This window comes from Pandoraea terrigena, assembly GCF_902459705.1.
GTDB lineage: Bacteria > Pseudomonadota > Gammaproteobacteria > Burkholderiales > Burkholderiaceae > Pandoraea > Pandoraea terrigena.
Window position 1 is genome coordinate 1 of record NZ_CABPRU010000008.1, and the last position, 57,671, is coordinate 57,671.

46 protein-coding genes and 2 tRNA genes (1 of these 48 running past the window's edge) are annotated in these 57,671 nt (G+C 63.3%); 32 read left to right on the forward strand and 16 right to left on the reverse strand.

Features of this window, described 5'->3' with window-relative positions:
• Positions 1-394: 394 nt before the first annotated feature.
• Positions 395-1,605, forward strand: a protein-coding gene (locus PTE31013_RS16060; protein ID WP_150613782.1) for an IS3 family transposase whose coding sequence is annotated in 2 segments (ribosomal slippage) — positions 395-710 and positions 710-1,605 — 1,212 coding nt in all. Because the reading frame shifts where the segments join, the coding sequence is not laid out codon by codon here.
• Positions 1,606-2,169: 564 nt separating this feature from the next.
• Here the strand turns inward: PTE31013_RS16060 and PTE31013_RS16065 are convergent.
• Entirely contained in the window at positions 2,170-3,558 is a 1,389-nt protein-coding gene (locus PTE31013_RS16065; RefSeq protein WP_150613783.1) for an NAD-dependent succinate-semialdehyde dehydrogenase, read from the reverse strand.
• A 250-nt stretch (positions 3,559-3,808) separates the two neighbouring features.
• Here PTE31013_RS16065 and PTE31013_RS16070 point away from each other — a divergent pair, with 250 nt between their 5' ends.
• The 6 genes from PTE31013_RS16070 to PTE31013_RS16095 all read left to right on the forward strand — a co-directional run bounded on the left by PTE31013_RS16070 (position 3,809) and on the right by PTE31013_RS16095 (position 10,082).
• Positions 3,809-4,759, forward strand: a complete 951-nt coding sequence (locus tag PTE31013_RS16070; protein ID WP_150613967.1) for an AraC family transcriptional regulator — start codon at positions 3,809-3,811, stop codon at positions 4,757-4,759.
• 27 nt (positions 4,760-4,786) lie between these two features.
• A complete protein-coding gene (locus PTE31013_RS16075; protein WP_150613784.1) occupies positions 4,787-5,671 on the forward strand; it encodes a LysR substrate-binding domain-containing protein in 885 nt (294 codons plus the stop codon).
• A gap of 152 nt (positions 5,672-5,823) precedes the next feature.
• A complete protein-coding gene (locus PTE31013_RS16080; RefSeq protein ID WP_150613785.1) occupies positions 5,824-7,047 on the forward strand; it encodes a CaiB/BaiF CoA transferase family protein in 1,224 nt (407 codons plus the stop codon).
• Positions 7,048-7,056: 9 nt separating this feature from the next.
• On the forward strand, positions 7,057-7,833 hold the full coding sequence (locus PTE31013_RS16085; RefSeq protein ID WP_150613786.1) for an enoyl-CoA hydratase-related protein: 777 nt from the start codon (positions 7,057-7,059) through the stop codon (positions 7,831-7,833).
• 44 nt (positions 7,834-7,877) lie between these two features.
• Positions 7,878-8,669: an enoyl-CoA hydratase-related protein gene (locus tag PTE31013_RS16090; protein ID WP_150613787.1), complete on the forward strand. Its 792-nt coding sequence runs from the start codon at positions 7,878-7,880 to the stop codon at positions 8,667-8,669.
• Positions 8,670-8,729: 60 nt separating this feature from the next.
• The gene (locus PTE31013_RS16095) at positions 8,730-10,082 is read left to right on the forward strand and encodes an MFS transporter (protein WP_150613788.1); all 1,353 of its coding nucleotides are present in this window, start codon (positions 8,730-8,732) and stop codon (positions 10,080-10,082) included.
• A gap of 153 nt (positions 10,083-10,235) precedes the next feature.
• Here the strand turns inward: PTE31013_RS16095 and PTE31013_RS16100 are convergent, their stop codons facing one another.
• The gene (locus PTE31013_RS16100; RefSeq protein WP_150613789.1) at positions 10,236-10,973 is read right to left on the reverse strand and encodes a riboflavin synthase subunit alpha; all 738 of its coding nucleotides are present in this window, start codon (positions 10,971-10,973) and stop codon (positions 10,236-10,238) included.
• Between the two features lie 114 nt (positions 10,974-11,087).
• Here PTE31013_RS16100 and PTE31013_RS16105 point away from each other — a divergent pair, with 114 nt between their 5' ends.
• Both PTE31013_RS16105 and PTE31013_RS16110 read left to right on the forward strand, forming a co-directional pair.
• Complete coding sequence (locus tag PTE31013_RS16105) at positions 11,088-11,342, forward strand: hypothetical protein (protein WP_150613790.1); 255 nt, start codon at positions 11,088-11,090, stop codon at positions 11,340-11,342.
• Positions 11,343-11,396: 54 nt separating this feature from the next.
• Entirely contained in the window at positions 11,397-11,627 is a 231-nt protein-coding gene (locus PTE31013_RS16110; protein WP_150613791.1) for a hypothetical protein, read from the forward strand.
• 170 nt (positions 11,628-11,797) lie between these two features.
• On the opposite strand, the gene PTE31013_RS16115 is transcribed toward PTE31013_RS16110, so the two are convergent.
• Entirely contained in the window at positions 11,798-12,880 is a 1,083-nt protein-coding gene (locus PTE31013_RS16115; RefSeq protein ID WP_150613792.1) for a calcium:cation antiporter, read from the reverse strand.
• Positions 12,881-13,224: 344 nt separating this feature from the next.
• On the opposite strand from PTE31013_RS16115, the gene PTE31013_RS16120 reads away from it, so the two are divergent.
• From PTE31013_RS16120 to PTE31013_RS16130, 3 genes are all read left to right on the forward strand, one after another.
• Positions 13,225-14,085 carry a fumarylacetoacetate hydrolase family protein gene (locus tag PTE31013_RS16120; protein ID WP_150613793.1) on the forward strand — a complete coding sequence of 287 codons (861 nt, stop codon included), beginning with the start codon at positions 13,225-13,227 and terminating at the stop codon, positions 14,083-14,085.
• 367 nt (positions 14,086-14,452) lie between these two features.
• Positions 14,453-15,133 (forward strand): DNA-3-methyladenine glycosylase I, encoded by a 681-nt coding sequence (locus PTE31013_RS16125; RefSeq protein WP_150613794.1) that lies wholly within the window; start codon positions 14,453-14,455, stop codon positions 15,131-15,133.
• A complete protein-coding gene (locus PTE31013_RS16130) occupies positions 15,133-16,005 on the forward strand; it encodes a 23S rRNA (adenine(2030)-N(6))-methyltransferase RlmJ (RefSeq protein ID WP_150613795.1) in 873 nt (290 codons plus the stop codon). Before PTE31013_RS16125 ends, PTE31013_RS16130 begins: the two co-directional genes overlap by 1 nt.
• Before the next feature lie 74 nt (positions 16,006-16,079).
• Here the strand turns inward: PTE31013_RS16130 and PTE31013_RS16135 are convergent, their stop codons facing one another.
• The 4 genes from PTE31013_RS16135 to PTE31013_RS16150 form a co-directional block, all read right to left on the reverse strand.
• Positions 16,080-16,799 carry a pseudouridine synthase gene (locus PTE31013_RS16135; RefSeq protein ID WP_150613968.1) on the reverse strand — a complete coding sequence of 240 codons (720 nt, stop codon included), beginning with the start codon at positions 16,797-16,799 and terminating at the stop codon, positions 16,080-16,082.
• 66 nt (positions 16,800-16,865) lie between these two features.
• Positions 16,866-16,950, reverse strand: a tRNA-Leu gene (locus tag PTE31013_RS16140).
• A gap of 135 nt (positions 16,951-17,085) precedes the next feature.
• Positions 17,086-18,000, reverse strand: coding sequence for a LysR family transcriptional regulator (locus tag PTE31013_RS16145; RefSeq protein WP_150613796.1), 915 nt, complete (start codon positions 17,998-18,000; stop codon positions 17,086-17,088).
• A gap of 343 nt (positions 18,001-18,343) precedes the next feature.
• Positions 18,344-18,428, reverse strand: a tRNA-Leu gene (locus tag PTE31013_RS16150).
• Positions 18,429-18,708: 280 nt separating this feature from the next.
• On the opposite strand from PTE31013_RS16150, the gene rnr reads away from it, so the two are divergent.
• Positions 18,709-21,276, forward strand: a complete 2,568-nt coding sequence (gene rnr, locus PTE31013_RS16155; RefSeq protein WP_150613797.1) for a ribonuclease R — start codon at positions 18,709-18,711, stop codon at positions 21,274-21,276.
• A 180-nt stretch (positions 21,277-21,456) separates the two neighbouring features.
• Positions 21,457-22,233, forward strand: a complete 777-nt coding sequence (gene rlmB / locus PTE31013_RS16160; protein WP_150613798.1) for a 23S rRNA (guanosine(2251)-2'-O)-methyltransferase RlmB — start codon at positions 21,457-21,459, stop codon at positions 22,231-22,233.
• Positions 22,234-22,376: 143 nt separating this feature from the next.
• Here rlmB and tal read toward each other — a convergent pair whose 3' ends face one another.
• Positions 22,377-23,327: a transaldolase gene (gene tal, locus PTE31013_RS16165; RefSeq protein ID WP_150613799.1), complete on the reverse strand. Its 951-nt coding sequence runs from the start codon at positions 23,325-23,327 to the stop codon at positions 22,377-22,379.
• Positions 23,328-23,454: 127 nt separating this feature from the next.
• On the opposite strand from tal, the gene rpiA reads away from it, so the two are divergent.
• The gene (rpiA, locus tag PTE31013_RS16170; RefSeq protein WP_150613800.1) at positions 23,455-24,147 is read left to right on the forward strand and encodes a ribose-5-phosphate isomerase RpiA; all 693 of its coding nucleotides are present in this window, start codon (positions 23,455-23,457) and stop codon (positions 24,145-24,147) included.
• 15 nt (positions 24,148-24,162) lie between these two features.
• Positions 24,163-25,233, forward strand: coding sequence for a serine endopeptidase (locus PTE31013_RS16175; protein ID WP_150613801.1), 1,071 nt, complete (start codon positions 24,163-24,165; stop codon positions 25,231-25,233).
• Between the two features lie 128 nt (positions 25,234-25,361).
• Here the strand turns inward: PTE31013_RS16175 and PTE31013_RS16180 are convergent, their stop codons facing one another.
• Complete coding sequence (locus PTE31013_RS16180) at positions 25,362-25,637, reverse strand: oxidative damage protection protein (RefSeq protein WP_150613802.1); 276 nt, start codon at positions 25,635-25,637, stop codon at positions 25,362-25,364.
• 177 nt (positions 25,638-25,814) lie between these two features.
• Positions 25,815-27,164 (reverse strand): amino-acid N-acetyltransferase, encoded by a 1,350-nt coding sequence (gene argA / locus PTE31013_RS16185; protein ID WP_150613803.1) that lies wholly within the window; start codon positions 27,162-27,164, stop codon positions 25,815-25,817.
• A 44-nt stretch (positions 27,165-27,208) separates the two neighbouring features.
• Between argA and hrpA the strand changes: the two genes are divergently transcribed.
• The 3 genes from hrpA (at position 27,209) to PTE31013_RS16200 (ending at position 33,521) form a co-directional block, all read left to right on the forward strand.
• Entirely contained in the window at positions 27,209-31,351 is a 4,143-nt protein-coding gene (gene hrpA, locus PTE31013_RS16190) for an ATP-dependent RNA helicase HrpA (protein ID WP_150613804.1), read from the forward strand.
• 335 nt (positions 31,352-31,686) lie between these two features.
• On the forward strand, positions 31,687-32,595 hold the full coding sequence (locus PTE31013_RS16195) for an EI24 domain-containing protein (RefSeq protein WP_150613805.1): 909 nt from the start codon (positions 31,687-31,689) through the stop codon (positions 32,593-32,595).
• Between the two features lie 86 nt (positions 32,596-32,681).
• Complete coding sequence (locus PTE31013_RS16200) at positions 32,682-33,521, forward strand: competence/damage-inducible protein A (protein ID WP_150613806.1); 840 nt, start codon at positions 32,682-32,684, stop codon at positions 33,519-33,521.
• Between the two features lie 127 nt (positions 33,522-33,648).
• Here the strand turns inward: PTE31013_RS16200 and PTE31013_RS16205 are convergent, their stop codons facing one another.
• On the reverse strand, positions 33,649-34,665 hold the full coding sequence (locus PTE31013_RS16205; protein ID WP_150613807.1) for a zinc-binding alcohol dehydrogenase family protein: 1,017 nt from the start codon (positions 34,663-34,665) through the stop codon (positions 33,649-33,651).
• A 137-nt stretch (positions 34,666-34,802) separates the two neighbouring features.
• Between PTE31013_RS16205 and PTE31013_RS16210 the strand changes: the two genes are divergently transcribed.
• On the forward strand, positions 34,803-35,735 hold the full coding sequence (locus PTE31013_RS16210; protein ID WP_174978593.1) for a LysR family transcriptional regulator: 933 nt from the start codon (positions 34,803-34,805) through the stop codon (positions 35,733-35,735).
• Positions 35,736-35,747: 12 nt separating this feature from the next.
• Here the strand turns inward: PTE31013_RS16210 and PTE31013_RS16215 are convergent, their stop codons facing one another.
• Positions 35,748-36,170, reverse strand: a complete 423-nt coding sequence (locus PTE31013_RS16215) for a YybH family protein (RefSeq protein WP_174978602.1) — start codon at positions 36,168-36,170, stop codon at positions 35,748-35,750.
• Between the two features lie 291 nt (positions 36,171-36,461).
• Positions 36,462-37,190 (reverse strand): fumarate/nitrate reduction transcriptional regulator Fnr, encoded by a 729-nt coding sequence (gene fnr, locus PTE31013_RS16220; protein ID WP_150613810.1) that lies wholly within the window; start codon positions 37,188-37,190, stop codon positions 36,462-36,464.
• A gap of 327 nt (positions 37,191-37,517) precedes the next feature.
• On the opposite strand from fnr, the gene scpB reads away from it, so the two are divergent.
• The 7 genes from scpB to truB all read left to right on the forward strand — a co-directional run bounded on the left by scpB (position 37,518) and on the right by truB (position 47,782).
• On the forward strand, positions 37,518-38,738 hold the full coding sequence (gene scpB / locus PTE31013_RS16225) for an SMC-Scp complex subunit ScpB (RefSeq protein WP_150613811.1): 1,221 nt from the start codon (positions 37,518-37,520) through the stop codon (positions 38,736-38,738).
• 82 nt (positions 38,739-38,820) lie between these two features.
• Entirely contained in the window at positions 38,821-40,710 is a 1,890-nt protein-coding gene (locus PTE31013_RS16230; RefSeq protein WP_150613812.1) for a pseudouridine synthase, read from the forward strand.
• Positions 40,711-41,184: 474 nt separating this feature from the next.
• Positions 41,185-41,643: a ribosome maturation factor RimP gene (rimP, locus tag PTE31013_RS16235; protein WP_150560742.1), complete on the forward strand. Its 459-nt coding sequence runs from the start codon at positions 41,185-41,187 to the stop codon at positions 41,641-41,643.
• Positions 41,640-43,115, forward strand: a complete 1,476-nt coding sequence (gene nusA / locus PTE31013_RS16240; protein ID WP_150613813.1) for a transcription termination factor NusA — start codon at positions 41,640-41,642, stop codon at positions 43,113-43,115. Before rimP ends, nusA begins: the two co-directional genes overlap by 4 nt.
• 80 nt (positions 43,116-43,195) lie before the next feature.
• Entirely contained in the window at positions 43,196-46,165 is a 2,970-nt protein-coding gene (infB, locus tag PTE31013_RS16245; protein WP_150613814.1) for a translation initiation factor IF-2, read from the forward strand.
• An 83-nt stretch (positions 46,166-46,248) separates the two neighbouring features.
• Positions 46,249-46,683: a 30S ribosome-binding factor RbfA gene (gene rbfA / locus PTE31013_RS16250; RefSeq protein ID WP_150613815.1), complete on the forward strand. Its 435-nt coding sequence runs from the start codon at positions 46,249-46,251 to the stop codon at positions 46,681-46,683.
• A gap of 112 nt (positions 46,684-46,795) precedes the next feature.
• Entirely contained in the window at positions 46,796-47,782 is a 987-nt protein-coding gene (gene truB / locus PTE31013_RS16255) for a tRNA pseudouridine(55) synthase TruB (protein ID WP_150613816.1), read from the forward strand.
• Between the two features lie 161 nt (positions 47,783-47,943).
• Here truB and PTE31013_RS16260 read toward each other — a convergent pair whose 3' ends face one another.
• Both PTE31013_RS16260 and PTE31013_RS16265 read right to left on the reverse strand, forming a co-directional pair.
• On the reverse strand, positions 47,944-48,438 hold the full coding sequence (locus PTE31013_RS16260) for an acyl-CoA thioesterase (RefSeq protein ID WP_150613817.1): 495 nt from the start codon (positions 48,436-48,438) through the stop codon (positions 47,944-47,946).
• Between the two features lie 167 nt (positions 48,439-48,605).
• Entirely contained in the window at positions 48,606-50,066 is a 1,461-nt protein-coding gene (locus PTE31013_RS16265) for an efflux transporter outer membrane subunit (RefSeq protein ID WP_150613818.1), read from the reverse strand.
• Positions 50,067-50,154: 88 nt separating this feature from the next.
• Here PTE31013_RS16265 and PTE31013_RS16270 point away from each other — a divergent pair, with 88 nt between their 5' ends.
• From PTE31013_RS16270 to PTE31013_RS16290, 5 genes are all read left to right on the forward strand, one after another.
• Complete coding sequence (locus tag PTE31013_RS16270) at positions 50,155-50,772, forward strand: TetR/AcrR family transcriptional regulator (RefSeq protein WP_150613819.1); 618 nt, start codon at positions 50,155-50,157, stop codon at positions 50,770-50,772.
• A 77-nt stretch (positions 50,773-50,849) separates the two neighbouring features.
• A complete protein-coding gene (locus PTE31013_RS16275; RefSeq protein ID WP_150613820.1) occupies positions 50,850-51,956 on the forward strand; it encodes an efflux RND transporter periplasmic adaptor subunit in 1,107 nt (368 codons plus the stop codon).
• A complete protein-coding gene (locus PTE31013_RS16280) occupies positions 51,953-55,054 on the forward strand; it encodes an efflux RND transporter permease subunit (protein ID WP_150613821.1) in 3,102 nt (1,033 codons plus the stop codon). Before PTE31013_RS16275 ends, PTE31013_RS16280 begins: the two co-directional genes overlap by 4 nt.
• Before the next feature lie 8 nt (positions 55,055-55,062).
• The gene (locus tag PTE31013_RS16285; protein ID WP_150613822.1) at positions 55,063-55,872 is read left to right on the forward strand and encodes an oxidoreductase; all 810 of its coding nucleotides are present in this window, start codon (positions 55,063-55,065) and stop codon (positions 55,870-55,872) included.
• Between the two features lie 136 nt (positions 55,873-56,008).
• Entirely contained in the window at positions 56,009-56,551 is a 543-nt protein-coding gene (locus tag PTE31013_RS16290; RefSeq protein WP_150613823.1) for a PaaI family thioesterase, read from the forward strand.
• 339 nt (positions 56,552-56,890) lie between these two features.
• Here the strand turns inward: PTE31013_RS16290 and PTE31013_RS16295 are convergent, their stop codons facing one another.
• Positions 56,891-57,671, reverse strand: partial view of a DHA2 family efflux MFS transporter permease subunit gene (locus tag PTE31013_RS16295; protein ID WP_150613824.1) — the 3' portion only. It continues 770 nt past the right edge of the window; 781 of the gene's 1,551 nt are visible here — the last part of the coding sequence; the start codon falls outside the window, past its right edge; it ends in the stop codon at positions 56,891-56,893.

A 57,671-nucleotide genomic window follows, 5' to 3' on the forward strand; every position in this document is an offset into this window, starting at 1 on the left:
CCCCCGAGGAAGCAATGGCCAAGGAATTGGAAACCGCTGGGTTAGCTCAACGTTGCACTTGACTCTTGAGACCGCCCTGTATTTGCGACAACATTCTGTCACGCGCCGGGTGTGTGAGATAGCCGTCAGTTTCGAAGTCAACCATCTGGTTTTGCGATCGCTGGAAATTCGATGACGTAAACGGCATACCGGCCTGAACGAACAACCCGATAGTCACCACGGCTCTCGAAGCCGATGTGTTTTTTTGGATCGTCAGGCGCGACTCTCATCGTGGCGCGAGGGATACCCTCTTCAAGACGCCGAATAGATTTGAGCAAGCCAAAAGCAACATCGAAAACTAGCCTTGCAAAAAAGGGGGCGACCATAGATTTTGACTAACAATAAGCAAGAAGTGATGGAAGTGTTGACGGGGCCGGAGCGCCGGCGGCGGTGGTCGGCGGAAGAAAATCTGGCGATGGTGCGGGAGAGTTTCGAGCCTGGCAAGACAGTCTCGATGGTGGCGCGTCAGCATGGCGTGAATCCGAATCAGCTGTTTCATTGGCGCAAGCTGCATCAGGACGGCGGCTTGTCGGCGGTCAGTGCCGGCGAGGAAGTGGTGCCGGCCTCGGAACTCAGCGACGCGCTCAAGCAAATCAAAGAGCTCCAACGGATGCTGGGCAAGAAGACGATGGAAGTGGAAATCCTGCGCGAAGCCGTGGAGTATGGCCGAGCAAAAAAATGGATTGCGCGCTCGCCATCATTGCCGGGGGACGACCAGTGAAGCGGGTCTGCGACGTTCTCGGTGTAGCGCGCTCGAATATAGCGGAAAAGCTCGCACGGCCTGCTGACTGGCAGGATGGGCGCGCGGCCCGGGAAACGGATGACGTGGGCCTGGTCGAGGAAATCCGCTTGTTCATTGCCGACTTGCCGAGCTATGGTTGCCGACGCGTATGGGGCCTGTTGCGAAGCGAGCGGGAAGCCCGGTGTGCCGCTCCGGTCAACGTCAAGCGGGTGTATCGGGTGATGTGCGTTCACGGCCTGCTGCTGCAGCGCCGAGCACGGCCACCACGCCCTGAGCGACGACACGACGGCGAGGTCGCGGTAGCAAAGAGCAACCAGCGTTGGTGCTCGGATGGCTTTGAGTTTCGTTGTGATAATGGCGAGCCGCTGCGCGTCACGTTCGCGCTAGATTGCTGCGACTGTGAAGCGATGAGCTGGGCAGCGACGACCGGCGGCCACAGTGGCGATGTGGTGCGCGACGTGATGCTCGCCGCCGTCGAAAATCGTTTTGGCACCGCGCTGAGCGCTCCGGCCGAAATCGAATGGCTGACGGATAACGGTTCGGGCTATACGGCGGACAAAACCCGCAGCTTTGCGGCGTCCATCGGCTTGAAGCCGTTGACGACGCCGGTGTGCAGCCCGCAGAGCAACGGCATGGCGGAAAGCTTCGTGAAAACGATGAAACGTGACTATGTCGCCTTCATGCCGAAGCCCGACGCGACAACGGCTGCGCGCAACTTGGCCATTGCATTCGAACACTACAACGAGAAACATCCTCACAGCGCGTTGAAATATCGCTCGCCGCGCGAGTTCCGACGCAGGACCGATTCATTAACCTTAGTGTGAGGCGGTGTCCGGAAGTACGGGGACAAATCCAGGTATCTCGGTGATTGGTTTACCGTGAGAGGTAGGGGACGCGCATGCCTGCGAGGGGTGCGGGCCGAAGTATCGCCAGATAACGAGGCGAAATTCCGCCACCGTATCCAGGCGTGCATTGCTACGGATGTTGAACTCGGCGATGCGACACTTGGCAAGACGCAGGAGTACCTGCGCCGCTTTTTGGGTGCAATGCCTACTGACGATCACAAACAGTTAGTTAAATTTGCGTGCAGAGTGGCCGAATCACGGGGTGCTTCACCCAACGTGCTTATCGAGGCCGCGGCTCAATTTCGTTCCACTGGCGGCGTGGTGAGACGGCGGGCACGACTGCAGTAAGACGGCAGCAAGGTAGGGGCCGAGTGCGTTGTTCTAATGGGATGTGGACGGGCAACGAGGCTGCCTCTAGTATCGTCATCTGTTGGGGCGACGGGCCCCGAACGCGCTGGCGATGTCGATCATGCGCAGCGTGCCGAGCGGCCGGGCAATCAACGTTTCGTCGATGCCCGGCCCCGGGGAATCACGCAACCGAATCTATCGAGCCGCGTCGCCCAACCCAGCCATCAACATGTACTTCACATGCACATACTCTTCGATGCCGTAATAGCTGCCCTCCCGACCATAGCCCGACTGCTTGACCCCGCCAAACGGCACGGAAGCGGTGCCCACCGAGCCTGAGTTCAGGATCACCATGCCGGCTTCGATGTCGCGCGAGAGGCGAAATGCCCGGCCGAGATCGCGCGTGAATGCGTAGGCGACCAGACCGTATTCGGTGGCGTTTGCGCGCGCGATGACTTCCTGCTCGGAGGCGAATGTGTAGATGGGGAATACCGGGCCGAAGATTTCGGTCGAGCAGATCTCCATGTCGTCGGAGAGGTGGGTGAGGATGGTCGGCGCATAGAAGAGCCCGCCGTTGTTGTGTAGCCGCCCGCCGAGCAGCGTTTTCGCGCCGCTGCTTTGTGCCTGTTCGACGAGCCGCGACACCTTGTCGAGCGCGGCCTGGTTGATCAGCGGCCCCACCACGAAGTCGGGCTGCAATCCCTGATCTACGCGGACTTGCTCGACGGCTTCCTTCAAACGCTGTACGAAGCGATCGTGAATACCGGCCTGCACATAGATACGGTTCGGCGAGATGCAGACCTGTCCCGAGTTGCGTAGTTTCGCGGCAACCAGTCCTGACAGCGCCTGTTCGATGTCCGCATCGTCGAACACGATGAACGGCGCGTTGCCGCCGAGTTCCATCGTCAGCTTTTTGAGCGTATCCGCGCTTTGCCGTGCGAGCAGCCGGCCGATTTGGGTCGACCCGGTGAACGAGATTTTCCGGATGCGCGGGTCGCTGGTCATCAGGCCGCCGATGGTGGCGGGGTCGCCGGTCACCATTTCAAAAACGCCCTCGGGAATGCCGGCGTGTCTTGCGTATTCAAGCAGCTTGTAGGCGGTCAGCGGCGTTTCCTCGGCCGGCTTGATGATAATCGTGCAACCGGCCGCAAGTGCGGTGGCGACCTTGCGCGCAATCATCATGAACGGGAAGTTCCACGGCGTGATCGACGCTACCGGGCCGATCGGATCCTTGGTGACCAGCACGGCGGCATCGGCGGCGTGCGATGGAATCGTGTCGCCATATACGCGCCGGGCTTCTTCCGCATACCATTCGATGAAGCCCAGGCCGTAGTCGATTTCGCCGAGCGCTTCGGTCAGGCACTTGCCGTTCTCGCGCGAGATCAGCTCGCCGAAGTCCTGCCTGTCTTGCCTGACCAGCTCGAACCACTTGCGCAGCAGGTCGCTGCGCTGCCTGGCCAATGTTCGCGACCATGCATGGAACGCGGTGCAGGTGCGATCGATCGCCTCGCGCACTTCCTGCTCCGAGTGGTGTTTGACGTGGCCGACGATGCTGCCGTCAGCAGGGTTTCTTACTTCGATCATGACGTTTCCTCGAGTTCGTGTAGGGATGGCGATTGTCGTGAGCGCGCGGCCTGCGCGATGGGCGCCCACCGACGACACGATGGCTGTACGAGCGTTCTCGACAATCTTGCGGTCATGTTATGAGCGCGGGCCGACGCAGCAAACGCGCATTCATCTGTGATTCTTGCCTGATCCTATGAGCGACTGGTGCTTTGGCCGGCTGCATGCGAAACTGCACCGGTCGACCGCTACGGTTTGTCTTTCCGCTGCCATGGACCCCGCATCCAAACGTCAAGAGCGCCTGCGCCAACAGATGATCGATTTGTTGCTCGAGCTCGCGCCCAACGAGGGCTATAACCTCTCGCCGCTGCCCGATATTCGCTTCCTGCGTTCGAATCGGTCGTTGACCAGAACGCCAGTGCTCTATGAGCCGGGCATCGTGATCGTGTGCCAGGGGCGCAAGCGCGGCTTCTGGGGCGATCAGGTCTATCTTTACGATGCCCAGCGTTATCTGGTGGTCTCAGTGCCGTTGCCGTTTTCGATGGAGACCGACGCGAGCGAAGCCGAGCCGTTACTGGCGATCTATTTGCGGCTGGATTTCGGCATTGCCGCCGATTTGCTGCTACAGCTCGAGGAGCACGAAGCGATGACGCCGATGCCACCTCGCGGCATGGCAACCACCACGCTCGATATACAGCTGGGGCAGAGCGTCTTGCGCTTTTTGCAGGCCATGTTGAATCCTCTTGAGGCTCAGATCCTCGGGCCGGCGCTGGTGCGGGAAATCTATTTCCGGGTTTTCTTGGGCGAGCAGGGCGGCTCGATGCGCGCCGCTTTGAGTCGCCAAGGCAATTTCGGCCGCATTTCCCGCGCGATCCGCAAGATTCATACAAATTTTGCGGAACCGTTGACGGTGGAGGAACTCGCCGCCGAAGCGCGCATGAGCGTGCCGACTTTCCATGTGCACTTCAAGGCGGTGACCGACACCTCGCCCCTGCAGTACATCAAGTCCACGCGCTTGCATCAGGCGCGGCTCCTGATGGCGCGGCTCGGCACGACCGCGGCGGCGGCGAGTAGCCAGGTCGGTTATGAAAGTCCGTCTCAATTCAGTCGCGAGTTCAAGCGGCTGTTCGGTGGCAGCCCATTACAGGAAATCGCGCGCATGAAGCGCAATTTTGCGCTGCCCGACGAAGGCGCACCGTCGATTTTTGTATCGTCGCACTAACCCATACTCTCTGGACAACCCTCGAACATGGCCCGCCGCGACTCGCTTCCGCCACTCAATCCCACGCGCGCCTTCGAGGCGACCGGGCGTCTGCTCAGCATTTCGAAGGCGGCCGACGAACTGGCCGTCACCCCGGCGGCGGTGAGCCGGCAGGTCAGGGCGCTTGAGGATTTTCTGAAGGCGCCGCTGTTCGAGCGGGTGCGCGGCGGTCTCGTGTTGACCGCGGTGGGCGCTCGTTATCTGTCGGAGTTGATGCCGCTTTTCGCCACGCTGCGCGAAGCGACGGAGGCGATCGTGTCTGGCAGCCAGAGCAACAATGTGCTGCGCATCCGCTCGCCGGCCACGTTCGCGGTGCGCTGGCTGATTCCGCGGCTGGCCAGCTTTCACCGGCTAAATCAAAACATCGATGTGCAATTGACCACGTCGTCGGCGCCGCTGAACTTCGCGCTGGAAGACATTGACGCGGGCATTCAACTGGGCGATGGTGACTGGCCCGGCATGAACACGCAGCGCCTGATTCCCAACGAACTGGTGCCGGTGGCTGCGCCCATGCTCACCTTGAAAAGGCCGAGACAGCTCGAAAGTCAAACGCTGCTGCATTCGCTCGCTCGCGCCGACGACTGGGGGCTGTGGCTGGCCGCCGCGGGCGTGTCGAGAATCAACGCACTGCGCGGCATGCGCTATGAGACATCGCTGCTGGCATACCAGGCGGCGATCGAGGGGCACGGCGTGGCGATCGCACAGAAGGCGCTGGTCGAGAAGGATTTGGCCGACGGCACGCTGGTCATCCCGTTTGGACCGACACTCGATCGCGGCGCATACACCTACTATTTCGCATGGCCCTCGGGCAAGCGGCAGACAGCAGCCTTGCGCGCGTTTCGCGAATGGCTTGCCACGGTGGTGCAAAGCTAGCGCTTGCGATGCGGCACATCGCTTTACAAAAAGTCAAAAGGTACGATCAATAAAGTCGTTTGTCCGCGCTACGTGCGCTCTCTATCCTGTTCTCAATGGCTGCAAATCAGTGACACGAATGTCATTTGCAGCGCGGAACTGGATAGGAAAAAATGATAAGAGACAGTCTTCGAGGCATACGCGTGCTGGATTTTTCGCACGTGCTGGCCGGGCCGGTTTGCTCCATGATGCTTGCCGATCTCGGTGCGGACGTGGTCAAGATCGAGCCGCCGTTCGGTGAGCTGGGGCGCAAGATCGGCCCACCATGGATCAACGGCGAGAGCGTCGCCAATCTCAGTGTCAATCGCAATAAGCGCAGTCTGGCGATCGATCTGAAAACCGAGGCTGGCCAGAGAACGATAAGGGAGATGGTCCGGCAGGCCGACGTGATTGTCGAGAACTTCCGGCCCGGCGTCATGGCGACGTGGGGTCTGGATTATGCGTCGCTTGAAGCAACTCACGGCAAGCTGGTCTATTGCTCGATCTCTGCGTTCGGACAAACCGGTGCTGCACGCAGTCGTCCGGCCGTCGACGGCATTATCCAGGCCGCCAGCGGGTTGATGAGCACGCTCGGTGAGCCTGGTTCGGCGCCGTTGAAGGTTCCGGTGCCGGTCGCGGACATGGTGGGCGGCTATATGGCCACCATTGCCGTGCTCGCGGCACTGCACCAGGTCCGATGCAGTGGCGCGGGCCAACATCTGGACATTAGCTTGTTTACGGCGGCCGTTACGCTGCAGCAGGTCGGCTTCACGTCGTTTCTCGCCTCCAACACCGACCCCGAAAAGGTCGGCAGCGCGGCGCCTTACGCCTCTCCGAACGAGGCGTTTCAAACTCGCGACGGCTGGCTGATGATTGCCGCCTATCATCCGCATCGATGGACGTCGCTTTGCGAGGTGCTCGACCTGCCGCATCTCGAATCGGACCCGCGCTTTGTCACCAACACGGATCGCGTGCGCAATCGGGCTGCCCTGCGCCGCGCGCTGGACGAATGCTTCGTGACCCGAACCACGTCCGAATGGATCGACCTGTTGGCTGCTCGCGACATTCTGTGTGCTCCGGTTTCGACGTACAGCGAGGTGGTGAATTCCCGCGAGTATCGCGAAAGCGGAATCGATTCGAGCGTCGATCATCCAATTGCCGGCAAGGTGCGGCTGCCGGGCTTTGTGCTCGGCAAAAGTGACGATCTGCGTACGACGGACGTCGCCGCGCCGCTCGTCGGGCAGCACTCGATCGAAGTCCTCCAGGAATACGGCGTCGCCAATGAAGAGATCGCCGAGTTGCTTGGCCGGGGCGTGATCCGGACCGCCGCTGCGCAAGAAGCGGCGGCCTCTTTATAGGAGGTGGGTGTGAAGCGCGTTCCCCTAATTACCGAGAATCATCGAAATGTCGCGTTGCTCAGGCTGGCATCGGACAACCCTTTGAACCCGCTAACGGATGACCTGGTTGATGCGTTAGGAGATGCCCTCGGGCGGATCGATGCCGACGACGCCGTGCATGCCACTGTCATCACCGGCTCGGACAAGGCATTTGCAGCCGGCGCTGACATTGCGGCGATGTCGGTGCTGAATTACGCCGATGCTTTTCAATCGGACTACGTCGGCCGGAACTGGGATTGCATCCGTGCGCATCGCAAACCGCTGGTTGCCGCGGTTCAGGGGTATGCGCTTGGCGGCGGATGTGAACTGGCAATGATGTGCGACATCGTGATCTGCGCGGACGACGCCACGTTCGGTCAGCCGGAAGTCAAGCTGGGCATTGTGCCCGGCGCGGGCGGAACGCAACGTCTGCCGCGCGCCGTGGGCAAGTCGCTGGCGATGCAGATGTGCCTGACCGGCGTGTCGATTTCGGCACAGCAGGCCTTGGCCTCCGGCCTCGTCTCCGGGGTCGTCGCCTGCGAGCGGCTGGTTGCCGAGGCGCTCGACATCGCCGGCTCGATCGCAAGACACTCCCTGCCGGTTCTGATGGCGATCAAGGAAGCGGTGGGCCGATCCTTTGAGTCGTCCCTGGGCGACGGACTGTTATTCGAGCGACGGCTTTTTCATTCTGGCTTCGCGTTGCACGACCAGAAGGAAGGCATGGCGGCGTTCCTGCAGAAGCGAGCGCCGGAATTTCTCAATAAGTGAGTATCTGTATGAATGGTTACGCAATGAACTCCAGGCAGGATGACATGACGACCGGCGAGGCGCAAGGCGAAGGATTAGTTTTGACCTGTGTCGCCGACGGCGTGATGACAATCACGCTGAATGAACCGAAAACCGGTAACGCGCTCGATGTGGCGATGACCGAAGCGCTGGCCGCGGCCCTGGAGCGGGCCAGCGGGCTTTCGAACGTGCACTGCGTTCTGCTGAGGTCCTCGGGCAGGCATTTCTGCACGGGCGGCAATGTGAAGGATATGGAGGCTGGCGCCGACCTGATGCAAGGCTCGGTCGAGGCGGTCAGGGAGCGCCTCGCAGGGAGCCTGCATCGCATTACCCGCGCGTTGCATGCGCTGCCGGTGCCGTCCATTGCCGCGGTCAATGGTGCCGCGGTGGGCGCGGGATTCGATGTCGCATTGATGTGCGATTTGCGCATTGCCGCGGAAAACGCCCGCTTCGCGGAAAGCTTTCTGCGGCTCGGCCTGGTCTCCGGCATCGGCGGCGCCTGGTTCCTCGCCCGGATCGTCGGCGTGGCCAAGGCGATGGAGTTGACGCTGACCAGCGAGTTCATCGATGCGCGCCGAGCCCTCGATGCCGGCATCGTCTCGCATGTCGTGGCCGACGACGCACTGGACGCGGCGGCGGAACGACTGGCTGGAAAAATCGCCAGCAGCCCGTCACATGCCCTGCGCATGGCCAAGCAATTGGTCCGCCAATCGGCGGAGGCGTCGTTGCCGGCGGCGTTGGAGATGGCAGCCTCGATGCAGGCCATTCTCCTTTGCGGCGAAGAGCATAAGGCCGCGGTTCGCCAGTTTCTAAAGTAAAGCGTCGGCAGACGACGCGCTCTATGTAACGCAAATAAAAATCAGTGGAAGGAGACAGTCATGAATACGCATCATCGCCAGCCGGCGGCGCCACGGCAAATGTTGAAAATCATCGCAACCTCGAGCCTGGGAACGATGCTCGAGTACTACGACTTCTTCGTGTATGTCGCGCTGACGGGAACGCTAACGCAATTGTTTCTGCCATCGGCGGATAGAACCGTCGCTGCGCTCGTGGGCGTCGCGACGTTTGGCATCGCCTATCTGGCCAGGCCAATCGGCACGATTATCTTTAGCCCCATGGCGGATCGGATCGGGCGCAAGAAGACCTTTGTCATCACACTGGCGTTGATGGGCATCGCGACGGTCGGCATCGGTTGTTTGCCGACTTATGGCGCTGTCGGCGTTGCGGCGCCCGTCGCGTTGCTGGTGCTGCGCATTACGCAAGGCATTGCGCTCGGTGGGGAGTATGGCTCGGCTGTCGTCTATGTGGTCGAATACGCACCGCAGGACAAGCGCGGCATGTTCACGAGCGTGTTGCAGAGCACGGCCGGGGTCGGGCTGTTGCTCGCCCTGGCGATCGTGTCGGCATTGCGACTGACGCTCGACGCCCACGCATTCGCCGCCTGGGGCTGGCGCGTGCCGTTCCTGGTCTCCGCGCCGATCGTCGCAATTGCAACGATGATTCGGCTGGGCATGAAGGAGACGCCGGTGTTCGTGGAGATGCAGGCAAGCGGGCGTTTGTCGAAAGCGCCCCTGTCCGACACGGTGACGAGCAAAACCTCATGGAAAGCCATTCTGGTCGCGATCTTCGGTGCCCAGGGAGGCACCTCGGTATCGCTGTACACGTCGGTTGTCTATATGCTGTACTTTCTGCAGAACGTGCTCAAGGTCGAGCCGACTCACGCCAGTCTTTGCGTGGCGGTCGGCATCGTGATCGCGACGCCGATGTTCCCGGTGTTCGGCCGCTTATCCGATCGAATCGGGCGAGCTCGCGTCATGTTCATCGGCATCTTGGTATGGATGGCCTGCGCGTATCCGGCCTTTGCGGGGATCCGCACAGGCGTGCTCAACGGGGCCTGGGGCGTGGTTGCGGCACTCATCACGGTACTCGCCGTGCTGACCGCCATGATCATGGCGCCGCTACCCGCATTTATTGCCGAGTGCTTTCCGCCTCAGAGCCGGACGACCGGATTCGGACTCGCGCAGCAACTGGGCAACATCCTGTTTGGGGGATTCCTGCCGCTGATCAGTTTGTCGCTGGTAGCGCTGACCGGCAATCAATTGGCAGGGGTCGCCTACTCGATTACGTCACTGGTACCTTGCCTTGCCGTTACCTACTTCTGGGGATTCAAGCGAGACCGGGCTAGTCGCCGATCAGAGGTGATGAGTGCGCCAGCACCTGTTGGCGACTGAAGCATTCTGCAAATTTCCTTATCGCGTGCGGCCAGCGAACACAGCGACAATCCACACATTGTCGCTGTGTTGCATGGGTGGGCGCGGTGTGTTTGAGCAGATTGCCAGCACGTGGGTTTGCTAGCTACCCATCTAGCGTGGAGTACGGCAGGCTCAGGCCTTGGACGCCGGTTTATCGTTGGCCGTGCCTGCGGGCAACTGCGGCACCGACACGAAATCGTCAAGCGAGAGGCCCTTTTCCTTGAGCAGCGCCTCCAGCACCGGTTGCAGACGGCCGAGACTTTCCTGCACGGCTTCGCGCACCGTGTCGACCACCACCTGCGTACTCCGCTCGATCTCGATGTTGACCCGCGTGCCGGCGAGCTTGTCCTCGAACGTCGTCATGCGGCGTGTCTCGGGAATCAGCCACACTTCGAACCAGCCTTCGTGGCGATTGACTTCCGAGACCGTCAGGCTCGCGCCGTTGATCGCGATGTATCCCTTCGCGAAGACATACTTGCGGAACGCTTCGGGAATTGCGATACGCAACACGCGGTTGGTGTCCGACGTGCGCACGCTGAGGATGTCAGTTGAGAAGTCGATGTGGCCCGAGAGGGGATGGCCACCAATTTCGGCGCCATCCTTGGCTGCGCGCTCGACATTGACCTGTGCGCCCGGGCCGAAGCCGCCGAGTGTCGTGACGTTCAGGCTCTGGAGAATGACGTCGAACGACGCGCTGGTGGGCGAAAGCAACTGCGTGACCGTCAGGCAAACGCCGTCGACCGAGACGCTGGCCCCGAGCGCCAGGTCTTCGCAGAAGCCCTCGGGAAACGCGAGATCGAGGGTGCGCATGCCGTCGCGATCTTCGATGGACGACAGTGTGGCCGTGCCTTGAACAATTCCGGTAAACATCGTGATGTCGGTAACTAGAGTCGTGGGTTGCTATGTCGCAGTATTCTACTGCGTTGCGCCGGTATGCCGCTCGGCATGCGACGTGCTACGATGCCGCCTTTTCACGGGATCGACATGGGTTTCGAAGGTTGCCTGCTGGCGGAGGACTTTTACTATTGGGCGGAGACGTCGCCCGCGCCGGACGGGCAATTCCACGGCGTGGTGCATTTCACCGGCTGGCGCGACGTGGACGACGTCATCGAAACGCTGGACCCGCCGCTAACCCACACCACGCCTGAGGCCTATCGCTGGGCCAACGACGCGCTCGAAGCCGCGCACGCGCTGGCCAAGGCGCTGGCCGCCGACGGTAGCCTCGGCATCGATCTCTGAACGACTGGAATTCACCCGGCCTGCCTGAGGGGCAAGCCCATCACGGACCGCATCATGACACAGACGAAATTTGAGATTCAAAAGCGCAAGGGCCTGAAGATCGACGCCAGCGTGCGTCGCGGCCCGCAAGGCGGCAAGCAAGTCGGCGCGCAAAACAAGCGCAATGCAGTCGGCAGCAAGCTGCTCGGGGCGTTGCTCGGCACCCCAACGGACGAAGCGACTGACGTCGCCGCCGCCGGCACGACCGACAACGACGCGAAAAAACAGGGCGCCGACAAGGCCTGAGCGCGCCGAGTGCGCGGCTGACGCGACGACGCCACGTCCGCGTCCGCCGCGGCAACCCGCGCGTCGAACAAACGCGATTGACGAACGGAGCCAACGAAAACGTCGGACGAACGCGTCAAACGATCACGCCAGATGAACGCTTTGCGCTAGCGCGCTGGGCGGCCCGCAGGTCAGGGGACGACCGCCAGGAACAGGAACGCGGCGAACAGCACCAGATGGACGGCGCCTTGCAGCACGGTGGTGCGTCCGGTGCCGAGCGTGATCACGCCGACCAGCAGCGTTACGGCGAGCAGGACCGTTTCCTTCGGTGCGAGACCCAGTTCAATGGGCTGATCTAGCATGAGCGAGACCGCCGCGACGGTCGGAATCGTCAGCCCGATACTCGCCAGCGCCGAGCCGAGCGCCAGGTTCAGGCTCGTCTGCAGTTTGTTCGCTCGCGCGGCACGCAGGGCCGCCAGTCCTTCCGGCAGCAATACCAGCGCGGCAATCACGATCCCGACCACCGCCTTCGGCGCACCGGCCTCGGCAACGGCCTGTTCGACAGCCGGCGACAGCTTCTTCGCCAGGCCGACCACCGCCAGCAACGCCACCACCAACAACCCCAGACTCAACACGGCCGTGCGACGCGACGGCGGTGCCACGTGCACTTCTTCGCTCGGCGCTTTGGCCAGGAAGTAATCGCGATGGCTCACCGTCTGCACGAACACGAACACCATGTACAGCACGAGCGAGATCATGCCTTCGAAGGCCAGTTGCGACGCCGTCAGTCCGGGGCCCAGTACCGAGCTGGTGTAGTTCGGCAGCACCAGCGTGAGTACCGACAACGCGCACAGCACCGCGAGCGCGGCACTCGCGCCTTCGACATGGAAGCCCTGCGTGTGATGGCGTACTCCACCAAAGAGCAGGCACAGGCCGACGATCCCTGTCGAGACGATCATAATGGCCGCGAACACTGTATCGCGCGCGAGTCCGGCCTTGTCGGGTCCGCCCGAGAGCATCACCGACACGATCAGGGCCACTTCGATGATCGTGACGGCCACGGCCAGCACGAGCGTGCCGAACGGCTCGCCGACCTTGTGGGCGACTGTTTCGGCATGGTGCACGGCGGAGAACACGGCGCCGGCCAGCGCTGCTGCACATACCGCGAGCGCGGTGCCATAGGGCAGGAAGCCGGCGATGCCGAGCACGCCGAGGGCCACGATTGGCGTGTACGTGGTCCAGTGCCCCAGATTGGCGGTCTTTGAGGAGGACATCGTCGGAGACTCCAGGATTCGGGGAACGGGTCAGGCGCGAAGTACGACAGATGCCGCGACGGCTGGAACGTTGCCTCGATGAGAACGTCGGGCCGGCGGGTCATGGTCGCAGAAAAGTGACACCCCGACAACAGCAAGGTGTTGAGGTCTCACGCCGTGAATCGTCAGTCTGTCGAGACGCACATGAACACATGATCCTCAGTGACCATGCCTTGGTTGCCGAGTGCGAACGTGCCGAGAAGTGCCGTGGGTTGAACGACACGTCGTGCATATTTCGCGCCGCTATTGACGCCCTGGGGGCGACGCGCGTACTGTCACGCTCAATTTCGCGAGGAGACATTGCTTTGAAACTGCTGCGTTTCGGCCCGAAGGGCCAGGAAAAGCCGGGCCTGCTCGACGCCGACGGCAATGTGCGTGATCTCTCGGGAGTGCTGGTCGACATTACGCCGCAGACACTGAGCCCGCAGGGACTCGTGGCATTGCGCGCGCTGGATCCGGCGACGTTGCCGGTGGTGAAATCGCCGGGGCGTCTGGGCGTGCCATTCACGGGGCTGGGCAAGTTCCTGGCCGTTGGGCTGAACTACAGCGACCATGCGGCCGAAGCTGGTTTGGATGCGCCATCCGAGCCGGTGCTGTTTACCAAGTGGGAGAACTGCCTGAACGGCCCGAATGACCCGGTGGTGCTGCCCAAGAACGCCGTCAAGGGCGATTGGGAGGTCGAACTGGGCTTCGTGATCGGCAAGACGGCCCGCTATGTGCCGATCGAAGACGCCCTCGACTACGTGGCGGGGTATTGCCTCGTGAACGACGTCTCCGAGCGCGAGTACCAGATCGAGCGCGGTGGCACGTGGGACAAGGGCAAGGGCTTCGACACGTTCGGTCCGGTCGGCCCGTGGCTGGTGACAACCGACGAGATTGGCGATCCGCAACAACTGGGCTTGTGGCTCGACGTGAACGGTGTGCGCCGCCAGACGGGCCACACGTCGAAGATGATCTTCAGCGTGGCGTATCTCGTGCATTACATGAGCCAGTTCGCCACGCTCAAGCCGGGCGATCTGGTGACAACCGGCACGCCGCCGGGCGTCGGCCTGGGGCAGAAGCCGCCGGTGTTCCTCAAGCCGGGCGACGTCATGCATCTGGGTATCGATGGCCTGGGCGAGCAAACGCAGGAAGTCCGCGCATACGATACGCGCTGGCTCGACTGAGCGCGTTCCTGTCGCTCGCTGCCGAGAGGCGCTCGAGCGACGCGGGCGATCGGGTCTTCCGGGGCATTGACGGCCAGTCGATGGTCTGGCGCGGCGTGACCTGCGCCGCGAGCGGTGCGCGAGGCGGGCGGTGCAGGTGACGCGATGCCCGCCTCGCCATGCCCGGCAGCCCGCTCTCTGTCCGATGTCTGCTGGGAGTTGTCCGTCCTTTGGCCCGGAAAATTCTGCCTCGGTATGGCCAGGTGACGCAAAGTCGTGTGGGGTATGGGCTGGCAGGTTCGCTTCGCGTGCAATTGCTGGCACACTTGCCCCATTCGTCAGCACACGTCCGCGGCATTTGCGAGTGGGCGCCACTATCGAGAGACCAATGGAACGATGTCCGTGGAGCGATGGCTTCGAGCAGTATCGTCGGTATCACGACGAAGAGTGGGGGGTACCGCTGCGCGATTCGCGCGCGTTGTTCGAGCTGCTGATGCTCGAAGGGGCGCAGGCGGGACTCTCCTGGTCTACCATCCTCAAAAAGCGCGATCACTACCGTCTGGCGTTCGAGCATTTCGATCCGGTGCGCATCGCGGCATTCGGGCCGCAGGACGAGGCTCGCCTGCTGGCGGATGCCGGGATCGTGCGCAACCGTCTCAAGATCGCCGGCGTGATCAAGGGGGCGAGGGCCTATCTGGCGATGGAGTCCGCAGGTACGCGCTTTAGCGACTTCGTCTGGCAGTTCGTCGGCGGTGAGTCGCTGCAAAACCGCTGGACGTCGCTTGACGAGGTGCCGGCGAGTACCGCCGTCTCGGACGCCATGAGCAAGGCGCTGAAGAAGGCGGGATTTACCTTCGTGGGCTCGACGATCTGCTATTCGTTCATGCAGGCGGCGGGCCTGGTGAACGACCATCTCGTCGCGTGTCCGCGTCACAAGGCGGTGAAGGGGGGAGCGGCCGTGAGGGCGAATGCCTCGGCGGAGCGCAAATGCGGCATCGCGCAAGCGCCGAAACGCCGTGGTGGCGCGTCGTCGGCTACAATCGCGCCTGACGAATCAGGATCTGCCTAATGTTCAGCTACCGCCACGCCTTTCACGCCGGCAACCACGCCGACGTGCTGAAACACTTCATCGCCGTTGAATGCATCGATTACATGCGCCAGAAGGACGTGGCGTTCTGGTATATCGATACGCATGCAGGCGCAGGCGGTTACGCGCTCGACAGCAAATGGGCCGACAAGACGGGCGAGTTCGAGACCGGTATCGGCCGCCTCTGGGCGCGCGACGATCTGCCGCCGGCGCTCGCGGACTACGTCACGCTGGTGCGCGAATTCAATCCGGATGGCAAGCTGCGCTACTACCCGGGCTCGCCGTACTTCGCCCTGCAACTGCTTGGGGATCGCGATCGGCTGCGCTTGTTCGAGATGCACCCGACCGAACAGGAAGTGCTGCGCGAAAACTTCGAGGCGCAGGGGCGGGAGGTGGCGCGTCGCACGATGATCTTCGGCGCCGACGGTTTTGCCGGTCTCAAGACGATTTTGCCGCCGGCATCGCGCCGCGCTTTCACGCTGATCGATCCGTCATACGAAGACAAGCGCGATTACACCCGCGCAACGCAGACCGTGCAGGAAGGTCTCGATCGTTTTCCGACGGGGATGTATGCCGTGTGGTATCCGCTGGTGCAGCGTCGCGAGGCTGCGCAGTTGCCGGAGCGCATGAAGCGGCTCACGATCAACGGGCAGCCGATCAAGAACTGGGTGCATGCGGCGCTGACCGTGTGCAATCCGGTGCCGGGCGGCCTGGGTCTGCATGGCAGCGGCATGTTCATCGTGAATCCGCCGTACATGTTGCAAGACACCCTCAAGACGACCCTGCCGTATCTGGTCAAGACGCTTGGCCAGGACAAGGGGGCGCAATTCCTGCTCGAAGGAAGGCAGAACTGACACGTCCGGCCCGCGAGGGTTGGCTTGCCGGTATTGTTGTCGTCAGCGTCAATGTCAACGTCAACGCACGACGCTTATTTGCTGGAGGCAGGCGCTTCGTACGGCAACGACAGCAGTTCGTCCGGCGCCAGATAGCGCCATTCGCCCAGCGCGAGATTGCCCATCGGCAGACCGCCGATGGCGATTCTGACCAGTCCCTCCACGCGATTGCCTGCCGCGGCGACCATCCGTTTGACCTGGTGGTATTTGCCTTGCGTGATCGTCATGGCGATCTCGTGAGGGGATGCCAGTGTGACGTCCGTTGCGGCGAGCGGTTCGGTCTCGTCGCGCAGCAATACGCCGTCGCGCAATGCCTGCAACATGTCGTCGGTGACCGGATGCTTGGTCGTGGCCACGTACCGTTTGGGCACGTGGCGACGTGGGGACATCATGGCATGCAGGAACGGGCCGTCGTCGGAGAGCAGCAGCATGCCGGTCGTGTCCTGATCGAGGCGCCCGGCCGGTTGCACCCCACGTACGGCCAGCGGCAAGGGCAGTAGCGAATGTACGCCTTCGTGATGCGTCGGACTCGTGGAGCACTCGTACCCTTCCGGCTTGTTGAGCAACACGTAGACGTGTTCGCGGTATTCCCACGGTTCGCCGTCGAGCGTGAATTGCAACCCTTGCGGGTCCAGCGACTCGCGCGGATTGTCGTGCACCACGCCGTCGATGGCAAACGCCCCGGTGGCGATGAGCTTGCGGCACATCTTGCGACTCCCGAAGCCCTGTGATTGCAGTAAACGATCTAGCTCGATGATGCGTTCTCCGTGCATGCATGAAAAAAGCCGATGATCTTTCGATCATCGGCTTTTTGAATTTTTTGGTGCCCAGAAGAGGACTCGAACCTCCACGGTGTTACCCGCTAGTACCTGAAACTAGTGCGTCTACCAATTCCGCCATCTGGGCCTCGTCGGCTTGCCAACTGCTTGCTCGCCGCGAAGAAGTGAGATTATGCCGAGGGGCTAACATGCTGTCAACAGGTTCGCGGCAAAAAATCAAAAAACGGTATCGCGGGCCTGTCAAGACGGCCGCAACGCGCAATTACGCGGCGCGGCCCATGTGCTCCGACCGAATCATATCGATCAAATGGCGCAACCCCGGAAGCGTTTGACGCCGACTGGGGTAGTACATCGACAACGGCGGCCCGTCGACCGCCCAGTCCGTCAGCACGGCCTCCAACGTACCGTTGGACAGTGCCTGCGATACATTGCGCTCCAGCACATAGGCCAATCCCAAGCCGCCTGTCGCCGCTGCGATCACGCCGTCGCTCTCGTTGATACTCAACGCGCCCGGCACATCAAGCTCGATCGCCGTCGGCCCGTTGCCCAACTCCCACTTATAGAGCGTGTTGTCGCCCAGGCGCATCCGGATGCAATTGTGCGACATCAGATCCTGCGGCGTCTTGGGCCGGCCGTGCCGCACGAAATACGCGGGCGAACCGACCACGATCCACTTGAGCGCGGGGGTGAGCGGCGTTGCGATCATGTCGCCCGGCACTGTGTCGCCATAACGCATCCCGGCGTCAAAGCCTTCCGCCACGATGTCGAGCATCCGGTCGTCTACCGTGATATCCAGTTCGATGTCTGGATACGATGCCACGAATCGCGGCAGAATCGGATCCAGCAGTAACCGCGCCGCGTCGCGCGGCACATTCAGTCGCAAACGCCCGGCCGGCGATGCCCGGTAACGGTCCAGTGCACCGATGGCCGATGCAATCTGCTCAAGGCCCTGCTCCAGCTCGGTCGCCAGCGCCGCGCCCGCTGCCGTCGGCGACACGGACCGACTCGTGCGGTTGAGTAGCTTCACGCCCAGGCGCGCTTCGAGATTGCGCATCGCGTGGCTCAGGGCCGAGGTCGTGACCCCCAGTTCAGCGGCGGCCTCCCGAAAACTCTGCCGGCGGCAGATCGTGACGAAGACGTTCAAATCGGCAAGCTCACCGCGAGTGAAGGCAGGCATGTCATTCCCAACGAGTATCAAGTCAACGAAATCGCATACGCCCTACGTCCCTGATGCGTCAGGCGGCCGTTGAGCAATATTCAATTTTTTGTGAGGCAAATTCTACCGATTTCGTGCGGATTCTGGGGAGACGTCATGCGTGACGTGACATGCTCGCGACACACCTGGCGAATCGCTCGGGCCGAAATTGGCATTCGACTCAGTCTCAGGTGGGTCGGCGTCAAAGGTTGGCAGTGCGACGGCATGCCCTGGACATTGGCGGCCGGGGGCGGACGGGCGTCGATGGGCGAGGGCGCAAGAAAAAAGCCGATGATCTTTCGATCATCGGCTTTTTTGAATTTTTTGGTGCCCAGAAGAGGACTCGAACCTCCACGGTGTTACCCGCTAGTACCTGAAACTAGTGCGTCTACCAATTCCGCCATCTGGGCCTCGTCGGCTTGCCAACTGCTTGCTTGCCGCGAAGAAGTGAGATTATGCGTACGCCGTGCGGCACTGTCAACACTTGGGCGCGAAAAATTTTCTTTTTTCTCGCCGGCCTGCAAGCCTGCGCTCAAATTCCGCATAGGTGGCAGTTTTCGCGAGGTTTGCCGTATGATTGTCCCTGACTGTGCGACCCCGCGTTTTCGCGCAACGCACAGCACCACGGACCGTCGGGCGCATGGTGCGCCACTCGGCCGGACTCAACCGGCACAGTAACGCTACCGACTTTTGAGCAAATATCCCTATCCGATTCCGAGCCGCGAAGAAATCCTCGGTGTCCTGCGCACTGCCGATGCCGCGCTGTCCGCCAACGACATCGCCGAAGCCCTGGCCATCAAGAAGCAGGAGCGCGAAGGCTTTTTCAAGCGCCTCGCCGCGATGGAGCGCGATGACCAGATTCGCCTCGATCGCCGCGGCTACTATCAACTGACCCACCCCTCGAACTTCATCGCCGGCCGTGTCATCGGTCACCGCGACGGCTACGGCTTCGCCGTGCGCGACGAAGGCGGCGACGACCTCTTCCTTCCCAGCGAGGAGATGAAGAAGGTCATGCACAACGATCGCGTCCTCCTGCGCGTCGCCGGCTACGATCGCCGCGGCCGTCCGGAAGGGCATATCGTCGAGGTGGTGAGCCGTGCCAACACGCACGTCATCGGTCGCCTGCTCAACGAAAACGGCGTGATGGTCGTCGCGCCGGAAGACAAGCGCATCGGTCACGACATCCTCATCCCGCCGCGCGCGCAGGGCAAGGCCAAGGTCGGACAGGTCGTCTCCGTCGAGCTCACCGATTACCCCAGTCGCTATAGCCAGCCCATCGGTCGCGTCTCGGAAGTGCTCGGCGAAATCGACGACCCCGGCATGGAAATCGAAATCGCCGTGCGCAAGTACGGAGTGCCGCACCAGTTCTCGCCCGAAGCGCTCGCCGCGGCTGGTGCGCTGCCCGACGAGGTGCGCGCCCCCGATCTGCGCCACCGCATCGATCTGCGCGACGTGCCGCTCGTCACCATCGACGGGGAAGACGCCCGCGACTTCGATGATGCCGTCTACTGCGAGCCGGCCAAGGTCGGGCGCAGCGATGGCTTCCGCCTGATCGTCGCCATCGCGGACGTCTCGCACTATGTCGACTCGGGGGGCCACCTCGACGCGGACGCACTGACGCGCAGCACATCGGTCTACTTCCCGCGACGCGTCATTCCGATGCTGCCGGAAAAGCTCTCGAACGGCCTGTGTTCGCTTAACCCCGACGTAGACCGCTGTGTCCTCGTGTGCGACGCCCTCGTTGCGCCGAACGGTGAAGTCAAGGCCTATCAGTTCTACCCGGCCGTGATCCACTCGGCCGCACGCCTGACCTACACCGAAGTGGCCGCCGTCCTGGGTAACACCAAAGGCCCCGAAGCCCAACGCCGCGCCGCGCTGCTGCCGCATCTGCAGAACCTGTACGCGCTTTACAAAGTGCTTGCGAAAGCGCGCAAGTCGCGCGGGGCCATCGAATTCGATTCGACCGAGACGTATATCGTCTGTAACGCGCAAGGCAAGATCGAGCAGATCCTGCCCCGCACGCGTAATGACGCCCACCGTCTCATCGAGGAGTGCATGCTCACGGCCAACGTGTGTGCCGCCGATCTCCTCAAGCGTCACAAGCAGGCGGGCCTGTATCGCATTCACGCCGGGCCGTCGGGCGAACGACTCCAGGTGCTGCGCACGTTCCTCAAGACCCTCGGGCTTTCGCTCGGCGGTGGCGACGAACCTGCCACGTCCGATTACGCGGAACTGATGACGCAGATCGAGTCCCGCCCCGACGCGCCCATGCTCCAGACGATGCTGCTGCGCTCGATGCAGCAGGCCGTCTACAGCCCGGACAACATCGGCCACTTTGGTCTGGCGTATCCCGCTTATACGCACTTCACCAGCCCGATTCGTCGCTATCCGGACCTGCTGACGCACCGCGCCATCAAGGCGATCCTGGCCGGCAAGAAGTACGAGCCCGAAATCCCGGCAGGTGTCGAACTGACGACGGGTCTGTCGCCGCACGCGCGCAAGCTCCAGAAGGACGACGACTCGGCCGCCGGGAAAGCCAGGAAGACCGCAGGCGCGAAGAAGCGCGACGCGATCTGGGACGAACTCGGCCTGCATTGCTCGGCCAATGAACGTCGTGCCGACGAAGCGTCGCGCGACGTCGAAGCCTGGCTCAAGTGCTACTTCATGCGCGACAAGCTTGGCGAGGAATACGGTGGCACGGTCAGTGCTGTCACCTCGTTCGGCATCTTCGTGCAGCTTGACGACCTCTTTATCGAAGGGCTCGTCCACGTCACGGAACTGGGCAGCGATTACTTCCAGTTCGACGAAGTCCGCCACGAATTGCGCGGCGAGCGCACCGGCATCCGCTATCGACTGACCGACCGCGTCCGCGTACAAGTGAGTCGCGTGGATCTGGACGCGCGCAAGATCGATTTCCGTCTCGTGCGCGAAGTCAACGCCCGTGCGCTGGCGAAAACGTCGGGTCGCGCCGAGCGTGGTGGGGCACCGGTGCCCGTGCCGGCTGCCGGTGCGCCCGGATTGGCCGGTTCGGCGGGGTCGGTCGCCGCCAGGCCCAGCATCCGCCAGATGCCCAAGGGCGGTGCGCTGCTCAACGGCGTGCAACTGGCCCCGGCGGGCAAGCATCCCGCCAAGCCGAAATCCGCAAAAGTGAATGTTGCGCGGGCCGAGCGAGGGGCCACGTCGCCCGCCAAATCGGGGGGAGGCGGCAAGGCGCCGGTGAAGCGTCCGGGCGGTCCGGCGAAGAAGCCGCGTCGTTGATTCGCACAGTGCGACGGAGGGTTTGCAGTAAGATGGGCGCCTTGTGCCGGCCGTGACCGGCGACGGGTGTCCGCGATGGATTGCGGCGGCGGTGGCCCATGCGGGCTCCGCCGCCGTCGTGTTTTGTACGGCGACAGTTGCGCACGGCCGTGCCGGCACACGCTATTTTGAGGATGTGAAATGAGTCAATTGAAACTGCTGTTCGGCTTTCACGCGGTGACCGCGCGCCTGCGCCACGATGCGGGCAGCGTCGAAGAGATCTACTACGATCCGAGCCGGCGCGATCGCCGCATGACCGACTTCCTGAAGCATGTGGAGTCGCTCAAGGGTGCCCCCGGCGTGAAGATCAAAGTCATTCAGGCCGACGGCAAGCGCCTGGACGGCATGGCCGGATCGTCGCGCCATCAAGGCGTGGTCGCCCGTGCCCAGGAAGTGTCGCTGGCGCTGAACCTCGACGAACTGCTTGACGGTATCTCCGGCCCGCCGCTCTTGCTAGTGCTCGACGGCGTAACCGATCCGCATAACCTCGGCGCGTGCCTGCGTGTCGCCGATGGAGCCGGGGCGCATGCCGTGATCGCACCGAAAGACCGCGCTGTCGGTCTGAATGCGACCGCCGCCAAGGTCGCCAGCGGTGCAGCGGAAACCGTCCCATACATCATGGTCACGAATCTCTCGCGGACCCTGCGCGAATTGCAGGAGCGCGGCATCTGGGTGGTCGGCACCTCCGACGATGCGCCCGCCGACATCTACGGCACCAAGCTTACCGGGCCGATGGCGATTGTCATGGGCGCCGAAGGCGAGGGCATGCGTCGTCTGGTGCGCGAGCACTGCGACGAACTGATGCGCATTCCGATGGCCGGTGGCTGCGAAAGCCTGAACGTCTCGGTGGCGAGTGCCGTCTGCCTGTATGAAGCGGTACGCCAGCGCACCGTCGCGGCCAAGGGCGCGAAGTCATGAGCGATACGTCTCGGGCGCGAAGTCCGGGACGTGAAGTTCAGGAGGTGAAGGCCACGCAGTGAAGTTCGGGCGTAACGTCGGCCGTGCAACGTCCAGCCGGCGATGCACGGCGCAAGGTCACCGGGCACCGCCGCCGCGTTGGTTCAGCGCGCCGCGTCGATCAGCGCTTCGAGCTTGATCGCATCGCCGGCAAACGCGCGGATGCCTTCCGCGAGTTTTTCCGTGGCCATCGCATCGTCGTTGAGCGCGAAACGGAACGACGGCTCGTCCGTTTTCACGCGGTCGATGCTCGCGGCGCGGGCATCCTTTGCGTCCAACTGGCGACGGACTTCGCCCTCGGTCGTACGGAGTTGTTCGAGCAGGGCAGGGCTGATCGTCAGCAGATCGCAGCCTGCCAGCGCCAGAATCTGCCCGGTCGAGCGGAAGCTGGCACCCATGACTTCCGTCTCATGGCCGAAGTGCTTGTAGTAGCGATAGATGGCGGCCACCGAGCGCACACCCGGATCGTTTTCCCCGGCGTTGTCCGCCTCTACCCAGTTCGCGCCTGCCGATTTCTTGTACCAATCGTAGATCCGGCCGACGAACGGCGAAATCAGCCGGGCGCCCGCCTCGGCGCAGGCTGCCGCTTGTACCAGCGAGAACAGCAGCGTCATGTTGCAGCGAATCCCGTCGCGCTCAAGAATCTCGGCTGCACGGATCCCTTCCCAGGTCGACGCGATCTTGATGAGCACGCGGTCGCGTTCGATGCCCTGTGCCTCATACATCGCGATCAGCTTGCGCGCGCGGGCCACGGTGCCGGCGGTATCGAACGACAGGCGGGCATCCACTTCCGTCGATACGCGGCCCGGCACGATGCCGAGAATCTCACGCCCGAAGGCAATCAGCAGGCGATCGATAATCTCGGCGGCGGATTCCGCGCGGTGTTCACTGACGATGCGCGTGAGCATCGGGCGGTAGGCGTCTTTCTGGACGGCACCGAGAATCAGCGACGGGTTGGTCGTGGCGTCCTGGGGCTTGTAGGCGTCCATGGCCTGGAAGTCACCGGTGTCGGCGACGACGATCGTGTGGCGTTTGAGCTGGTCGAGCTGATTCATGAGAGCGGCCTTGCGAGAAATGCACTGCGTGACATGAAGTCCGGGATGCGCCCGGGCGATGAAAAACGGCGCGGCCCGCCTGACTCCGGTAAACTTCCGACTTTACCAAACTTTGCCGGAAATCCCCATGACCCAGGACGAACTCAAGCGCTTGGTCGGCCAGGCAGCCGCCGACTACGTGAACCAGCACGTGCCCGAGGGCAGCGTGATCGGGGTGGGCACCGGGTCCACCGCCAACTGCTTCATCGATGCGCTCGCCGCGCACAAGGGCCGCTACCGCGGTGCCGTCTCCAGTTCCGAGGCCAGCACCGAGCGTCTGCGCAAGCATGGCATTGAAGTGTTCGACCTCAACCAGATCGACAGCCTGCCCGTCTACGTTGACGGCGCCGACGAGATCAACGCGCTCGGCCACATGATCAAGGGCGGCGGCGGAGCGCTCACGCGCGAGAAGATCGTCGCCTCGGTGGCGAAGCAATTCGTTTGCGTCGTCGACGCGTCCAAGGAAGTCGCCGTGCTCGGCGTCTTCCCGTTGCCGGTCGAAGTCATTCCGATGGCGCAGGCGAGCGTTGCCCGTGCCTTGGCAGCACTCGGCGGCAAGCCGCAGGCGCGCGTGCGTGCCGACGGCAGCCCGTACGTGACCGACAACGGTTGTGCCATTCTCGACGTCCACGGCCTGCAGATCCTTGACCCGGTGGCGTTCGAGACCCAGGTCAACCAGATCCCGGGCGTGGTGACCGTCGGGCTCTTCGCGCAGCGCGGCGCAGACGTCACGCTGATGGGTACGCCCGAAGGCGTGCGCACCATCGACTACCAGAACTGATCCCGGGAGGGCAGGATGGCTGGATCGCGTCGTCTTCCCGAAACCTGGTTCCGCCGTGGGCTGTGGTTGATCGCCGTGTTGTTTGCGGCGTTCCTGATCGGCCTGGGCGGGCTCGTCGTCGACAAATTACCCGGCGTGTCCCCCGCACCCACGCTCGACTCCTTCGTCGATCGCGGGCAGGCCGAGCGCGCCGACGCGGCCATCAAGCAGGCGCAGACGCGGCTCGAAGACGTTGAGAGTCGATTGGAGACGGCGCGTCTGCAGCTCAAGGCGCGCAGTACGGCATATCGCAACGCGCGAGAGTCGTTCAACGACTGGGTTGCCACGCGCACGGCGACGGCGCAGGCCAGTCAGGATGCGGAACTCGTTGCGCGCACGCAGGCACTCGATGGACTGAAGGCGGCGCAGCGCGACGTCCAGACGCAGGTCGACACCCTGGAAGCGAAGCAGCTCGACGCCCAGCGCGCGGTACAGACTGCGCGCACGGCGCGGTATGCGCTCAACACGGCGGCGGGTGAACAGCTTGCAGCGATCCAGCGTGCGCAGACGCTGAAGGTATTTGGCATCCGGTTGGCGCTGACATTGCCGTTACTGGCCGTTGCCGGGTGGCTCTTTGTGCGTCAGCGCAAAAGCACGTGGTGGCCGTTTGTGTGGGGCTTCATCTTCTTCGCGCTGTTTGCGTTCTTCGTGGAGCTGGTGCCGTATCTGCCGGACTATGGTGGTTACGTGCGTTATCTGGTCGGCATTGTGCTGACGGTGTTGATTGGCCGCTACGCCATCGTGTCGTTGCAGCGGTATCTGGCGAGGCAGAAGGCGGAGGAGCAGTTGCCGGACGTGGAGCGTCGCAAGACGTTGTCGTACGATCTGGCGCAGGCGCGGTTGGCGAAGTCGGTGTGTCCGGGGTGTGAGCGTCCGGTGAAATTGGACGATCCGAATCGCGACTACTGCGTGCATTGTGGCATCTGTCTTTTCGACCATTGCGCGGCGTGCAACACGCGCAAAAACGCGTTTGCGCATTTCTGCCATCACTGCGGTGCGGGTTCGGCCCCTAGCAAGGCTGCCGGGGGTGGCATGACGTCCGCCTGATCGAAGGCAACCCGCAGCCAAATTCGACATCCAGGGTGAAAAATAGGCATGCCGACCGAGTCGCATGCCTATTTTTTGATGTCTGCGGTGCAGTGGGATGGGGCCCCGATCCGTCTGGGGGGAGGTGTTTACTCCGAGGGCGGCGGCACATAGCCTTGAGCGACATCGGCGCCATCTCCGAAGAAATACTTTTCGGTTTGCTTGACGAGGTATTGGCGGGCGCGAGGATCGGCCATGTTCAGGCGGTTCTCGTTGATCAGCATGGTTTGTTGCTTGAGCCATCCGGCCCAGGCTTCCTTCGAGACACTTTCCCAGAGGCGTTTGCCAAGGTCGCCGGGCATGGGCGGGAAATCGAGACCTTCGGCTTCCTTGCCGAGTTTGACGCATTGAATCATGCGAGCCATGGGAAACTCCTTCGTGATCTTGGTGAGGCGTGAATGAATGTTGGGCGCTGGGGTCGAGACCTTGAGGGGAATCGACGCGCTACGAAAAAGCGCGCTGCGGCCGACAACGGCATATGGGGGCAGGGGCGTGGGACACAAGGAGGAACCCCAGGGCGTGCGCCCTCTGCCTGAGCGTCGTCACAGCTTCTTGATGAGCACCAGCGAGCGGCGCTGCCAGTTATAGAGGCGACGACGGTCGGCGGGCAGATCGTCGACGCCTGCCTTGACGAAGCCTCGCTTGAGGAACCAGTGCTCGGTCCGAGTGGTGAGGACGAACAGGCGATCCAGTCCGCGGGCGCGGGCGCGTTGCTCGATGTGCTTGAGCAGACGCTCCCCGTCACCCGAGCCCTGGGCTTCCGGATCGACCGTCAGGCAGGCCATCTCGCCGATGCGTTCGGTCGGATACGAGTAGAGTGCCGCGCAGCCGAACAAGCGGCCATCGTGCTCGATGACCGAGAAATGATCGATGTCGCGCTCCAGTTGGTTGCGACCGCGACGTACCAGCGTGCCGTCTGCTTCCAGCGGTTCGATGAGCTGCAGGATACCGCCGACATCGTCGATCGTCGCTTCGCGCAGGCTTTCCAGGTTCTCGTACGAGATCATGGTGCCCACGCCATCGTGCGAGAACAATTCGAGCAGCATGCTGCCGTCGAGGGCGAAGGGCACGATGTGTGCGCGGCCAACGCCCGCCCGGCAGGCGCGCGTCGCGTACTTCAGATAAAACGCCGAATCGCGGTCGAGCGTGCCTTGCGACTGCAGGCGCTGGGCGTCTTCTAGCGTCAGTTCGTGCTGCAACTCGTTGTATTCGTTGAGAACGCCGGGCGTCTCCGTGATGAAGATCAGCTTGTCGGCACGCAGCGCGATGGCCGCCGACGATGCCACATCTTCCATCGTCAGGTTGAACGACTGGCCGGTCGGCGAGAAACCCAGCGGCGAGAGCAGCACGATCTTGCCGCTCGCGAGCGACAGGCGAATCGATTCGGCGTCGACCTTGCGGACCACGCCCGTATGCTGGAAATCCACGCCGTCCACGATGCCCACCGGGCGCCCCGTGACAAAGTTCCCTGACACGACGCTGATGCGTGCGTTACCCATCGGCGTGTTCGGCAGGCCCTGGCTGATCGACGCCTCGATGTCCAGCCGCAGTTCCCCCGCCGCTTCCTTCACCGCCTCGAGTGCGGCCGCGTCGGTAATGCGCAACTGCTGGGCAAAGTGCGACTCGATATGGCGCAGACGCATCTGCTCTTCGACCTGCGGTCGCGAGCCGTGCACCAGCACGATATGCATGCCCATCGCGCACAGCAGCGCGATATCCTGAATCAGGGTGTCGAGACCACCGGCAGCGACGAGTTCGCCACCGAAGGCGACCACGAAGGTCTTGTCGCGAAACGCATGGATGTAGGGGGCGACCGATCGCAGCCAGTCCACGAACTGGGCTTGGTGGGCGGTCTCTTCGTCTTGTAGAGCGGCGTCGGGTTCGGTCAGCATGAGTGTACGTGCGCAAACATGCGCAGATTATATAATGCGCGCCCATGGCAAGTGATGAACGAAATCGACAATCTCCACCCCCGAAGCCGAAAGTGACGGCCCCGGGGCATACGCGCGCCCAAACCACGGTCACCGCGCCTACCCAAAAGCCCGCGAGGCCGCCCAAACCCGCGCGCGCGGAACAGGCCAGCGCCCCGAACCCAGCGCAGGGGCGCCGCGTCACGCCGACCGAGCGCGCCGCGCGCGATGCCGAACGCCTGGCCGCGCGCCAGGCTGCCGCCAACCCGCTGCCTGACATCGTCTTTCCCGAAGCGTTGCCCGTCTCTGGCCGCCGCGAAGAGATCGCGCGCGCCATCGCCGGCCATCAGGTCGTCATCGTGAGCGGCGAAACCGGCTCGGGCAAGACCACCCAGCTTCCCAAAATCTGTCTCGCGCTCGGGCGCGGCCTTGGCGCGGGCGGCACCGGCCTGATCGGCCACACCCAACCGCGCCGGATCGCCGCGTCGGCTACCGCGCGCCGGATCGCAGAAGAACTGAACACCCCGCTCGGCGAAATCGTCGGCTTCAAGGTGCGTTTCAACGACACGCTTTCCAATGGCGCGTCCGTCAAACTGATGACCGACGGCATTCTGCTCGCCGAGACGCAGACCGATCCGCTGTTGCGCACGTACGACACTCTCATCATCGACGAGGCGCACGAACGCAGCCTGAACATCGACTTCCTGCTCGGCTACCTCAAGCAGTTGCTGCCGCGACGCCCTGACCTGAAAGTCATCATCACGTCGGCGACCATCGACGCCGATCGCTTCGCCCGCCATTTCGGCACGGGCGAAGGTGAACACCTGCGTCCCGCCCCAGTCATCGAAGTGAGCGGACGCCTCTACCCGGTCGAAGTCCGCTATCGACCGATCCAGGACGATGCCCGCATCGCCAACGCGCTGGGGCGCGAAGGCAGCCGCGCCAGCGCGCGCGACCGGGAGCGGGACCTGATGGACGGCATCGTCGACGCTGTCGACGAATTGTGCCGTGAGGGCACCGGCGACGTGCTCGTCTTCCTGCCCGGCGAGCGCGAAATCCGCGAGGCAGCCGAGTCGCTGCGCAAGCATCATCCACCGCACACCGAAATCCTGCCGCTCTTTGCGCGGCTTTCGGCCGCCGAGCAGGAGCGCGTGTTCAAACCGTCCAACGCGCGCCGCATCGTGCTGGCCACCAACGTGGCGGAAACGTCGCTCACCGTACCGGGCGTTCGCTACGTGGTCGACGCGGGCACGGCCCGCGTCAAACGGTACTCGTACCGCAACAAGGTCGAGCAACTGCAGATCGAGCCGATCTCGCAGGCGGCCGCCAACCAGCGCGCAGGGCGCTGCGGCCGCGTGGCCGATGGCGTGTGCATTCGCCTGTACGATGAAGCCGACTTCCAGGCGCGCGTGCGCTTCACGGACCCGGAAATCCTGCGCTCGTCGCTCGCCGCCGTCATTCTCCGCATGCAGTCGCTGCGGCTTGCCAAGGTCGAGGCATTCCCGTTCATCGAGCCGCCACCGGGCCGGGCCGTCGCCGACGGCTATCAACTGCTGGGCGAACTGGGCGCGGTCGACGACGCCAACCAGCTCACGCCACTCGGGCGCGAACTGGCACGTCTGCCGCTTGATCCCCGCGTAGGGCGCATGATTCTGGCGGCGCGCGACCAGCAGTCGCTGCGTGAAGTCCTCATCATCGCGAGCGCGCTGGCGGTGCAGGATCCGCGCGACCGGCCCATCGAGGCACAGGAGGCCGCTGACAACGCCCATCGCAAGTTTGCCGACGAACGGTCCGAATTCCTCTCGTGGCTCAAGATCTGGCAGTGGTTCGAAGAGGCGATTGCGCACAAGAAGTCGAACCGTCTGCTCGGACAGGCGTGCCGCGACAACTTCCTGTCGCAATTGCGCCTGCGCGAATGGCGCGACGTGCACAGCCAGTTGCTCACCGTCGTGCGTGAACAGGGTTGGCGCGTCAACGCGTCCGAGGCCACCTATGAACAGGTCCATCTCGCCCTGCTTGCGGGCCTGCTCGGCAATATCGGCTGCAAGGCCGACGACGATCCGCATTTCCTCGGCGCGCACGGCATCAAGTTCCACATCTGGCCCGGATCGTCGCTTGTGAAGAAGGCTGGGCGCTGGGTGATGGCCGGCGAACTCGTCGAGACGAGCCGCCTGTACGCGCGCTGCATCGCCCGCATCGAGCCGGAATGGATAGAACGCGTGGGCAAGCACCTGGTGAAGACGTCGCTGTCCGACGCGCACTGGGAGAAGAAGGCTGCGCAAGTCACAGCGTACGAGCGCGGCACGCTCTACGGCCTGACGATCTACGCGCGCCGCCGAATGAACTTCGGCCCGCGCGATCCGCGTCGCGCCCGTGAGATCTTCCTGCGCAGTGCGCTGGTGGAAGGCGAATGGGAGACCAAGCTCCCGTTCTACGCCCACAACCGAAAGCTGATTGCGGACATCGAACAGCTCGAACACAAGTCGCGCCGCCAGGACGTGTTAGTCGACGACGAACTGATCTACGCGTATTACGACGCCCATGTGCCCGCCGATCTCTACGACGGCGCGAGCTTCGAGCACTGGTATCGTGAAACGGCCAAGGGCGCGCCGAAGCTGCTTTACCTCGTGCGCGACGATCTGATGCGTCATGAGGCGGCGGGCGTTACCACCGATCTGTTCCCGAAGAAGACGGCCATTGCGGGCATCGACATGGTGCTCACCTATCACTTCGAGCCGGGTTCGCCGCGTGATGGCGTGACGCTCGCCGTGCCGCTGTACGCGCTCAATCAGGTCGATGCGCGCCGCTGCGAATGGTTGGTGCCGGGCATGCTCAAGGAAAAGGCGCATCTGCTGATGAAGTCGCTGCCGCAGAAGCTGCGGCGTCACTTCGTGCCGTTGCCCGAGTTCGCGGCGGGCTTCCTCGAGCGGGCGACGTTCGGGCAGGGGGCGCTGCTCGACGCCCTCATCGCCGACGCGCGCGAAAAGACCGGCGTCATGCTCAAATCCAGCGACTTCAAGCGCGAAATGCTCCCAGCGCACCTGTCGATGAACTTCAAGGTGATCGACGAGCATGGGCGCCAGCTCGGCATGGGTCGCAACCTCCCGCAACTGCGGGCCGAACTCGGCCAGCAGGCGCAGCGTACGTTCCAGCAACTCGCGGCGAAAAGCGGCGCGACGCCGACCCGTGGCTCTGGCGTCGCGTCCGACGCGCACGGGACGGCGCCGATATCATCCGCAGGGAGCGATGAGGCGCGTGGTGCAGCGGGCCGGGCGGGGGCGCAGGCGGCATCGTCGGCGGCGGCTGTCGAGCCCGGCCGCTACGACAATCTCACGACGTGGAGCTTCGGCGAGCTACCCGAGATGCTGGACATCCGTCGCGGCGGTCAGACGTTGTTCGGCTATCCCGCGCTCGTCGACCGCGGTGACCACTGCGATCTTGAAGTGTTCGACGATCCGGACGAGGCGCAGCGTCAGCATCGTGCGGGGCTGCGGCGGCTCTTCGCGATTCAACTGCGCGAGCAGGTGAAGTACCTGGAGAAGAACATCCCGGGCCTGCAGCAGATGGCGATGCAGTACATGAACCTCGGGACGCAAGAGGCGTTGCGGGAGCAGATCGTCGATCTGGCGCTGGAGCGCGCATGTCTTGCGTTGCCGTGGCCGAGCGATAACGCGTCGTTCGTTGCACGCAAGGACGAGGGGCGGGGGCGTCTCACGTTGCTCGCGCAGGAAATCGCTCGGCTGGCCGGTCAGATTCTCACCGAGTACGCGGCATTGCAGAAGAAGCTGGCTCAGGCCAAGCCGTTTGCGCAGGCGCATGCGGATCTGACGGCCCAGTTGCAACGGTTGATCGGCAAGCGATTCCTGATCGATACGCCTTACGCGCAACTGGCACATTTCCCGCGCTATCTGAAGGCGATGGCTGGGCGTATCGACAAGCTCAAGGCGGATCCGTCGCGCGACGCCCGCGCCATGGGCGAACTGGGGCCGTTGCTGCAAAACTGGCAGCGGGCAACGTCGCAACGCCGCGATCAGGGCGACGCGCGACTCGAAGAGTTCCGCTGGCTGCTCGAGGAGTTGCGCGTCTCGCTCTTCGCTCAGGAGTTGCGCACACCCATGCCGGTCTCGGTCAAGCGTCTGCATAAGGTCTGGGAGGCGTTGCAACGCTGAGGTGCCGGGGGCAGCACCAACGTGCTCAACTCGGCCGACGCCGATGTCAGCCGGATCGGGACGGCGACGCGGATGTCCTTGACGATGCGGGTGAGCGACAACCCGGCGGGGGTTTGGCTCGCGCCGGGTGACGCGGTCAGACGGTTTTCGCACGGGATCTATTGCTTCGACCGCCCCCCGGTGCTGTAACATCGGGACATCGCCACGAGGGGCAGACCGACCCGGCGTCGCCGCATGTGCGCGTTTGTGCGCGCTTGCGTTTGCTCAGGGCGCCCGCCCCTCTGTGCGATCGATTCCGATTCTCGTACTGACGGCACCGACCGTATCGATACTGCATGAATGACATTCTTCGCGCGCTTGGCCGCGCGCTCGTGAGCCTGTTGCATCCGCGCATGCTGTGGCTCACCGCCATGCCCTTTTTGGTCTCCGGCCTCATCTGGGGCGCCGTGATCTGGTTCGGCTGGGAGCCGTTCACCGACTTTCTGCGCGTCTGGCTCGAACAGTGGCAGTTCACCCAATGGATCTACCGCTTTTTCGGCTATTTCGGCGTCGATAGCGTGCGCATGGCGCTCGCGCCGTTCATTCTCGTGGCGCTGCTCATCCCGCTGATCGTGGTCACCGCGTTGCTGCTCATCGCGGGCTGGTCGATGCCTGCGGTGCTGCGTCATCTCTCGCGCCGCCACTTCATTCATCTGGAAGCTCGCCAGGGCGGCTCGTTCTGGGGCAGTCTCGGGCAGTCGCTGGGCGCCACCGTGGTCTTTCTCGTTGCTGCGCTGCTCACGTTGCCGCTGTGGCTCGTGCCGCCGTTCTTCGCCATCGTGCCGCCGCTGCTGTGGGGCTGGCTCACGTATCGCGTGATGACGTACGACGCGCTGGCGTACCACGCGAGCCCCGAGGAGCGTCGCCGGATCGTGCGCGAGCGACGTCTGCCGCTGCTCGTGATCGGCGTGGCCACCGGGCTGCTCGGCTCGCTGCCGACATTGCTGTGGGTGTCGTCCGTCATCATGATCGTGATGTTCCCGGTCATCGCGCTGCTGGCGATCTGGTTGTACGTGGTGATCTTCGTGTTCTCGGCGTTGTGGTTTGCGCACTATTGCCTGCGGGCGCTGTCGCGATTGCGCGCGGCCGAGGCGGTCCGTCACGAACCGATGTTCGCCGCAACGGTGCTGCCGGTGGCGAGCCTCCCGTCGCACGAGAGCGAGGACCTGCCACCGGGACCGGGGCCGTCGAACGGTTCGCCGTGAAAGTGGCACAATCGTGTCACTGCGCGCTGCCGCCGGGCGGCGCCGCGCGCTCCCCCAGGCCCTGACGACAAGACAAAGGAAGCATCATGGCGGTCGGCATCATCATCATCGGCGACGAGATCCTCTCGGGACGCCGTCAAGACAAACATCTCCCCAAGATCGTCGAGCTGCTCACCGAGCGCGGCATGCAGCTCGGCTGGGCCGAATACGTGGGCGACGACCCCGAGCGAATCACGGCCACGCTTCGGCGCACGTTCGCGAGCGAGGACATCGTTTTCGTCACCGGCGGCATCGGGGCGACGCCCGACGATCACACGCGCCAGTGCGCCGCGGCGGCGCTCAACGTCCCGCTTGTGCTCACGCCGGAAGCCGAGGCGCTGATCCTGGAGCGCATTGCCGATACCAGCCCCGACGGACGTGCGGACATGAGTCTGCCCGACAACCGGCATCGTCTGAAGATGGGCGAGTTTCCGGTCGGTGCGCGCGTGCTGCCGAATCCCTATAACAAGATTCCCGGGTTCTCGGTCGAGCAGCACCACTTCATGCCCGGGTTCCCGGTCATGGCGTGGCCGATGATGGCGTGGGTGCTCGACACGGTCTATGCCGAGTTGCATCACCTGACAAAACACGCGGAGCGATCGGCGCTGGTGTTCGGGCTGGCCGAGTCGACGTTGACGCCGCTCATGGAAGTCATTGAGGCCGAGTATGGCGGGGTGAAAGTCTTCAGCCTGCCCAGCGTGGGCGACGCGCAGCGCGGGGCGATCTACGCGCGCCGTCACATTGATCTGGGCGTGAAGGGCGACCCCGCGCTGGTCGGCGCGGCGTTCGAGCGGCTGATCGCCGGGGTGAATGCGCTTGGCGGCGAGATCGTGCATCCGAACGAGGCCCTCGCGCTGCCGGAGGGGACGCTGCCCTCGGGCAAGTGACCGGGCACATTGCGCTCGCGAAAACCGACGACAACGGCGCTTGCCTGTGAAGGGCAAGCGCCGTTTTTCCTTTGGGGGCGGCGCGGACGGCCGGAACAGGACGGACTGCGAGGGCCGGGTGCGTGGGTCAGAATCCGGCGAGCACGAGCTTGCCGATGGTGCGTCCGCCTTCGAGCTGCGCATGCGCTCGACGCAGGTTCGCCGCGTTGATCGGGCCAAGCACCTCGCCCACGGTCGTGCGGAGCGTGCCCGCATCGACCCGCCGGGCCACTTCGGTGAGCAGCTTGTGCTGCGCGATCATATCGGGCGTCGCGTACATCGCGCGCGTGAACATGAATTCCCAGACGAACGTGGCGCTCTTGCTTTTGAGCTGACCGATGTCGAGCGGGCGTGCGTTCTCCACGATCGAGCAGATCTTGCCTTGCGGGGCGACGGCTTGCGCCATGGCGGGGAAGTGTGCGTCGGTGTCGTTCAGGCACAGCACGAAATCCACCTGCGGCAGCCCGATCGCCTTCAACTGCGCCGGAATGTCCTGGGTGTGGTCGATCACGTGTTGCGCGCCGAGCTGACGACACCAGTCGGCCGATGCCGGGCGCGATGCGGTGGCGACGACGGTCAGATCGGCAAGGCGGCGCGCGAGCTGAATGGCAATCGAGCCCACGCCACCGGCACCGCCGACGATCAGGATGGACTTGCCTTCGTCGCTGCCGTCGGGGGCAATGCCGAGACGGTCGAAAAGCGCTTCCCACGCGGTGATCGTCGTGAGCGGCAAGGCGGCGGCGCTGGCGAAGTCGAGTGACGCGGGCATGTGGCCGACGATGCGCTCGTCGACAAGGTGGAACTCGCTGTTCGCACCGGGGCGGGTGATGCTGCCCGCGTAGTACACGGGATCGCCGATCCTGAAGAGCGTGACCTCCGGGCCGACCGCCGCAACGGTGCCGGCCGCATCCCAGCCGAGCACGCGCGGCGCGGCTTCGACCGTGTCCTTCGGTGCACGGACCTTGGTGTCGACCGGGTTGACGGAAATCGCTTCAACCTTGACCAGCAGGTCGCGTCCGGCGGGGGTGGGGGCCGGCAGTTCAATGTCTTCGAGCGACTTCGGGTCGTCAATCGGCAGGTAGCGGGTCAATCCGACGGCTTTCATCTCTGTTCTCCTGAAGATGCGGCGCGCCGCCCGCGATGAACCGGCGGCGCAGCCAATGCGATGGAGAGAGACTACCGCTAGTCGATTGCATTGATAATTCGCATAATATGGAAAAGATCTTTTGGGAATTCCATCAAATGGCATTGAACCTCGATACCGTGGCGCTGTTCGTGCGTGTAGCGGCGCTAGAGAATGTGTCGGCGGCGGGACGCGAGCGCGGGCTGTCTCCGGCCACGGCGAGTACGCGCCTGGCGCAGCTCGAAGGCACGCTGGGGGCGCGGTTGCTGCATCGGACAACGCGCCGGGTAGCGCTTACGCAAGAGGGGGAAGCCTTTTTGCGTGAGGCGCAGGCCCTGCTCGTGGCCGAGGCGCAAGCGGTGGCGAGCGTCGGGCAGGGGCGCGCAGCACCTCACGGCCGGTTGCGGGTGTCGTGCTCCTCGTCGTTCGGGCGTCAGCACGTCTCTCCCGCGTTGCCGGCGTTCCTGGCGCGTTATCCGGGGATTTTGCTGGATTTTCGGCTGACGGATCGCGTCATTGACCTGATCGAGGCGGGCATGGATCTCGCGATTCGCGTGGGCGCGTTGCGCGATTCGACGCTTGTTGCCCGCAAGCTCGCCCCGAATCGCCGGACATTGTGTGCGTCGCCCGCGTATCTTGCTGCGCGTGGCACGCCGAAGCATCCCGGCGACCTCGCCGCACACGACTGCCTGGTCCTGGGGGAGCAACGCGACTGGCGGTTCATGACGCCCGGCGGCCCGCTGAGCGTGCGCGTCGGCGGGCGTCTGGCGTCAGATAACGGGGAGGTGCTGCGCGATGCAGTGCTGGCGGGCCTCGGCATTGCGCTCAAGTCGACGTGGGACGTCGGCGCGCATCTGCGCAGCGGGGCACTGGTGCCGGTGCTGCCCGCGTACCCGCTGGCGGAGGACGTGGCGATCTGGGCCGTCTACCCGAGCCGGGCGTTTGTGCCGCCGAAAACCCATGCACTGATCGACTTTCTACAGGCGCGTTTCGGGCCAGTGCCGTATTGGGATGACGGGGATGCGCCGTCGGCCGATGCATTGGTCACTTGAACCGGCGCGGCGTCAGTGCAGGTGATGGGGCCGTGCGAGATGAGCGCCGGTGTCCTCGTGACCGATTGCCGGGCTGGCGTGGTGCAGCACGAGCCGCCAGCCGTCGGCTTCCTTCATGTAGACGTTCGTGGCGAGCACGAAGGCGTAACGGGCTTCGGGGCGCGTCTCGACCTGCACCTGTTCCAGCACGTTATGGACGGCACACAGCGGGTTTCGCGCCACCTGGAGATGACTCGCCGCCACGTGCAACCCGTCCTTGGCGAGGATCTGCTGCCAACTCGCGCGAACGGCGGCCGGGCCAACGTGGCGGGGTCCTGCGGGGTGAATGCAGACGATTTCCTCGTCTTCCGACCAGACGTCCATCAGTGTATCGGTATCGCCGGCGCGCAGTGCTTCGTAGTATGCGTGCTCGGCGTCTTCCGGACTCAGAAAAATGGCAGCGGGCATAACGGCGGCCTCCGACGGGGTGGAGCGCCAGGCAATGGGTGGGGCCTGGCGAACGCGCCGATTATGGAGGGTTTGCCGGGGCTTGTCGAACGTCGGAATGGCGCAACGGCAAATGCGAAGGCGAAATGGCGACATCGCGCGCGACGCTTGATCTGGCGCAAGGCGACGCCAGCGCAGCGCCGTTAGCGTATCGGTAACGAGAGGGAATGCGACAGCGGGCGAGGACGCCCGGCAGGATCGGCCGTCGCGGGAACGCTTGTGCGTCCCCGGTGGCAGGCTTCAGCAGGGAACGCCAGCGAGTTCGTGCAGGGCGGCCGCGTCGATGATCTTGACGTGGCGCTGACGGATTTCGATCATGCCGTTTTGCGCAAAGCGCGAAAACAGGCGGCTGACGGTTTCTAGCTTGAGGCCGAGGAAACTTCCGATTTCTTCGCGACTCATGCGCAGGACGAACTCGTTGGCTGCATAGCCGCGCGCGGACAGCCGCTCGGAGAGGTTGAGCAGGAAAACGGCCAGACGCTCCTCGGCGCGCATGGTGCCGAGCGCGAGTAGTTGCTGGTGCTCGTTGCGGATCTCCTGGCTCATCAGGCGGTGCAACTGACGCTGCAGCGACGGCACCTGACGCGATAGCGCCTCCAGTTCGCCGAAGCGCGCGATGCACAGTTCGCTGTCTTCGAGTGCGATGGCCGTGCTCGGGTGATGATGGTCGGCGACCGCGTCCAGGCCGATGAGTTCGCCCTGGAGGTGGAAGCCGACGACTTGCTCGCGGCCGTCGGGCGCGGTGACGGAGCTCTTGAGCGAACCGAAGCGAATGCCGTAGACGGCGTGCAGATCATCGTTGGCGTGATAGAGCACTTCGCCTTTCTTGAGGCGGCGACGCTCGCTTACCAGTGCGTCCAGTTGTTCCAGTTCGTGTTCCGGGATGCCCACAGGCAAGCAGAACTGCCCGAGCGAACAGGTGGAACAACGGGGCTGCGCGATGGGAGTGCGACCGATTTCTGTGGTCATGGGTGCCCTTGGTGTTTTTTGAGGAGTCTATCATGGGGCGTTGACCTATCGTTTTCCCTTTCTGCAGGTCGGGATATCGACGACGCTTTACGGGCGTCGGCGTTTCAGTAATAATTGCGCACATACCGGACGTCCGTCTCGCCGCACTGTCGGCCTGGGCGTTTTCCCGGCAGGTCGTTTCGAAGCATTCAGGTCGCGCCGCCGTCACTACGACCGAACACAACCGGGCGCGCGCTTATGCGAAGCGGTTACGACCGTTTCCCGTGTTCCAAGCATCCATTTATTCCTGATACCGGGTCGCCAAGCCCCCGGTCTGCTTAGTCGCACATGAATACCCAAGAGGCGAAACTCGTCCTCGAGACCGCGTTGATTTGCGCGCAGGAGCCGCTCAAGGTCGGCGATCTGCGCAAGCTTTTCAATGACGCCGTGTCTGGTGACACGGTGCGCGCGCTGCTCGAGGAAATCCGCGTGCAATGGGATGGCCGAGGTGTGGAATTGGTGGCGTTGGCCACCGGCTGGCGTTTCCAGAGCCGTCCGCGCATGCGTGAATACCTTGACCGTCTGAATCCGGAGAAGCCGCCGAAGTATTCGCGCGCCGTGATGGAGACGCTGGCGATCATTGCGTACCGTCAGCCGGTCACGCGCGGCGATATCGAAGAGATTCGCGGCGTGACCGTCAATACGCAGATCATCAAGCAGCTCGAGGATCGTGGCTGGATCGAAGTGATCGGCCATCGCGATGTGCCGGGACGGCCAGGTCTGTACGCGACGACCAAGGACTTTCTCGATGATCTGGGGCTGCGCGCGCTCGATGCGCTGCCGCCGCTCGAAGATCCGGCGGCACAGGCGCAGATCGACTTGCTTGCGCAGCAGAACATCGAGTTCGGCGAGCGCGCTGAGGGCGATGCGGGCGATGAAGCATCGTCCGATGACGTACCCGTCGCCGATGCCGATGCGCTGGCCCGTCTGGCGCAGGCACGTGCCGACGACTTGCCGCTGGCGCAAGGGCTGCCGGAAGATCAGCGTCCATTGCCGCTGACGGACGATGCACCGACGGAAGATGCGTTGCTCGACGCCATCATGGCCGAAGGCGATGGCGGCGTGGCGGTGCCGCCTGAGGCGGCGGGCGTTGCGCCTGCCGGCATGGCACGGGCGAAACTGACGGCGCCTGCGGAACTCGGGGGATCGGTACACGTCAGTGAGCAGGTCGATACGGTGCATGCTGACGCGACGCAAGTGACGTCCGGCGACGACGATCAAGGTGGTGCTCCGGCGTCTCCTGATGCCGCATTGTCGGGTGAGGTCGTGCAGGACAAGGAATTTTCCGAAGAATCGGAGGCTGCGGTGTCGGTCGGCGACGATCCGCCGCAAGATGCGCAACACGTGGCGACGCAGGCGGCAGATCCCGCAGCGTCGGCAACGCAAGAAGTTTCCCCGCACGCTGCCGACTCGGCAGCGAACGAACCCGCCACCGGGCATCCCATGTCCGGCGAGCGGAATGACGACGAGAGCGAAGGGGACGACAAGAGTCTCGTCACGGGCACCTGAGGCGTCGGCGCATTGCGTCGCTCGCACCAGCAGGGCCGTTTGCGATAAGAACGAAGTCGCGGCAAGCGTTTGCCGCGCATTCATGGTGCGAACACGGATCGGGGCAGCCACTCACCGCTTGCCCGCAGCGATCCCGTTTTCCAATGAGGTTGTGTTGAAACAAATCGAAGAATCCCAGGACCAGCACGCACGCGATGCCGGTGCCGAAGCCCGTGCGCCGGAAGGCGACGGCGGCGACGAAAAAGCATCGCGCCGCGGCTTGCGCCGTGGTCCGCGCAGTCTGATTGCCCGCCGTCGTGCGGCTCAGCAATCCAAGCGTGAAGGCGAGGACGGAGGTGCAGGCGAATCGCCTGCATCGGATGCCCCACAGGGCGACCCGGACGGCGATGCGCCGCGAACCCAGGCTTCGGGCGCCGACGGCGCGCCGTCGGCCGCTCAGGGGCGTGGCCGCAATCCCGCACCCCGTAAGCCACGCGGCGGCAAGCGCGACGGTGCCTCGCAGCCGTCGCAACCGCCGCAGGGTGGTGGCGCGTCCAACGGCAACGGTGCGGCGCCAGCCGGCAAGGCGCAGCAAGGTGCCAAGGGCCGCGGCCGCAAGGATGCGGCGGGCGGTGCCCGAGGCGGCGCGGGTGCCGTCGGCGCTCAGGGTGGCAAGGGCGGCAAGGCGGGCAAGGGTGCGGATGACGATCTGTTCGCGTTCGTGACGTCGGGCGGTTTCGACAGCGACGAGTCCGAAGGCGATGCCAAGGCTGCCGCCAAGCGCGGCCGCCGCCCGGCAGACCGTCGTGTCCTGTCGCCGGACGACGAGGCGCCCAAGCTACACAAGGTGCTCGCCGAGGCCGGTATGGGGTCGCGTCGCGAGATGGAAGAACTGATTCTCGCGGGGCGCGTGTCGGTCAACGCCGAGCCCGCGCACATCGGCCAGCGCATTCTGCCGACCGATCAGGTCCGCATCAACGGCAAGCTCGTCAAGCGTCGCATCACGAGCAAACCGCCGCGCGTGCTCCTCTATCACAAGCCGGCTGGCGAAATCGTCAGCCATGCCGACCCGGAAGGCCGCGCATCGGTGTTCGATCGCTTGCCGCCGATGAAGACGGCCAAGTGGCTCGCCGTCGGACGCCTGGACTTCAACACGGAAGGTCTGCTGATCCTCACGACCTCCGGCGATCTGGCCAACCGATTCATGCATCCGCGCTATGGCATCGAGCGTGAATACGCGGTGCGTACCGTGGGGCAATTGAGCGAGGCGTCGCGCCAGCAACTGCTGCGTGGCATCGAGCTGGACGACGGCAAGGCCAACTTCCTGCGTTTGCAGGACGGCGGCGGTGAAGGGTCGAATCACTGGTATCACGTGGCGTTGACCGAAGGCCGTAACCGCGAAGTGCGTCGCATGTTCGATGCGGCGGGCCTGATGGTGAGTCGCCTGATCCGTACGCGTTACGGCTCGCTGACCCTGCCGCGTGGCCTCAAGCGCGGTCGTTACGAAGAGCTGGACGATGCGCAGGTGCGCTCGCTGTTCGCGTCGGTTGGCATGAAGATGCCGGGCGCCAGCTCGGACGACAAGGGCAGTGTTGGCGGTCGTGGCGGCAAAGCCGGCGCACCGAAGGAGCCGCGTCGTCAGCCGGACCCGATGCAGACGGCCTTGGGCGTGTTCAGTCGTGAGCCCGGTCAGTCGCGCCGTCCCCGGCCCAATCCGCTGACGGCGTTTGTTGGTCCGAGCGGCGGCTATCCGGGGCAGACACCGTCGCCGCGAGGTGAGGGGCGACGCTTCGGCGGTGGTGGCAATTCGTCGGCAGGCGGTGGCGGTTTTGGCGGCCAATCGCGTGGCGGCAATGGCAATGGCAACGTCAACGGCAACGTCAACGGTAATCGCAGTCGTGGCGGCAACCGTGCCGGCGGCACAGGTGGGGGCGCGGGTGGGGGCGCCGGTGGCGGCAACCGTGGCAATCGCGGCGGTAATCGTTCGCGCTGATTCGGCGGAATCCCCCCAACGGGGCGGCGGAAGCGGGCCGGGGGGGGGGGGCGGGGGTGCCGGCGTGTCGCTGCGCGCCTCACGTCCTGCAAAATGGAGGGTGGTCGTTTGTCGGTCATTCTGCGTTCGGCAATGCGGCATGAGTGCCTGTCCTGCGGGTTTTGCGGGCGCCGAGCGTTGCAAATCGGCCCAAAATCATATAAAATCAGCGAATAAGCTGGTCTGCGTGTTGTGACTTCCGTCGCGGCACGCACCTCATGCGCAATGAGGCTGTAAGAAATGGGCGTTTCGCCCATTTTTTTTTGCCGCGAGCGTTTTGCGCGCGGCCGATGCCGCCGCGTTCGGGAGTGGGTGTGCCAACACAGGCACGTCGGCCCGGGCGGTCGAGGGCCGGTATCGTGCGGCGCCCCAGGCGGGGCGCGCAGACATGTCGGGCGCTGCTGATGCGCGCGAGTTTTTCTAGGGTGAGCAAAGTTGCAATTGCCAGAACTGATCGAGACCACGGTCGAAGGCCTGGGCTACGAGCTAGTCGATCTTGAGCGTGCCGGCGGCGGTTTGCTGCGCGTCTACATCGACAAGCCGGAAGGCATCACGATCGATGACTGCGAGACGGTGAGCCGTCAGCTCTCGCATGTCCTGATGGTTGAGAACGTCAATTACGATCGACTCGAAGTGTCGTCGCCGGGGCTGGATCGTCCGCTGCGCAAGCTGCGTGACTTCGAGCGTTTTGCCGGTGCGGAAGTAAGTCTTACGTTGCGTGTGCCGCTCGAAGGCCGCAAGCAGTTTCGCGGCATCCTGCAGGCGCCGCAAGGCGAGAACTTGAGCCTGGAGTTCGAAGGCAAGGGCGGCCCGGCGCTGCTCGACTTCACCCTCGCGGATATTGACCGTGCGCGCCTTGTGCCGCAGATTGATTTTAGGAGTCGCAAACGATGAGTCGCGAAGTATTGCTGTTGGTCGATGCGCTCGCGCGCGAAAAGAACGTCGACAAGGACGTCGTGTTCGCCGCGCTGGAAGCAGCATTGGCCTCGGCCACCAAGAAGCGCTACACCGAGGACGTCGATATTCGCGTGCAGATCGACCGCGAGTCGGGCGAGCACGAGAGCTTCCGCCGCTGGGTCGTGGTGCCGGACGAGGCGGGCCTGCAAGAGCCGGACAAGCAGATCCTGTCGTTTGAAGCCAAGGAAGACGATCCGTCCATCGAGATCGGCGAGTTCGTGGAAGAACCCGTGGAGTCGGTGGAGTTCGGCCGTATCGGCGCACAGGCGGCCAAGCAGGTCATTCTGCAGCGTATCCGTGATGCCGAGCGTGAACAGATCCTCACGGACTTCCTGGAGCGCGGCGAGAAGATCATGACCGGTACGGTCAAGCGTCTCGACAAGGGCAACCTGATCGTCGAGTCGGGTCGTGTCGAAGCGCTGCTGCGCCGCGATCAACTGATCCCGAAGGAAAACCTGCGTATCGGTGACCGCGTTCGCGCGTACATCGTGAAGGTCGACCGCACGGCGCGCGGCCCGCAAATCGAACTCTCGCGCACGGTGCCGGAATTCCTGATCGAGCTGTTCGGCATGGAAGTGCCGGAGATCGAGCAGGGTCTGCTGGAGATCAAGTCGGCCGCTCGCGATCCGGGCGTGCGCGCCAAGATCGCCGTGGTCGCGTACGACAAGCGTATCGATCCGATCGGCACCTGCGTGGGCATTCGCGGTACGCGCGTGCAGGCGGTGCGTAACGAGCTTGGCGGCGAGAACGTCGACATCGTGCTGTGGTCGGAAGACCCGGCGCAATTCGTGATCGGTGCGCTGGCGCCGGCGGCGGTGCAGTCGATCGTCGTGGACGAAGAAAAGCACAGCATGGACGTCGTCGTCGACGAGAACGAACTGGCGGTGGCGATCGGTCGCAGCGGTCAGAACGTGCGACTCGCATCGGATCTGACCGGTTGGCAAATCAACATCATGACGCCGGACGAATCGGCCGAGAAGCAGAACGAAGAGCGTGGCACGCTGCGCTCGCTGTTCATGCAGCGTCTCGATGTGGACGAAGAAATGGCGGACATCCTGATCGAGGAAGGTTTCTCGAGTCTGGAAGAAATCGCCTACGTGCCTTTGAACGAAATGCTCGAGATCGAAGCGTTCGACGAGGACACGGTGCACGAGCTGCGCAATCGTGCGCGCGACGCCCTGCTGACGCAGGCGATTGCGACCGAGGAGAGAGTCGAGGGTGTTGCACTCGATCTCAAGAGCCTCGATGGCATGACGCCCGAGTTGCTGGCCGAGCTGGCCGAGCATGAAATTCAGACGCGCGATGATCTGGCCGAGCTGGCCGTCGACGAACTGACCGAAATGACCGGTGTCGACGAGGAAGCCGCGAAGGCCCTGATCATGAAAGCGCGAGAGCACTGGTTCCAATGATGACCTGCCCTGGCACGCATATGGAACAGTGAACTTTGAAGTTAACCGCAAGGCGCCTGGCCTTGCTTGAAGAGGTTTGAATGGCGAGCATCAACGTAGCCCAATTTGCTGCAGAACTCAAAATGCCGGCCGGCGTGTTGCTGGAGCAACTCAAAGCCGCCGGCGTGGAAAAACTCAGCGCCGACGATTCCCTGACGGAAGCCGACAAGGCCCGTCTGCTGGAGCACCTGCGCCGTTCGCACGGCGCTGGCGACGGCGACAAAAAGAAGATTACTCTGACGCGTCGCCAGACCTCGGAAATCAAGCAAGCCGACGCGACCGGTAAGGCGCGCACGATTCAGGTGGAGGTGCGCAAGAAGCGCACCTTCGTCAAGCGTGACGACGTCGCCGAAGGTGCGGATGGCGCGGCGGCAGCCGCCGAAGACGAAGCCCTTCGCCAGCGTGAGGAAGACGCTCGCCGCGAAGCGGAGCGTCTGGCCGCGGAGGCGGCGGAACTCAAGCGTCGCCAGGAGCAACTGGAGCGCGAGGAAGCCGAGCGCCGCGAACGCGAAGAGAAGGAAGCGGCCGAGCGCCGTGCGCGCGAGGAAGCGGAGCGTGCCGCAGCAGCCAAGGCGGCCGAAGAGCAGAAGGCGAAGGCTGAAGCCAAGGTCGAAGTCAAGGTTGACGCTGAAGCCGAGAAGGCTGCCAAGGCCGATGCCGAGAAGGCTGCCAAGGCGGATGCCGAAAAGGCCGAACAAGCCGAGAAGGCCGCAGCGGCCAAGGCCGAAGCCGAGCGCGAGCAGGCCCGCAAGGCCAGCGAAGAAGCCCGTGCGGCCGCCGAGAAGGCGAGTGCCGCGGCTGACAAGGCGCGCGCCGAAGAGGAAGCGATCCGCAAGCGCCGTGCGGCGGCGGAAGCCGAAGCACGCGCGATTCGCGAGATGCTGAATGCACCGCGTCGCGTGCTCAAGGCACCGGAACCGGCGCCTGCTGCGCCTGCCGCGGCCAAGCCGGAAGCGAAGGGTACTCTGCACAAGCCGGCCAAGCCGGAAGGTGCCGCGTCGGCCAAGCCGGCGGACAAGAAGCCGGCGGCAGCCGCCCCGGCCTCCACGACCGCCGGTGCTGCCGACAAGAAGGACAAGAAGCCGGGCGCCTGGCAGAAGGATGCGGATAACCGCAACAAGCGTGGCGGCATGAAGACGCGCGGCGACGCGAGCGGCGGCTCGGATGGTTGGCGCGGCGGTGGCCGTGGCGGCCGTCGTGGCGACCGTCATTCGCAGGACGATCGGTCGTCGTTCCAGGCCCCGACCGAGCCGGTCGTGCGCGACGTTCACGTGCCGGAAACCATCAGCGTGGGCGATCTGGCGCACCGGATGTCGGTGAAGGCCTCGGAAGTCATCAAGCTGATGATGAAGATGGGTCAGATGGTGACCATCAACCAGGTGCTGGATCAGGAAACCGCGATGATCGTGGTGGAGGAACTGGGTCACCGTGCGATCGCCGCGAAGCTGGACGATCCGGAAACGCTGCTGGCGCTGGGCAACGAGGCGACGGAAGCCGAATCGCTGCCGCGTCCGCCGGTGGTCACGGTGATGGGCCACGTCGACCACGGCAAGACCTCGCTGCTGGACTACATCCGTCGCGCCAAGGTGGCGGCGGGCGAAGCCGGCGGTATTACGCAGCACATCGGTGCGTATCACGTCGATACGCCGCGCGGCACGGTGACGTTCCTCGACACGCCGGGTCACGAGGCCTTTACGGCCATGCGTGCTCGCGGTGCGCAGGCAACCGACATCGTGATTCTCGTGGTTGCAGCGGACGACGGCGTGATGCCGCAGACGAAGGAAGCGATTGCGCACGCGAAGTCGGCCGGTGTGCCGATCGTGGTGGCGATCAACAAGATCGACAAGCCGGAAGCCAACCCGGATCGCGTGAAGCAGGAACTCGTGGCCGAGGGTGTGGTGCCGGAAGAGTACGGTGGCGATTCGCCGTTCGTGCCGGTGTCGGCAAAGACGGGTGCGGGCATCGACGATCTGCTCGAGAACGTGTTGCTGCAGGCGGAAGTGCTGGAGCTGAAGGCGCCGGTGGAAGCGCCGGCCAAGGGCATCGTGATTGAAGCGAAGCTGGACAAGGGTAAGGGTCCGGTGGCGACGATTCTGGTGCAGTCGGGCACGCTGCGTCGTGGCGACATGGTGCTGGCCGGTCAGGCGTACGGCCGTGTGCGTGCAATGCTGGACGAGACGGGCAAGACCGCGAAGGAAGCGGGCCCGTCGATCCCTGTGGAAATCCAGGGTCTGTCGGAAGTGCCGGGGGCCGGCGAAGAAGTGCTGGTGGTCCAGGACGAGCGCAAGGCGCGTGAAATTGCACTGTTCCGTCAGGGCAAGTTCCGCGACGTGAAGCTGGCCAAGCAGCAGGCCGCGAAGCTCGAGAACCTGTTCGAGCAGATGGCCGAAGGCGAAGTCAAGTCGTTGCCGCTGATCATCAAGGCCGACGTGCAGGGTTCGCAGGAAGCGCTGGCACAGTCGCTCAACAAGCTCTCGACGCCGGAAGTGCGTGTGCAGATCGTGCATGCCGCCGTGGGTGGCATCAGCGAAAGCGACGTCAACCTGGCGACGGCTTCGAAGGCGGTCATCATCGGTTTCAACACGCGTGCGGATGCATTGGCGCGCAAGCTGGCCGAGTCCAACGGGATCGACATTCGTTACTACAACATCATCTATGACGCCGTGGATGAAGTGAAGGCGGCGATGTCGGGCATGCTGGCGCCCGAGAAGAAGGAAGAGATCACGGGTGTGGTCGAAGTGCGCCAGACGTTCCGCGTGCCGAAGGTCGGGACGGTGGCCGGCTGTATGGTGCTCGACGGCTTCGTCAAGCGTGGGTCGCATGTGCGTGTGTTGCGCGACAACGTCGTCATCTTCACGGGCGAGCTGGATTCGCTCAAGCGCTTCAAGGATGACGTGAAGGAAGTCAAGTCCGGCTTCGAGTGCGGTCTGTCGGTGAAGAACTTCAACGACATCACGGAAGGCGACCAACTGGAAGCGTTCGAAATCACGGAAGTTGCGCGCTCGCTGTAACGCGATTGGCACAATGGATGTGGAATGGCCCACCAAGCCGGGAAACCGGTGGCGTGGGCCATTGCATTATTAGCGAGTTTGTTATGGCAAAGAAACGTGGTGTTCCGGGGCGAAATCTTCGCATCAACGATCAGATCCAGCGCGATCTGTCGGAGTTGATTCAGCGCGAAGTGAAAGACCCGCGCATTGGTCTGGTGACGCTGCAAAGCGTGGAAGTCACGCCCGACTATGCGCATGCGAAGGTGTTTTACACGACGCTGACCGGCGATCCGAAAGCCACCGGCGAGGCACTCAACGAGGCGGCGGGCTATCTGCGCAATCTGCTGTTCAAGCGGTTGCACATCCACACGGTGCCGACCCTGCATTTCCACTTCGACCAGTCGATCGAACGTGCGATCGAGATGGCGCGGCTGATCGATACGGCCAACGCGACACGCGCGAAAGACGAAGCGGACGAGGGCGTCGCCGACGAAGGTACGCACGGCGACAAGGAAAGCGACGGCAAGTCCGTCGACTGACGACATCGCCGGGCCGCCCGATGGCGTGCCTGGCGGTATTGCGACACCTGCGCACTTGTGATGAGTGCTGCGGGTTGACTCCCACAAGACTCTCTCAAGCCCTCCCCGCATCATGACGGACCCGCGTTCGCAGGCACCCCGCCAAAAACTTCCCCGTTTCGCGCTCGATGGCGTGTTGCTCCTGGACAAGCCGCTGGGCCTGTCGTCGAATGACGCGCTGATCAAGGCCAAGCGTCTGTTGCAGGCGCTCAAGGCGGGGCATACCGGCACGCTCGACCCGTTGGCGACCGGGCTGTTGCCACTGTGCTTCGGCGAGGCGACGAAGTTCTCGCAAGACTTGCTCGAAGCCGACAAGACCTATGAGGCGCGTGTGCGTCTGGGCGAGACCACGACGACCGGTGACGCGGAGGGGGAGGTGTTGCAGACGCGTCCCGTGACGGTGGACGAAGCGGCGATTCGCGCGGTGCTGCCACGTTTCACGGGACCGATCTCGCAGGTGCCGCCGATGTACTCGGCGCTCAAGCGCGACGGCAAGCCGTTGTACGAATATGCCCGCGCAGGGCAGACCCTCGAGCGCGAAGCGCGTGAGGTCACGATTCATGTATTGGAAATGACCGAGTGCGCGTTGCCCGACGTCGCCGAATTCTCATTTCGCGTGACCTGCAGCAAGGGCACATATGTGCGGACGCTGGCGGAAGATATCGGTGAGGCACTGGGTTGCGGCGCGCATTTGCGCGCGCTGCGGCGCACGGGCGTCGGACCCCTCACGCTCGACGGCGCCGTGACGCTCGAAGATCTGGGCGCGCTCGATCACGCGCAACGTGTGGCGCGGCTGGCGCCGGTCGACGCATTGCTCCGGACGCTTCCGACGATCTGGCTCGACGAAACGCTCGCCAGGCGGTTCAGCCACGGACAACGTTTGCGTCTGGACGAGGCGCGCTGTTCACAGGCGCTGCGCGCCTGCGCCGCGGCGTCCGAGGCAATCGAAGTGAAGGTTTATGCCGAAGCCGATGGCGACGCCGCGGCGAAGTTGCTGGGCGTCGCGCGGCTCGATGGCGAGGCGCTGCTCACGCCGCAACGGCTGTTGAAGACGCAATAGACGCAACGGGCGCGCCCGACACCGATCAGCGACCGCCGGTGGCGTTCAGTCACCGCGTCGCGGCAGGCTGTTATTGCGATGAGGGGCATGCTCGCGCGCCTCATCGGTTCCCAGGGCGTCCCCTCTCGCGCCTTTTCGCGGTCGAGCGAGCGCCGTCGCCGTTAGCTGGCGACGTTCTCTGGCTTGAGTTCCACGATGGCGTCCAGCGCGGCCTTGACGTCCATCGCGTACTTGGCCAACGCCTTCTGCTCGTCCGTTTTCGGCTCGAATGACGGAATGCCGACCGGGTGATTGCTCTCGTCGACGGCGACGAACACCATCAGGCAGTCGGTCGTCTGGCGCAGTTCTCCCCACTTGGGGTCGCCCGCGTGTACCGACACGTGGATGTGCATACTGGTGCGGCCCGTGGCCACGATGCGCGCGCGCAGTTCCACCAGGTTACCCACCAGAATCGGTCGGCGGAAGCGGATGTTGCCGACGCTGACCGTCACGCAATAGCGGCCCGACCAGGTGGCCGCGCAGGCATAGGCCACTTCGTCGATCCATTTCATCAGCGAGCCCCCGTGCACCTTGCCACCAAAATTGACGGCGGCCGGCTCGGCCAGAAAGCGGAAGGTGACTTCTGAGCGTTCGTTCGGGTTCTGCGGGGTAGTCATGGTGTTGCTCTTGGCTTGGGGAAGGCGCATTCCCGAGCGTCGTGCGGTGTTCCGTCACGCCGTCGGGCAATCCGCAATCATACTGTGATTGCGTAACACGTGCCGACGCGCATCGCCGATCGACCTCACTGTGGCACGTTGACCGAAGCTGTTGGATTGCCCAGGCATCAACGAGCTGCCATCGCTTCGGATGAGATTGACTGCCAGCCGCCTCCAAGCGCCTTGAACGCCGCGACGGCAGCACGCGCCGATTCGGTCTGTGCCTGTGCCCTCGCATCCGACGCGCGCAAAAGAGACTCGTCGGCGTGCAATACGTCGATCAGACTCGCAGCCCCTCGCTGATACGCGGCGAATGACGATTCCCTTGCACGGGAAAGCGATACCTCGCCTTGCGTCAACGTCGTGGCCTGCTCCTCGCGATTGACCAATGCAGAAAACGCATTTTCAACATCCTCGGTCGCGCGCAGAACGGCCTGGCGGTATGCAGCCAATGCCTCGGCATCCCGTCCCTTCGCAAGATTGATCTGCGCATTGATGCGGTTGAAGTCGAACAGGCGCCACCTCAGCCCGAGCACGGCCGATGCTTGGTTCGCACCGCTGGTGAATAGATTTCCGCTGGCAATTGCCGTGGCGCTCCCCAGCAATCCACTCAGCGAGAATTTGGGGAAATACTCGGCAATCGCTTCACCGATTCGGGCGTTGGCCGCAGCAAGCCGGCGTTCGGCCACGATCAGGTCAGGGCGTCGCTGAAGAAGGTCGGCGGGCGACCCCATATTGGCAATCTGCGGCGTCGCGGGAATCGGTGTGACAGTTTCGAGTTCGGGCCGATGCGTGCCTGGAGGATCACCCAGCATCACATCCAATGCGTTCATCGCCGCATCAAGGCCTATCTGGAGAGCGGGAACCGTCGCTTGCACCTGCGACAGTGCACCTTCTGTCTGCCGTACTTGATATTCGGCAGCCAGCCCCTTCCCGTAGAGCAGGCTGACCTTCGCCAGCAAGTCTTGCTGGGTCTTGACTTGCTGGCGGGCAATGTCGAGACGGGTCTGCAAACCTCGAATGGTGACGTAGATGTCCGCTGTCTGTGCAGCAACTGCCAGTCGCGTCGCAACGGCGCCGGCCTGCGAGGCTTGGTAGTCGGCCAGTGCCGCTTCCCGGCCACGCCGCAGGCCGCCGAACACATCGACCTCCCAGCTCGCCCCGAGATCAACCTCGTAGGCATTTCCCCACCTGTCATATCCAGGTGTGGCATTGAGCACTTGTCCCAGAGGGGTTTCAACTGACTGATGGGCGCGAGCCGCCGAGCCGCCGGCCACGCCCGACGGAAGCAAGGCTGCACTGGCAGCCCCAAGTCCGGCGCGAGCTTGCGTGACACGGGCTGCCGCCTGTGCCAAATCCAAGTTCTGTTCAATCGCCAACGATACGAAGTGCGTGAACAGTGGATCGTTGAATCCCTGCCACCATGTCGCCAGTTCGGAATCAGACGTGCCGAGCCCTTGTTCGGCCGTCGCTTGCCCAATGTAATGGCTCGAGAGAGGCACATTCGGGCGGTGATAGTCCGGACCTACCGCGCAACCAGCCATCACGCTGGTGCAGAGGAAAAGGACAATGGAACGACGGGCGAGCATGATGATCCTTGGGCTAAGGGTGTTGCGTGACTATAATACAAAATGGTCACTCGTTGTCAATCTTTGATGCCCGAGGTAAGCTGACAAAATGACCAAAGCACACACGCCCACGCCCCAGCTTCGGGGGCCTTCGGATCATGACGTCCGAGATCAGATCGTCGAGGCAGCGACCGAATATTTCGGCCGCTACGGCTATGAAAAAACGACCGTTTCCGATCTGGCGAAGGCAATTGGCTTCTCCAAGGCTTACATCTACAAGTTCTTCGACTCCAAACAGGCGATTGGCGAGGTCATCTGCGCCAATCGCCTGAGCGCAATCATGATCGCCGTCGATGAAGCCATCGCCGATGTGCCCGCTGCTCCCGAGCGGCTGCGTCGCATGTTCAAGGCATTAGTGGAGGCTGGCAGCTATCTGTTCTTCCACGACCGCAAGCTCTACGACATTGCCGCGACCTCAGCCAGCGAGTCCTGGCCGTCGGTTGGCGCATACGAAGATCACCTCAAGGTCCTCGTGTTGCAAACCGTGCGCGATGGCCGCGAGTCCGGTGAATTCGAACGCAAGACCCCGCTGGATGAAACGGTCAATGCCATCTATTTGGTTATGCGCCCGTACATCAATCCGCTGCTGTTGCAGCACAACCTGGACAATGCCGCCGAGGCCACGACTCAACTATCCAGCCTGATATTGCGGAGCCTGGCACCTTAGCCCTGGTTGGTGACTATTGACTAATTTGGTCACTTGAATAAAATGGGAACACTATTTCTTCGTCAAGAAGGGTTCCCATGCTTCGGCGCCAGCTTGCCTCGTATGTCATTTGCCTGTTGCCGCTTGCCCTAGCGGCATGCGGTGACAATCACTCCGCCGATCCACGAACGGAGGCTCCACCCGTCAGGGTCGGGGCCGTTCAAGGCGCATCGGCCGCATCTCGATCATTCACGGGTGTCGTGGCGGCACGGGTGCAAAGCGACCTTGGCTTTCGTGTATCGGGCAAGGTGCTGGAGCGCCTGGTCGATACCGGACAGACAGTCAGGCGCGGCCAGCCTCTCATGCGCATAGACCCGATCGACCTGGGATTGCAGGCTCAAGCGCAACAAGACGCGGTGTCGGCAGCGCGGGCGCGTGCCAGGCAAACGGCCGATGATGAAGCGCGCTACCGCGATCTCGTCGCCGAAGGCGCTGTTTCGGCATCTGCGTACGATCAAATCAAAACCGCAGCCGATTCAGCGCGGGCGCAGCTCAAGGCGGCCGAGGCGCAGGCCGACGTTGCCAGGAATGCGTCGAGCTATGCCGTCCTGCGCGCCGACACGGACGGCGTTGTAGTTGAGACGCTTGCCGAACCGGGGCAAGTGGTAAGCGCCGGCCAGCCAGTCGTTCGCCTGGCGCGGGCGGGGCAGCGCGAGGTGATCGTGCATCTGCCCGAGACACTGCGACCCGCCGTTGGATCGCTCGCCCAAGCGACCTTGTATGGCAACCGGCAGGGTGCCGTGCCAGCAAGATTGCGGCTGCTCTCAGATGCCGCAGACCGCGTGACGCGCACTTACGAGGCTAGGTATGTGCTCGAAGGCGCGTTGGCCCAGGCGCCTCTGGGGGCCACCGCCACCGTGGAAATCCCTGGGGGAGCGGAATCCGCGCCATCGCTGCAAGTTCCAATCGGCGCATTGTTCGATCGCGGTAAGGGGCCGGGCGTATGGGCCATCGAGGGGAAGCCTGCAAAGACGGTCTGGCGCTCTGTTCAAGTGCTCGGTTTGTCGGACGACGTGGCGCGGGTGAAGGGCAATCTCAGGATCGGCGACCCGGTGGTATCACTCGGTGCGCATCTTCTTCGTGAAGGCGAGATCGTCAGGCCGATCGGCCAAGGCGAAGCGATGGCTGCCGGAGACCACCCATGAGCGAGGGACGTTTCAATCTTTCGGCGCTCGCGGTACGCGAACGCTCCATCACGCTGTTCCTGATTATCTTGATCTCCGTCGCGGGCATTCTCGCGTTCTTCCAGCTCGGGCGCGCGGAAGATCCGCCTTTCACCGTCAAGCAGATGACGATCGTCACTGCCTGGCCGGGAGCGACGGCGCAGGAAATGCAGGATCAGGTTGCCGAACCGCTGGAAAAGCGCATGCAGGAACTGCGGTGGTATGACCGCACGGAAACCTATACGCGGCCCGGTCTGGCCTTCACCATGGTTTCGCTGCTCGACAAGACGCCACCTTCGGCGGTTCAGGAGGCGTTCTATCAGGCCCGCAAGAAGCTCTCGGATGAAGCCAAGAGGCTGCCCGCGGGCGTCATTGGGCCGATGGTCAACGACGAATATGCGGACGTGACGTTTGCGCTCTTCGCCCTCAAAGCCAAAGGCGAGCCGCAACGGCTGCTGGTGCGCGACGCGGAATCACTGCGCCAGCAGCTATTGCACGTTCCGGGGGTAAAGAAGGTCAACATCATTGGCGAGCAGCCCGAGCGCATCTTCGTGTCCTTTTCCTACGATCGCCTTGCCACGCTGGGCGTTACGCCTCAGGACATCTTTGCCGCACTCAACAGCCAGAACGTACTGACTCCCGCGGGCTCCATTGAGACAAAGGGGCCGCAAGTCTTCCTTCGCGTTGATGGTGCGTTCGACAAGCTGGAGAAGATCCGCCAAACGCCAATCTACGCGAAGGGGCGGACGCTGAAACTGTCGGATGTGGCGACCGTCGAGCGTGGCTATGAAGATCCGGCCGCCTTTCTGGTTCGCAACAATGGCGAACCCGCTTTGCTGCTCGGTATCGTGATGCGCGATGGCTGGAATGGCCTCGATCTTGGCAAGGCACTTGATGCGGAAACCACTAAATTCAACGCAGAACTTCCCTTGGGAATGACGTTGACCAAAGTGACGGATCAGTCCGTCAACATCGGCTCGGCAGTGGACGAGTTCATGGTCAAGTTCTTCGTCGCCCTGCTTGTCGTGATGGTGGTCTGCTTCCTCAGCATGGGATGGCGCGTCGGTATCGTGGTCGCGGCGGCGGTGCCGCTGACGTTGGCGGCGGTATTTGTCATTATGGCCGCCACCGGGAAGAACTTCGACCGCATCACGCTCGGCTCGTTGATTCTGGCGCTGGGCCTGCTCGTGGACGACGCTATCATCGCCATCGAAATGATGGTGGTGAAGATGGAGGAAGGTTATAGCCGCATCAAAGCCTCCGCCTACGCCTGGAGCCGCACGGCGGCCCCTATGCTGTCCGGCACGCTGGTAACGGCCATAGGCTTCATGCCCAATGGGTTCGCGCGTTCGACCGCTGGCGAATACACCAGCAACATGTTCTGGATCGTCGGCATTGCTCTGATCGCTTCCTGGGTGGTGGCGGTGGCGTTCACGCCCTACCTCGGGGTGAAGCTGCTGCCGGATATCAAGAAGATCGAGGGCGGGCACGAGGCCATCTATAACACGCGTAATTACAACCGCTTCCGGCGGGTGCTCGGGCGCGTCATCGCCCGCAAATGGCTGGTCGCGGGCGCGGTGGTCGGGACGTTTGTGCTGGCCATCCTTGGCATGGGCGTGGTCAAGAAACAGTTCTTCCCGACTTCAGACCGCTCGGAGGTACTGGTCGAGGTACAGATGCCATATGGCACCTCGATTGAGCAAACCAGCGCAGCGACGGCGAAGGTCGAAGCCTGGCTGGCAAAGCAAGGCGAAGCAAAAATCGTGACCGCCTACATCGGCCAGGGGGCACCACGGTTCTACCTGGCCATGTCACCGGAACTGCCCGATCCGTCGTTCGCCAAAATTGTGGTGCTGACGGGCAATCAAGAGCAGCGGGAGGCCCTTAAATTCAGGTTGCGCAAAGCCGTCGCCAACGGATTGGCCCCCGAGGCCCGGGTGCGCGTGACGCAGCTCGTGTTCGGTCCGTATTCACCATTCCCCGTCGCCTATCGCGTTATGGGGCCAGATCCGGACAAGCTGCGCGCGATCGCCGCGCAAGTCGAGTCCATCATGCAGGCCAATCCGATGATGCGCACGGTCAATACGGATTGGGGCGCGCGCGTGCCCACCTTGCATTTCATCCTGGATCAGGATCGGCTCCAGGCCGTAGGGCTGACTTCCCGTTCGGTGGCCTTGCAGTTGCAGTTCCTGTTGAGCGGGGTGCCGCTTACAGAAGTTCGTGAGGACATTCGCTCTGTGCAGGTAGTCGGCCGAGCGGCCGGCGATATCCGCCTTGACCCCGCGAAGATTGCCGGCTTTACGCTGGTCGGGGCGGCAGGGCAACGCATTCCGCTGTCGCAGGTAGGAACGGTCGAGGTGCGCATGGAAGACCCTATCCTGCGACGCCGTGACCGCACGACGACCATCACGGTTCGAGGCGATATCGCTGAAGGACTGCAACCGCCAGACGTGTCTACCGCTGTCTTGAAGCAGTTGCAGCCGGTCATCGACCAGCTTCCCTCGGGATATCGGATTGAACAGGCCGGCTCGATCGAAGAATCCGCCAAGGCCACCGTTGCCATGGTGCCGCTGTTCCCAATCATGATCGCGCTCACGCTGCTCATCATCATCTTGCAGGTGCGTTCGATCGCGGCCATGGTCATGGTGATCGCCACAAGTCCGCTTGGTTTGATCGGCGTGGTGCCGACCTTGCTGATTTTCCGGCAACCGTTCGGCATCAATGCGCTGGTTGGCCTGATCGCGCTGTCGGGAATCCTGATGCGCAACACGCTGATCCTGATCGGGCAAATCCGTCACAACGAACAGGACGGATTGAGTCCGTTTAATGCGGTCGTCGAAGCCACTGTCCAGCGTGCAAGGCCAGTGATATTGACCGCACTGGCCGCCATCCTGGCGTTCATCCCACTGACCCATTCTGTGTTCTGGGGAACACTGGCCTACACGCTTATCGGCGGCACCTTTGCAGGAACAGTTCTGACTTTGGTGTTCCTGCCGGCCATGTATTCCATCTGGTTCAAGATCAGGCCAATTCCTTCGCAAAACGGATCGTCCGCTGACCTTAACGCAGCGCACAAATAGGAACTGCCATGTCGAATTCAAGAAAAGTTGTTGTCATTACTGGTGTGTCATCGGGCATCGGGCGTGCCGTCGCGATGAAATTTGCCGAACAAGGGTGTCAAGTATTCGGAACCGTTCGTGATACGGCCAAGGCGCAGGCAATACCCGGGGTCGCGCTCGTTGAAATGGATGTTCGTGACGAAGCATCCGTTCAACAAGGCATCCAGGCCGTTATCGCCCAAGCCAAGCGTATCGACGTGCTGGTCAACAGCGCGGGGGTGACCCTGCTCGGAGCGACCGAGGAAACGTCGATTGCCGAAGCTCAGACGTTGTTCGATACCAACCTTTTCGGCCTCTTGCGCACGATCCAGGCGGTGCTGCCATGCATGCGCAAGCAACATGCTGGTCGGATCGTCAACATCAGCTCTGTGCTGGGCTTTCTGCCCGCACCGTACATGGCGCTCTATTCGGCATCCAAGCATGCCGTTGAAGGACTGTCCGAGACGTTGGATCACGAGGTGCGCCAGTTCGGCATTCGCGTGGCGCTTGTCGAACCCTCTTTTACCAAAACCAACCTGGATCTCAATGCGCCCCAAACGGCCTTGAAGATAGCCGAATACGGCAGGGATTTCGGCGTGGTTTCCCAGGCCATTCTGACGCTTGTCCAGAAAGCGCCCGACCCCGACGGCGTAGCCAGCACGATTGTCGATGCGGCTCTGGGGCGCTGGAAGATGCGCCATACGCCCAAAGGCGAGGCGTCGCTTCTGGCTAAATTGCGCCGTTTCATGCCTGCTGGCCCGGTCGGAAAAAGCCTGAGAAAAACATTTGGATTGGCCTGAGCCCGCGGCGACTCAAAGCGTTTATTTCTGAGGTGTCACGCGCACCGGCGCGACTTGAATGGCGCCATAACCGACCGAGATAACTGAGCAGGCACATCGCAGAAACGTCCGCAAACCTAGTTCCTGGAGGCTTCATATGCAAACCGCACTGGATATTGGCTGGATGGCCCAGCATGAAGCGGCGTGTCAACGCGCTCTGGCTGGAGGAGGGCAACCGGGTCTGGCGAAAATCAACCAGATTGCCGGAAAGACCGGGCGTGAAATCCTCGAGGCCATGATGTCCGGCGCGCTGCCATATCCGCCCATGAACGACACCATGAACATGACGTTGCTGGAGGTGGACAACGGCCGTGCAGTATTCCAGGGCACCCCGTTGCAACAGCACTACAACCCGCTGGGAAGCGTGCATGGCGGCTGGTTTGCCACGTTGTTGGACTCCGCATTGGGCTGTGCCGTGCAAACCATCCTGCCGGCTGGACGTTCCTATACAACCGTCGAACTCAGCATCAATATCGTGCGCTCGGCCACTGACAAGACAGGACCGTTGCGCGCGACAGGTACGGTGATTCATGGCGGCCGCCAGATCGCAACGGCTGAAGCACGTATCGAAGACGCGCGCCGCAGACTCTATGCCCATGCGACAACCACCTGCATGGTTTTTGATGTGCCAGCGTCTTGAAAGTCTCCCGCACCGAAACCTGTTCTGATCGTTGGTCGCGTCCGCGAGTGATTTCTGTCCGACAAGAACAGATGAGTATGGCGGACGAATAACGCTTGGGCTGCCGCCGCTTCCAGGCGCCGCATGGGGCCAGTCGGACGGAAGTCCGGTTAGGTTTCGGAAAGCACTGGCATATGTTGAACTCGCCAGATTCCTTGATAAACCCGCTGTATCGGGCTGCGGCGTAGTCCAGCGCAATTCGGTGCTGGAGTCGTCGCGAGATAAAAACCCCCGCCAACTTCAGCGGGGTTCGAGATGTGCCCGGTGCTTGCAGCGCCGGACACTGGGGAAGTCTTCGCGTCAGTGCGCGCCTGCGGCGGCGTCGGCACCGCCGCCACCCTTCATCGGCCGCGTGATCCACACCATCGAGATCATCAGCAAGAACAGCACGGCCGAGATCCAGAAAATGTCGTTCGCACCGAGCATGGCCGACTGTTGCGTGACCAGCCGGTCGATATAACCGTTGGCCTGCGGCGTGGTCATGCCGAGCTGGTTGAGCGTTTGCACGGAGGCATTGAACGTCGGGTCGTAGGGCGTCAAGTGCTCGGTCAACTGCGCATGGTGCAGCGTGATGCGGTTCTCCCACATCGTCGTGGAAATCGACGTGCCCACCGCACCGCACGTGATCCGCACGAAGTTGGACAGTCCTGCCGCCGCGGGAATGCGATCTGGCGGCAACCCCGACAGGATGATCGCGGTGAGCGGGATGAAGAACATCGACATCGGCACGCCCTGCAGGAATGTCGGGATCATCAACGTGCGCGTATCGACGAGTGTGTTGAAGTGCGAACGCATCAGGAACACCAGCGCGAACAGCAGGAACGAGACGGTCACGACCCAGCGGGCATCGAGCCTGGGCAACGTCTTGCCGATTACCGGCGACAGCAGGATGGCGAACAGGCCCACCGGTGCCAGCACGAGACCCGCCTCGGTGGCTGTATAGCCGAGATAGATCTGTAACCACTGCGGCAGAATCACCAGGTTTCCGAAGAACAGGCCGTAACCGATTGAGATCGCCACGACGCCACCGGTAAAGTTGATCCGCTTGAAGAGCGTCAGGTCGACCACCGGATGCTTCTCG

Excerpts from the sequence above, each read along its gene's own strand:
- rlmB (WP_150613798.1), top strand. The coding sequence starts at position 21,457 with ATGAGTCAATTGAAACTGCTGTTCGGCTTTCACGCGGTGACCGCGCGC.
- argA (WP_150613803.1), bottom strand. The coding sequence starts at position 27,164 with ATGCTGACCGAACCCGACGCCGCTCTACAAGACGAAGAGACCGCCCAC.
- rpiA (WP_150613800.1), top strand. The coding sequence starts at position 23,455 with ATGACCCAGGACGAACTCAAGCGCTTGGTCGGCCAGGCAGCCGCCGAC.
- fnr (WP_150613810.1), bottom strand. The coding sequence starts at position 37,190 with ATGACCACAGAAATCGGTCGCACTCCCATCGCGCAGCCCCGTTGTTCC.
- PTE31013_RS16270 (WP_150613819.1), top strand. The coding sequence starts at position 50,155 with ATGACCAAAGCACACACGCCCACGCCCCAGCTTCGGGGGCCTTCGGAT.
- PTE31013_RS16285 (WP_150613822.1), top strand. The coding sequence starts at position 55,063 with ATGTCGAATTCAAGAAAAGTTGTTGTCATTACTGGTGTGTCATCGGGC.
- PTE31013_RS16110 (WP_150613791.1), top strand. The coding sequence starts at position 11,397 with ATGACACAGACGAAATTTGAGATTCAAAAGCGCAAGGGCCTGAAGATC.
- infB (WP_150613814.1), top strand. The coding sequence starts at position 43,196 with ATGGCGAGCATCAACGTAGCCCAATTTGCTGCAGAACTCAAAATGCCG.
- PTE31013_RS16210 (WP_174978593.1), top strand. The coding sequence starts at position 34,803 with ATGGCATTGAACCTCGATACCGTGGCGCTGTTCGTGCGTGTAGCGGCG.
- PTE31013_RS16065 (WP_150613783.1), bottom strand. The coding sequence starts at position 3,558 with ATGATCGAAGTAAGAAACCCTGCTGACGGCAGCATCGTCGGCCACGTC.
- PTE31013_RS16280 (WP_150613821.1), top strand. The coding sequence starts at position 51,953 with ATGAGCGAGGGACGTTTCAATCTTTCGGCGCTCGCGGTACGCGAACGC.
- PTE31013_RS16100 (WP_150613789.1), bottom strand. The coding sequence starts at position 10,973 with ATGTTTACCGGAATTGTTCAAGGCACGGCCACACTGTCGTCCATCGAA.
- tal (WP_150613799.1), bottom strand. The coding sequence starts at position 23,327 with ATGAATCAGCTCGACCAGCTCAAACGCCACACGATCGTCGTCGCCGAC.
- PTE31013_RS16175 (WP_150613801.1), top strand. The coding sequence starts at position 24,163 with ATGGCTGGATCGCGTCGTCTTCCCGAAACCTGGTTCCGCCGTGGGCTG.
- PTE31013_RS16115 (WP_150613792.1), bottom strand. The coding sequence starts at position 12,880 with ATGTCCTCCTCAAAGACCGCCAATCTGGGGCACTGGACCACGTACACG.
- PTE31013_RS16195 (WP_150613805.1), top strand. The coding sequence starts at position 31,687 with ATGAATGACATTCTTCGCGCGCTTGGCCGCGCGCTCGTGAGCCTGTTG.
- PTE31013_RS16290 (WP_150613823.1), top strand. The coding sequence starts at position 56,009 with ATGCAAACCGCACTGGATATTGGCTGGATGGCCCAGCATGAAGCGGCG.
- PTE31013_RS16200 (WP_150613806.1), top strand. The coding sequence starts at position 32,682 with ATGGCGGTCGGCATCATCATCATCGGCGACGAGATCCTCTCGGGACGC.
- scpB (WP_150613811.1), top strand. The coding sequence starts at position 37,518 with ATGAATACCCAAGAGGCGAAACTCGTCCTCGAGACCGCGTTGATTTGC.
- PTE31013_RS16075 (WP_150613784.1), top strand. The coding sequence starts at position 4,787 with ATGGCCCGCCGCGACTCGCTTCCGCCACTCAATCCCACGCGCGCCTTC.
- PTE31013_RS16105 (WP_150613790.1), top strand. The coding sequence starts at position 11,088 with ATGGGTTTCGAAGGTTGCCTGCTGGCGGAGGACTTTTACTATTGGGCG.
- PTE31013_RS16090 (WP_150613787.1), top strand. The coding sequence starts at position 7,878 with ATGACGACCGGCGAGGCGCAAGGCGAAGGATTAGTTTTGACCTGTGTC.
- PTE31013_RS16180 (WP_150613802.1), bottom strand. The coding sequence starts at position 25,637 with ATGGCTCGCATGATTCAATGCGTCAAACTCGGCAAGGAAGCCGAAGGT.
- PTE31013_RS16265 (WP_150613818.1), bottom strand. The coding sequence starts at position 50,066 with ATGCTCGCCCGTCGTTCCATTGTCCTTTTCCTCTGCACCAGCGTGATG.
- hrpA (WP_150613804.1), top strand. The coding sequence starts at position 27,209 with ATGGCAAGTGATGAACGAAATCGACAATCTCCACCCCCGAAGCCGAAA.
- PTE31013_RS16095 (WP_150613788.1), top strand. The coding sequence starts at position 8,730 with ATGAATACGCATCATCGCCAGCCGGCGGCGCCACGGCAAATGTTGAAA.
- PTE31013_RS16080 (WP_150613785.1), top strand. The coding sequence starts at position 5,824 with ATGATAAGAGACAGTCTTCGAGGCATACGCGTGCTGGATTTTTCGCAC.
- rbfA (WP_150613815.1), top strand. The coding sequence starts at position 46,249 with ATGGCAAAGAAACGTGGTGTTCCGGGGCGAAATCTTCGCATCAACGAT.
- PTE31013_RS16260 (WP_150613817.1), bottom strand. The coding sequence starts at position 48,438 with ATGACTACCCCGCAGAACCCGAACGAACGCTCAGAAGTCACCTTCCGC.
- PTE31013_RS16205 (WP_150613807.1), bottom strand. The coding sequence starts at position 34,665 with ATGAAAGCCGTCGGATTGACCCGCTACCTGCCGATTGACGACCCGAAG.
- truB (WP_150613816.1), top strand. The coding sequence starts at position 46,796 with ATGACGGACCCGCGTTCGCAGGCACCCCGCCAAAAACTTCCCCGTTTC.
- PTE31013_RS16230 (WP_150613812.1), top strand. The coding sequence starts at position 38,821 with ATGGTGCGAACACGGATCGGGGCAGCCACTCACCGCTTGCCCGCAGCG.
- PTE31013_RS16125 (WP_150613794.1), top strand. The coding sequence starts at position 14,453 with ATGGAACGATGTCCGTGGAGCGATGGCTTCGAGCAGTATCGTCGGTAT.
- PTE31013_RS16145 (WP_150613796.1), bottom strand. The coding sequence starts at position 18,000 with ATGCCTGCCTTCACTCGCGGTGAGCTTGCCGATTTGAACGTCTTCGTC.
- PTE31013_RS16070 (WP_150613967.1), top strand. The coding sequence starts at position 3,809 with ATGGACCCCGCATCCAAACGTCAAGAGCGCCTGCGCCAACAGATGATC.
- PTE31013_RS16275 (WP_150613820.1), top strand. The coding sequence starts at position 50,850 with ATGCTTCGGCGCCAGCTTGCCTCGTATGTCATTTGCCTGTTGCCGCTT.
- PTE31013_RS16130 (WP_150613795.1), top strand. The coding sequence starts at position 15,133 with ATGTTCAGCTACCGCCACGCCTTTCACGCCGGCAACCACGCCGACGTG.
- nusA (WP_150613813.1), top strand. The coding sequence starts at position 41,640 with ATGAGTCGCGAAGTATTGCTGTTGGTCGATGCGCTCGCGCGCGAAAAG.